Here is a 57204-nt window from a genome sequence, read left to right as displayed (position 1 = left end):
CACCACGCTGGCGGAGGCTGACCCCACCACCTTGCGGGAGCTGGCCGCCTGACCGTTGGCGGCCTCGGTGAAGCTGGCGGAGTCGTTGGCGTGGCGGGCAACGCTGTCGGCGGTGGAGCTGAGTTCGTTGAGGGCGGTGACGACCTGATCGGTTTCGCTGGCGTGTTCTCCCAGGATCCGCTTGGCCTGCCCGGTCTGCTGATCGAGCTGGGCCAGCTCGCGGGTGATGAGGTCGGTGGCGGCGGTCACCTGCACCATCATCTGTTGCAGGAAGGCGATGAAGCGGTTGACCGACAGGGCGATGTTGTCCAGCTCGTCATGCCCTTTGACCTGGATGCGGGCGGTCAGGTCGGCGTCGCCGGCGCTGAGGGCGTCGATGTTGAGCTTGAGGGTCTGCAGGCGGCTGCCAAGCTGGCTGATGGCCAGCACCATGAGCACGAACAGCAGCCCCGCCAGGGGGAGCTGGATGCTCGCCAGGGTGGCGAGCACATCCCGGCTGTCCTGGGTCAGGGTGCGGGTCGGCAGGGCGGCGGCCAGCAGCCAGGGGGTCCCTTCGATGGCCTCCATCAGCAGGGTCTGTTCCTCACCCTGATCCTGGAAGGTGGTGCGCAGCTGCCCCTTGCTCGCATCCTGGCCCAGCAGGCCGCTGATGGCGAGGGCGAAGGGATAGTCGGCGTGGGCGGAGAGGTTGCCGAGCACCACATCCCCGGTCAGACGGGCGTTGCGGCTCAGGATCTTGCCGTCAGCCTCGATGATCATCACCTGACCGCCGATCTCCTGCTCTTTCTTGGCCACCAGGTCGTTGAAGAAGCCCAGGGTGACGTCTATGGTCGACACCCCGTAGAGGGCGCCATCCTGGTAGATCCCCATGGCGCAGTTGGTTCTCGGCTGCTGGCTCGCGCCATCCTTGTAGGCGGCGGCCCAGGCACAGACGCCACGGGGCGCGTGCTGGCCAGCCTTGTGCCAGGGCTGATCGAAATAGTTGGGCGCCTCTGCCGAGTTCCAGTAGGTATTGGGAATGAGGGCGTTGGACGCATCCCTGTGGAAGAAGGTGCTGAACTTGGCGCGCCCCGCCTCCCGCTTGTCCGGCAGGGGCCAGATGCCGCCACCGAAGACCATGCCGTTGCCGTACTGGTCGATGAGGGCCGGGAGCTGGGCATCTATCTGCTCGCTCGGCAGTTGTGCCACCAGTTGGGTGATGCTGCGCGACTGGGTCTGCACCCCGTTGAGCTGGTCACGGATATCGGTCGCTATCTCGCCGACTCGCAGCGCCACGTTCTCCTCCCCCGCTTTTTGCAGGGCGGGGGTGATCCAGATCTGGATGCCGATCACCGTCAGGGCGCACACCAGCGCCATGAAGCCCAGAAAAACGGCGGTATAGCGCCCCTTGATTGTGCCCAGATTCCATCCCATAACGACTCCTGTCCACTGTGCCCGGGATCGTGCCCGCGTCTGTTGTGTGAGGGACCATTATGATTTATTTCGAAAGTGAAACGTTTGTTATCGCTCACATAACATGACGCGGGCAGGCAGGAAAAGGTGAAAAAACTGGGGGGTTAAGACAAAAAAGGGTGGCTTTCGCCACCCTGTCGTTTTCGCCGGTGTCGGGGCAGTGCCCCGTCGGATCACGGGTCTGCTTCGGCAAACCGCTTCATTACGTCGACTTACTGCTTTGCTTCTGCGAACTGATTGATCATCTCGACTTACTGGTCTGCTTCGGCAAACGGCTTCATTACTTCGATTTACTGGTTTGCTTCTGCGAACTGCTTCATCACCTCGGCGTGCTTGATCATGCCGTCGGCACGCAGACCAAGGTTCTTCACGAACTCCGCCTTCTTGGCCGGATCTTCAATCTTGTCGTAGCGCTGTTGCAGATGGGCCTGGATCTGTTCCGGGGTCATGTTCTTCATGCGGGCCATCTTGTCGTGGCGGCCGCCATGATGCTTGCCGCCCATCATGCCGGTACCGTCCATGGGGCAACCGGTCGCCGTGGCCTGGGTCGGTTGCGCGGTGGAGACCGCCTCGCTGGCGGCATAGGCGCCCAGCGGCAGGCCGAGGATCAGGGTGGCGGTCAGCAGGGTCTTGGTCAGCTTTTTCATGGGTAACTCCTGTCGGATGTGTACGGGTAGAGGCTCTTTCGCCTTGGTATCCAGTAAACACCGTGGAAGTGTCTGAAATTTGCCAGTAGAAGCCTATTTTGTAGCAGAGTGTGGCACAGGGGCGTGCTGGCACACTTTGACACAACCCGCCCGGTTGATTTTCGTATAATCGCCCCAGCCCGATAACGGAGAAATGATGATGAACCAAGGCAGCCCTCATATTCTGGTGGTCGATGACCACAGCGAGATCCGCGATCTGCTCAAGCGCTTTCTGGAGCAGCATGGCATGCGCGTCAGTTGCGCCCGCGATGGCAAGGAGATGAAGCGGCTGCTGGATGAGCGGGAGTTCGACCTGCTGGTGCTGGATCTGATGATGCCGGGGGAGGATGGCCTCACCCTGTGCCGCGAGCTCAGGGTCAAATCCCGTCTGCCGATCATCATGCTGACCGCCATGGGGGAGGAGACGGACCGCATCATCGGCCTGGAGATGGGGGCGGACGACTACCTCTCCAAGCCGTTCAACCCGCGGGAGCTGCTGGCCCGCATCAAGGCGGTGATGCGCCGCACCCAGGTGGAGAGCCTGCCCGTGCCGGAGACCTTGACCCGGGATCTGCGCTTCGATCGCTGGCTGCTCGACGTCAATCGCCGTGAGCTGGTGGACGAGGAGGGGGTGGGGATGAGCCTCTCCACCGCCGAGTTCGATCTGCTCAAGGTGTTTCTGGAGCGGCCCCAGCGGGTGCTGAGCCGGGATCAGTTGCTGGATCTGGCCCGTGGCCGGGAGGCGGTGGCCTTCGATCGCGCCATCGATACCCTGGTGAGCCGACTGCGGCGCAAGCTGGAGCGGGATCCCAAGAATCCCGAGCTCATCAAGACCATCTGGGGTGGCGGTTACCTGTTCGCCGCCGACGTGACCCAGGAGTGAGGCCGACATGATCAAGCGCGTCTTCGCCAGGCTGCTGCCCAAGGGGTTGACCGGCCAGATAGTGCTGGTGGCCCTGGCGGGGCTGGTGCTGATCCAGCTGCTCAGTATCCAGATCTACCGTTCGGACAGGGAGGAGGCCCTCGGTTACGTCAACAGCCGCAACGCCATGCAGCGGATCATCTCCGTGGTGCGCCTGCTCTCCCTCTCTCCTCCTTCCCTCTATCACGAGATCCTCAAGGCAAGCCGCAGCGAGACCCTGCTGCTGCGTCTGGCCGACGAGCCGTTGCAGCCGGACAACCGCAGCCCCCGCTTCGAGAAGCTGGTGCGGGCCAAGCTCGGCTATCCATCCTCCCTGGCGGTGGAGATCAGCGCCGAGCTGAAGCAGGACATCCAGCGCAGCCGGGCCTGGCAGCACCACAACCGCATGATGAAGGATCGCAACGGCATGCCGCCGCCCCAGGACATGCGGCTCTACGGCTCCATCGAACTGCCCAACGGCGGCTGGCTCCAGTTCAGCTCCCTGGTGGACAAGGAGACGGCGAGCTGGTCCTGGCAGACCACCCTCAACCTGCTGCTGGTGGCGAGCCTGGTGATCGGCCTGATGATCTGGCTGTTCCGCCGGGCAACCCGTCCCCTCAAGCAACTGGCCGCCAACGCCGACAGGCTGGGGCGTGGTGAGGACATCGAACCCCTGCGGGAGGAGGGGCCCACCGAGATCCGCGAGTCCATCCAGGCCTTCAACCGGATGCACACCCGGCTCGATCGCTTCGTGCAGGACAGAACCCGGATGCTGGCCGCCATCTCCCACGACCTGCGCACCCCCATCACCAGCCTGCGGCTGCGCAGCGAGTTTTTGGCGGACGGGGAAGACAAGGAGCGCTTCCAGCAGACCCTGCAGCAGATGGAGCAGATGCTGGCGGCGACCCTGAGCTTTGCCCGGGAGGAGGGGCAGCAGGAGGCGACCCGGGAGCTGGATCTGGTCAGCCTGCTGGAGAGCCTGTGTGACGACTATGCCGACATGGGCCAGCCCGTCACCTGCCTGGCCGAGGGCAAGCAGGTTTACGCCTGCCGCGCCAACACCCTGCGCCGGGTGCTGCAAAACCTCATCGGCAACGCCATCAAGTACGCAGGGGGGGCCGAGGTCTCGCTGGTGCGCGGTGACGGCGAGTTGCTGATCCTGGTTCGCGATCAGGGGCCGGGGATTGCGGAGAGCCAGCTGGAGGAGGTGTTCAAGCCCTTCGTGCGCCTGGATGAAGCCCGCAACACCGAGTCTGGCAGCGTGGGACTGGGGCTCGCCATCGCCCGCACCCTGGTGCACCAGCACGGCGGTGAGCTCAGCCTTCACAATCGCCAGGAGGGGGGGCTGGAGGCGCGGATCAGCCTGCCCCTGTAAGGAACCTGACCAGGAAATGGGGCACCACCAGGGTGCCCTTTTTGCTGGCCGTGGCGAGAGGGAAGCAGGGCAACACGCCGGTCACCCGGAAACGGGCAACAAAAAACCCGCCGAAGCGGGTTTTTTCAATTCTTGCTGAGGCCCTTGCCCAAAGAGGGGAAGGTGCTCCGGCTTGAATTACTGCGGAACGACGTTCGCAGCAGCCGGGCCTTTCTGGCCTTGCTCGATGGTGAACTCAACGCGCTGACCTTCTTCCAGGGTTTTGAAACCGTTGGACTGGATGGCGGAGAAGTGAACGAACACGTCTTTGCTGCCGTCAGCCGGGGAGATGAAACCGAAGCCTTTCTCGGCGTTGAAGAATTTTACGGTACCAGTCATTTTGGACATGATAATTTCCTTGAGTAGTGATTAGTGAAACGCCACCGGAGCGGCAATCCATGATTTTTCGTCAGAAATACGTATGGGGAGCACTAAAGAAGGAGAATTATCTGGCAAGAATTATCGGGGATAACTGCCTGCACAAATCACTGCTTTAAGATGACTGCCTAACATAATCAGGTCTGAACTACCGAACCATCGAAAACGATTAGAACACGCACACCCTGTCATGGCAATCTTTATCTTGGTATTCGTTTAAGTCAGTGATGGCTGGATAGGCGTTTTATCCGGGTGTGCATCAGCTGCCAGGCGCCTCCTGCTGCCCTTTTCAGGGAGATGACATGACGCTCTGCCAGCCCCCTTTTTTGCAGCAGCGTCATCTGCGAGCATTCATGCTGCCGTTACCGTCTGCCACGGTATTTGTTGCTGACGGAATCGGACCAGTTGAAGGTGTCGGGCAGTACTTGGGCACTGGCTCGCTCCTTGGCTTTCTCCCGCGCCAGTGCGGATGCCGCCTTGGCGGCCTGGGCGCGATCGGCGGCGATCTTCTGGCGTCCTGCCTCACGGATCTTGTTGCGCTCCCCGTTGGTCAGGGTGTGATCGGCATTGGCCTGGGCCTTTTGCACCAGCAGGGCAATCTCGGCTTTCTCGGCCTCGGTCAGATCCTTCATTTCCAGCTTCTTCATGACGCGCTCCTGCGATCGTTGAATGCCCACCCTAACACACATCCATCGGAGACAGGCTGACCATCCGTCCCCGGATGCCAAAAGTGTCGCTCGGTCGTCATTTCCGAGGGGAGCACGCGACGGGAACGCCTGGCTGACAGGCGTTCCCGGGAGGCTGGATCCCGGCGGAAGATTGGGAGTATGCTGAGGCCAGTGCGATCCCCGATCGTCACTGTTGGCGTACTGAAATCCACGATTCGGCTGACATGCTGGAACACCCGTTCCAACTGTCCAGGTAACCTTTTTGGAGTCTGATGATGAGCAACAAAGAACAGCATCACGGCAAAGATGCCAAGAAAAAACCGCAGATGTCACTGAAAGAGAAACGCGAAGCCAAACGTCAGAAAGCAGAGCTGAAAAACGGCAGCGCGATGAAGTAACGCTCCATCCACTGCGGCTCCCCGGAGCCGGTATCAAGCCAGTCCATCATGGGCTGGCTTTTTTGTCTCCGGCAGTAGAGGTGGTGCCATAGGCTGCAAAGATCCGCTCATAGCGCCCGTCCGCCTTCATCTTGGCGAGCTGTCTGTCGAACCATTGCCGGTGGCCCGCCTCGCGAAAGGCGAAGTGGTAGTGAGTCGGGGGGAAGAGGTCGTGCTGTCTGACCTTGTCCTTGGGATAGCGGTCGCCCTCCTGGTCATCCCCGAGCAACTGCGCCAGATAGTAGTAGAACACCCGCTGTTCCAGGATCACGGCATCGGTGCGCCCGAGCAGGAGCCGCTGTACCTGTCCCTCCTGCCTCGCCACCTCTTCATAACGGGGATTCTGGTCGACGATGTCGGAGAAGGTCGTTCCCAGGATCTGTCGTGCACGCTGGAAAGCACTGACTCGCAGGGTCTGCAAATCCTTCATGGTGTGGACTGCCGTCGGCGCCAGGGTGAAGACCCGGTTGTGGAAGGTGATCACCGGCTGTGAGAGGTAGGCACTTTCCAGCATGCCGGGTTTGACGTTGATGATGGCGTCCAGCTTGCCTTCCTCCAGCATCCTGAAGGTGCGCTCCAGGGGAAGATAGACGACCTGCAGCTCATGGGGGCTGCCTGCGAAGGCCTCTCGCATGAGATCGAGTTCGATGCCCCTGTCTTCGTGGCTGATGACATAGGGAGGAATGGCAAAGCTGACTCCCACCCGCAGCGGCTCCGCGGCAAGGTGGCCGCCGAACATCAACAGGGCGAGGCACAGCAGACGACTCAAGTGGTTCATGCAGGTTCCCGAAGGGAGAAATCGTCTCGATGATAGCCACAAGCCTGGACGAAGAGGACGTAAAGCGCGGGAAAGTGGCAGCAACATGGTCGTCGGGGGAGGTGAATGCGTCAGAAACAGGTAAAAAAAGGCCCTGATGAATCAGGGCCTGCCGCAGGGGATCAGAAGGGTTAGCGTCACCTGATAAGAGGCAATTCTAAATATAATCAATATATTTCAACATGATAATGACATTTTCATTATTATTGTCAATTATTTTGTTAGGTTTCCCACGGTGTGGAAAGGAAAACTTTACACTTTTGGGCCACGGCTCAACATGAGCACATTTATAGTTGTCTCGCCAGAACGGTTTCTTTTGACGCTGTCCCAATTACGTGTTGAAAGGCTAATCTTGAAGTAGGCCATCACCTTGAGGTCTACCATCATGGATACCCCTGCCTTTCAACACCTGTTATCCCTCTTTCCACAGCTTACCCAGCGCCAGCGTCGTGTTGCCCAGCAGCAGCTCACGGCGCCACAAGCCATTACCTCGCTCAATACCCAGTTACCGGCATGCAGCGGTTGCCCTCATTGTCAGGCCGATGTCTCCCAGCTGGCGCCTTGGGGATGGAGTCGGGGATTGCGCCGCTAGGGGAGCCCGCAGAATTCGGAAAAAATCGTACGCTAAGGTTTTCCGGGCATCCGTAAGGGCCGAAACTTCCCGTCTTCCAGTCTGCGGCTCTGCCGCCAGACGTAATCGCCGGTTAGGTTGATGTGCTCCCAGCCCAGCGGCGACAGGAATTGCAGCAGCTCGCCGTCCACCGGCTTGCCGGCCTCGACCAACCCCTGGGTGGCGCGTTCCAGGTACACCGTGTTCCACAGCACGATAGCCGCCGTCACCAGGTTGAGGCCGCTGGCCCGGTAGCGCTGCTGCTCGAAGCTCCGATCCCTGATTTCCCCAAGGCGGTTGAAGAACACCGCCCTGGCCAGCGAGTTGCGCGCCTCACCTTTGTTCAGGCCGGCATGCACGCGGCGGCGCAGTTCAACACTTTGCAGCCAGTCCAGGATGAACAGCGTGCGCTCGATCCGGCCCAGCTCGCGCAGGGCCACGGCCAGTCCGTTCTGGCGCGGGTAGCTGCCGAGCTTGCGCAGCATCAGCGAGGCGGTGACGGTGCCCTGCTTGATCGAGCTGGCCAGGCGCAGGATGTCGTCCCAGTGGGCACGCACGTGCTTGATGTTCAGGGTGCCGCCGATCAGCGGGCGCAACGTCGGGTAGGCTTGCACGCCCTGCGGCACGTACAGCTTGGTTTCGCCGAGGTCGCGGATGCGCGGCGCGAAGCGGAAGCCTAGCAGGTGCATCAGGGCAAAGACGTGATCGGTGAAGCCGGCCGTGTCGGTGTAGTGCTCCTCGATCCGCAGGTCGGACTCGTGGTACAGCAGGCCGTCGAGCACATAGGTGGAATCGCGGACGCCGACATTCACCACGCGGGTGCTGAACGGCGCGTACTGGTCGGAGATATGGGTATAGAACAGCCGTCCCGGCTCGCTACCGTACTTCGGGTTGACGTGCCCGGTGCTCTCGCCCCGGCCACCCGCGCGGAAGCGCTGGCCATCGGAGGATGAGGTCGTGCCGTCGCCCCAGTGGGCGGCAAAGGCGTGGCGATACTGGTGGTTGACCAGCTCGGCCAAGGCCGCCGAATAGGTTTCGTCGCGGATGTGCCAGGCTTGCAGCCAGGACAGCTTGGCGTAGGTCAGGCCGGGGCTCGACTCGGCCATCTTGGTCAGCCCGAGGTTGATCGCATCACCGAGGATTGCGGACAGCAGCAACGTCCTGTCTTTGGCCTCGGCCCCGTCCTTCAAGTGGGTGAAGTGGCGGCTGAAGCCCGTCCAGTCGTCCACGTCCATCAGCAGTTCGGTGATCTTGATGCGCGGCAGTAACTGGCTGGTTTGGTCGATCAGCGCCTGCGCCCGATCCGGCACCGCCGCATCCAGCGGGGTGATTTTCAGCCCTGACTCGGTGAGGATGGCATCGGGCAGCTCGTTGTCCTTGGCCAGGCGGGTGACGGTGGCCAACTGCTCGTCCAGCAGCTGCAAACGCTCTTCCAGGTACTGGTCGCTGTTCGGGTTGATCGCCAGGGGCAGGGCCTGCTCGCGCTTGAGTGCGGCGAACTTCTCGGCCGGCAGCAGGTAGTCGTCGAAGTCGCGGAACTGCCGCGAGCCCTTGACCCAGATGTCGCCGGAGCGCAGGGCGTTCTTCAGCTCGGACAGGGCGCAGATTTCGTAGAATTTCCGGTCGAGGCCTTCCGGGGTGATCACCAGCGGCTTCCAGCGCGGCTTGATGAAGGCCGTGGGTGCATCGGCCGGCACCTTGCGCAGGTTGTCGGCGTTCATCTCACGCAGGGTCTGCACGGCTGCCAGCACGCCTTGCGCGGCCGGCGCGGCGCGCAGTTCCAGCACCTCCAGCAAGGCCGGCGTGTAACGGCGCAGGGTGGCGAAGTTCTCGCCGACCAGGTGCAGGTGGTCGAAGCCTTCCGGCCGGGCCAGCAGCTCGGCCTCGCTGACGCTCTCGGTGAACTCGTCCCAGGGAATCACCGCCTCGATGGCGGCATAGGGGTCGCTGCCGCTTTCCTTCGCTTCCAGCAGCGCCTGGCCGATCCTGGAGTACAGGCGCACCTTGTCGTTGATCGCCTTGCCCTGCTTCTGGAACTGCTGCTGATGCTTGTGCTTCGCGCCGCTGAACAGCTTGACCAGGATGCGGTCATGCAGATCGACCAGCTCATCGATCACGGTCGCGGTGCTCTCCAGCACCACGGCGGCCAGGGTCGCGTAGCGGCGCTGCGGCTCGAACTTACCGAGGTCTTTGGGCGTCATCTGCCCACCCTCGCGGGCCAGCTTGAGCAGGCGGTTCTGGTGGATGTGCCGGCCCAGGCCTTCGGGCAAGTCCACCAACTGAAATGTCTTCAGCCGCTCGATGTGTTCCAGCATGTGCCGAGAGTTGGGTTTCAGCGGTGCCTGGCGCAGCCAGGTCAACCAGGTGATGCTGCTGCCGGCCTTGAGCTTCAACAGCTCGTCCAGCTTGGCCCGATGCGAGTCCGTGAGTGGTTCGACCAGGGCGCGGTAGACCCGCCGATTGGCTCGCGCAATGGCTTCCGAGCAGGCCCGGTCAATCACGCTCAGCGCCGGCAGGATGCGTCGTTTCTGCCGTAGGCTCTCCAGGGCCTGACCGGCCAGCAGCAAGCCTTTGTCGGTCTGCTGGGCCAGCTCGGTTAGCTCGCGCACCAGGGCGCGGAAGTCGGACAGGCCGAACGGGGCCAGTTGCAGGTAGGTGCGCAGTTCCTGGGCATGCTCGCGACGGGTCACGTCGCGCTCGCCGTACTTTGCCCAGCTCGCCGGCTCGGCCTGGACTTGCTTCGCCACCCACAGGATGACCGGCTCGGGCAGCTCGCTGTCGGTTCCCAGCGCGTAACCGGGGTAGCGCAGCAGGCAGAGCTGCACGGCGAAGCCGAGGCGGTTGGCGTCGCCGCGTCGCTGGCGGATCAGCGACAGGTCGGAGTCGTTGAAGGTGTAGTAGCGGATCAGGTCATCCTGGCTTTCCGGCAGCGCAAGCAGGGTGTCCCGCTCCGTGGCCGAGAGGATCAAGCGACGCGGCATGTGTCAGTCGTCCGTGCGGAGGTACTGGTAGAGGGTTTCCCGGCTGATGTTGAACTCGCGGGCAAGCTGCGCCTTGGGCTCGCCGGCCGTCGCTCGCTGCCGCAGGGTAGCAGCCTGCTCATCGGACAGGGCTTTCTTGCGGCCCCGGTACGCGCCACGCTGCTTGGCCAAGGCGATGCCCTCACGCTGCCGCTCGCGGATCAGGGCGCGCTCGAACTCAGCGAAGGCCCCCATCACCGACAGCATCAGGTTGGCCATCGGCGAGTCCTCGCCAGTGAACACCAGGCCCTCCTTCAGGAACTCGATGCGCACGCCGCGCTGAGTCAGCTTCTGTACCAAGCGACGCAGGTCATCGAGGTTGCGGGCCAGCCGATCCATGCTGTGCACCACCACTGTATCGCCTTCGCGGACGAAGCTCAGCAGCGCTTCGAGCTGGGGGCGCTGGGTGTCCTTGCCCGATGCCTTGTCGGTGAACACCTTGCTCACCTGGGTTTGTTCCAGCTGGCGTTCCGGGTTCTGGTCAAAGCTGCTGACCCGGACGTAGCCGATGCGGTGCCCCTGCACGATGTCTCCTTGGTTGAAGGCGGCTTAAGTGCACTTTCTGTTCCGTTGTGCCTCAAAGCCCATTTCTGTCAGGCTGAAATCTATAACCTTCGCGGGCATGTGTCAAAAAATGGGAAAGCAGACTCTATTCTGACTGTCGTTTTCAGAAGACGGCTGCACTGAACGTCAGAAGCCGACTGCACTATAGCAGCGGAGGGGTTGGATCCATCAGGCAACGACGGGCTGCTGCCGGCCATCAGCGGACGCAGGGAGGACTTTCCGCAACCGGCCGTTCGATGCGGCACCGATGGCCTTCGCGCAGGGGTAGTGAATCCGCCAGGATTGACTTGCGCTGCCCTACCTCTCACTAGTGAGGGGCGGCAGCGCATCAAGCGGTGAGCGCACTCCGGCACCGCCAACTTTCAGCACATGCGTGTAAATCATCGTCGTAGAGACGTCGGAATGGCCGAGCAGATCCTGCACGGTTCGAATGTCGTAACCGCTGCGGAGCAAGGCCGTCGCGAACGAGTGGCGGAGGGTGTGCGGTGTGGCGGGCTTCGTGATGCCTGCTTGTTCTACGGCACGTTTGAAGGCGCGCTGAAAGGTCTGGTCATACATGTGATGGCGACGCACGACACCGCTCCGTGGATCGGTCGAATGCGTGTGCTGCGCAAAAACCCAGAACCACGGCCAGGAATGCCCGGCGCGCGGATACTTCCGCTCAAGGGCGTCGGGAAGCGCAACGCCGCTGCGGCCCTCGGCCTGGTCCTTCAGCCACCATGCCCGTGCACGCGACAGCTGCTCGCGCAGGCTGGGTGCCAAGCTCTCGGGTAACATCAAGGCCCGATCCTTGGAGCCCTTGCCCTCCCGCACGATGATCGTGCCGTGATCGAAATCCAGATCCTTGACCCGCAGTTGCAAACCCTCACTGATCCGCATGCCCGTTCCATACAGAAGCTGGGCGAACAAACGATGCTCGCCTTCCAGAAAACCGAGGATGCGAACCACTTCATCCGGGGTCAGCACCACCGGCAAGCGCCGCGACGGCCGAGGTCTTCCGATCTCCTGAAGCCAGGGCAGATCCGTGCACAGCACCTTGCCGTAGAAGAACAGCAAGGCCGCCAATGCCTGACGATGCGTGGAGACCGAAACCTTGCGCTCGTTCGCCAGCCAGGACAGAAATGCCTCGACTTCGCTGCTGCCCAAGGTTGCCGGGTGACGCACACCGTGGAAACGGATGAAGGCACGAACCCAGTGGACATAAGCCTGTTCGGTTCGTAAACTGTAATGCAAGTAGCGTATGCGCTCACGCAACTGGTCCAGAACCTTGACCGAACGCAGCGGTGGTAACGGCGCAGTGGCGGTTTTCATGGCTTGTTATGACTGTTTTTTTGTACAGTCTATGCCTCGGGCATCCAAGCAGCAAGCGCGTTACGCCGTGGGTCGATGTTTGATGTTATGGAGCAGCAACGATGTTACGCAGCAGGGCAGTCGCCCTAAAACAAAGTTAGCCATTAAGGGAGTTAAATTGAAAATATCATTGATTTCTGCAGTGTCAGAAAATGGCGTAATCGGTAGTGGTCCTGATATCCCGTGGTCAGTAAAAGGTGAGCAACTACTCTTTAAAGCGCTCACATATAATCAATGGCTCCTTGTCGGAAGAAAAACATTTGACTCTATGGGTGTTCTTCCAAATCGCAAATATGCAGTAGTGTCAAAGAACGGAATTTCAAGCTCAAATGAAAACGTCCTAGTTTTTCCTTCAATAGAAAATGCTTTGAAAGAGCTATCAAAAGTTACAGATCATGTATATGTCTCTGGCGGGGGTCAAATCTATAATAGCCTTATTGAAAAAGCAGATATAATTCATTTGTCTACTGTTCACGTTGAAGTCGAAGGTGATATCAAATTCCCTATAATGCCTGAGAATTTCAATTTGGTTTTTGAACAGTTTTTTATGTCTAATATAAATTATACATACCAGATTTGGAAAAAAGGCTAACAATGCGTTGCAGCACCAGTCGCTTCGCTCCTTGGACAGCTTTTAAGTCGCGTCTTTGTGGTTTTGCTGCGCAAAAGTATTCCACAAAGCCGCAACTTAAAAGCTGCCGCTGAACTTAACGTTAGATGCACTAAGCACATAATTGCTCACAGCCAAACTATCAGGTCAAGTCTGCTTTTATTATTTTTAAGCGTGCATAATAAGCCCTACACAAATTGGGAGATATATCATGAAAGGCTGGCTTTTTCTTGTTATCGCAATAGTTGGCGAAGTAATCGCAACATCCGCATTAAAATCTAGCGAGGGCTTTACTAAGCTTGCCCCTTCCGCCGTTGTCATAATCGGTTATGGCATCGCATTTTATTTTCTTTCTCTGGTTCTGAAATCCATCCCTGTCGGTGTTGCTTATGCAGTCTGGTCGGGACTCGGCGTCGTCATAATTACAGCCATTGCCTGGTTGCTTCATGGGCAAAAGCTTGATGCGTGGGGCTTTGTAGGTATGGGGCTCATAATTGCTGCCTTTTTGCTCGCCCGATCCCCATCGTGGAAGTCGCTGCGGAGGCCGACGCCATGGTGACGGTGTTCGGCATTCTGAATCTCACCGAGGACTCCTTCTTCGATGAGAGCCGGCGGCTAGACCCCGCCGGCGCTGTCACCGCGGCGATCGAAATGCTGCGAGTCGGATCAGACGTCGTGGATGTCGGACCGGCCGCCAGCCATCCGGACGCGAGGCCTGTATCGCCGGCCGATGAGATCAGACGTATTGCGCCGCTCTTAGACGCCCTGTCCGATCAGATGCACCGTGTTTCAATCGACAGCTTCCAACCGGAAACCCAGCGCTATGCGCTCAAGCGCGGCGTGGGCTACCTGAACGATATCCAAGGATTTCCTGACCCTGCGCTCTATCCCGATATTGCTGAGGCGGACTGCAGGCTGGTGGTTATGCACTCAGCGCAGCGGGATGGCATCGCCACCCGCACCGGTCACCTTCGACCCGAAGACGCGCTCGACGAGATTGTGCGGTTCTTCGAGGCGCGGGTTTCCGCCTTGCGACGGAGCGGGGTCGCTGCCGACCGGCTCATCCTCGATCCGGGGATGGGATTTTTCTTGAGCCCCGCACCGGAAACATCGCTGCACGTGCTGTCGAACCTTCAAAAGCTGAAGTCGGCGTTGGGGCTTCCGCTATTGGTCTCGGTGTCGCGGAAATCCTTCTTGGGCGCCACCGTTGGCCTTCCTGTAAAGGATCTGGGTCCAGCGAGCCTTGCGGCGGAACTTCACGCGATCGGCAATGGCGCTGACTACGTCCGCACCCACGCGCCTGGAGATCTGCGAAGCGCAATCACCTTCTCGGAAACCCTCGCGAAATTTCGCAGTCGCGACGCCAGAGACCGAGGGTTAGATCATGCCTAGCATTCACCTTCCGGCCGCCCGCTAGCGGACCCTGGTCAGGTTCCGCGAAGGTGGGCGCAGACATGCTGGGCTCGTCAGGATCAAACTGCACTATGAGGCGGCGGTTCATACCGCGCCAGGGGAGCGAATGGACAGCGAGGAGCCTCCGAACGTTCGGGTCGCCTGCTCGGGTGATATCGACGAGGTTGTGCGGCTGATGCACGACGCTGCGGCGTGGATGTCCGCCAAGGGAACGCCCGCCTGGGACGTCGCGCGGATCGACCGGACATTCGCGGAGACCTTCGTCCTGAGATCCGAGCTCCTAGTCGCGAGTTGCAGCGACGGCATCGTCGGCTGTTGCACCTTGTCGGCCGAGGATCCCGAGTTCTGGCCCGACGCCCTCAAGGGGGAGGCCGCATATCTGCACAAGCTCGCGGTGCGACGGACACATGCGGGCCGGGGTGTCAGCTCCGCGCTGATCGAGGCTTGCCGCCATGCCGCGCGAACGCAGGGGTGCGCCAAGCTGCGGCTCGACTGCCACCCGAACCTGCGTGGCCTATACGAGCGGCTCGGATTCACCCACGTCGACACTTTCAATCCCGGCTGGGATCCAACCTTCATCGCAGAACGCCTAGAACTCGAAATCTAACGTCCGTTCGGGCATCGAGGTCCATGTCGGGGTGGGACGGGCCCGTGGCTTCAAGATCACTTGCAGTCCGACCGCGATGTCTTGGTTGCGCGAGAGGTTGTCGACAGGCCATGCTGAGTGTGCGATGGTTGATCGCTTCCTCGCCGCTCTCCACGGCGACGATGGCCGCCGCCATCAGCAAGTGCGCCAGTTCCCCTATGGTGCCCTCGCTGCGTGTGAGCAGGTAGCGAGCCATGTCCAGCGTGGCAATTGGGGAAGGCCGGCGCAGCGGGAGCGAAGCGGCGAAGCTGGCCAGCAGTGAGCAGCAATCGTCGTTGGCCTCCCATACCGGCAGCATCATCGGCTCGAAGCGATTTTCCAACTGGTCATCGGAGCGGATGGCTAGGTAGGCGTCGCGCGTGCCTACCCCAACCAACGGGATGCGCAGTTCGTTGCCGAGGAAGCGCAGCAGGTTGAGGAATTCCCGGCGGTTGACGCTGTTGCCGGCCAGCACGTTGTGCAGCTCGTCGATCACCAGCATGCGCACGCCGACCTTGCGCAGCAGTGCCAGAGCCAGTTGCTCCATTTCCGGCAACCGTGGGCGTGGGCGCAGCGGCGCGCCCATCGCGGCGAGCAGCGCGACGTAGAAGCGGATCACGGACGGCTCGGACGGCATCTGCACGACCAACACCGGGATGTGCTCCTGGTCGGCGTCGGAGCTGGCCGGGTGGGTGCGGCGGAACTTCTCGACGATCATCGACTTGCCATTGTTGGTCGGGCCAACCAGCAGCAGGTTGGGCATGCGTTGCTTGTTTGGCCACGCATAAAGGGCTTCCAGCCGGTTCAGCGCCTCGACTGCGCGCGGATAGCCGATCCAGCGGTCGGCGCGAAGGCGCTGGATGCGCTCGTCCGCCGGAAGACGGGCCAAGCCCTGGGCCGCCGGCAGCAGGTGGGACAGGTCGATGATGGGATATTCGTCCACGGCTACCACTCCTCAATCTGGTCGAACGGTTTGGCGGGTGGCAAGTTGTCTGCCTGCGGGTCGGCAATATCCGTATCCGGCGGAACGGGCTTGTCCGGCCGAGCTGATGTCTTGAGGTGCTGGCGGCGATCCGCGTCACGCCGCGCCTTGCGTGTGGCCTTCTGCGCGCTGGTCACAATCTCACGCATCTGGCCGATCATGCGGAACAGCGCCGACTCATCCACCTGTTCGCGCCCTTGCTGCCGCAGTTTCGCCAGCGCCTGCCGTTGTTCCCAGAGGGTGACAGCCGGATGCGACAAGGTACGGTAGGGAATTTCCAGGTAATGCTGTCCCTCCGGTTCCAGGACCCAGATACGGCTGATGTCGCGCGGATCGCGCCGGATCAGAAAGGACGGCCAGCGTTCACGCCGCGCAATCCACGGCTTGAGCGCATCGGCGTAGTAGTGGATGTGGTCGATGACAAAGCCGGTGCGGGTCAGCGTGCGCCGGAGGATCGGCAGAAAATCGACCAGGAACGAAGTAGCGCGTGTGACGACGGCCGGTACGCCGACACGCGCCACGGCCTCGGCCCAGCGCGCGGCCGGCGGTTGGAGCAGGCCGTTGTGCACCGAACCGTGGTAGGTGCCGACCGCCAATGTGAGCCAGCGCTCTAGCTCGCGCAGCGTCAGGGCGGCCTTGTTTTCGGAATCGTAGTCGCCGCGCTGGTCAGGGTTGGAGAAGGTCGTTCCCGGCAGTTCGTCGTGAATCATCTGCATCGCCGTGCCGATGATCCGTTCCACGATGCCGCCATAGTGCGGCTGTCCCAGCGGGCGATAGTCCAGCCGGATGCCATGCTGCTCGCAACCCCGGCGCAGGGCCTCGCTCTTGAACTCGGCCGCGTTGTCTAGGTAGAGCAGCAAGGGCTTGCCGCTCATCTGCCAATCCATTTCCACGTTCAGTCCTTCCAGCCAAGGGCGCTTGTCGCAGGCGACATGCACGAGGCACAGGCCAACCGAAACGGCAGACGGCGCTTCCAGCGTGACGACCATGCCGAGCACGCAGCGGGTGAACACGTCGATGGCGAGGGTCAGGTACGGGCGGCCAATAGGTTGCCGGTCGCGGTCATCGACCACGATCAGGTCGATGACCGTATGGTCTATCTGCACCTGCTCCAGCGGCGCGGTCACGGCAGGAGGCTCGCCGCCCACACCTTGTAGGTCACGAGCGGCATCCTGGCCTTCCCGCCGGCGGATGACCTTGCGCGGGTCAAGGCTAGCGATCCGTAAGGCCACGGTATTGCGCGCCGGCACTCGCAGTTTTTGAGCCTTGCACACCTGAGTGACTTCGCGGTGAAAGGCCGCTAGGCTGCGCTTCTGCTTGGTCAGGAACCGCTTTTGCAGTAGCTCGTGGATGACGCGCTCGACCGGTTCCGGCAAGCGCCCCTTACCTTTACCTCCACCGGACTGGCCGGGCACCAGATCCGTCACGAGGCCGCTGCCTTGCCGGGCACGCCGGATCAGAACGTATACCTGGCGCCGAGACAAGCCCAGCGCCTGAGCCGCCATATCGGCCGCTTCGTGCCCGACCGTCTCCGACTGCGCCAACGGACTGATGATCTCCGCACGACGGCGCGCACGCTCCCAAGCCTCATCAGGCAGAGTGGCCACGCCTTGTTCTGGAATCCGTGGGGTGTCCGTCGCCATGCTCACCTCGCTTTGGTGCACACGAGTATTGAGCATAGTCGAGATTGGTGCAGATCACTTCTGATATTGAACTGTCAGGAGCTGGCTGCACAACAGCCATTACGCCCAATCAACTGGTGCAGTCGTCTTCTGAAAATGACACTGACGAAGCGGCGCGGCCCTGCCTGACATCAAATTAGGGTATAGCCTAGATTGACATGCGCGATGCAACCCTTAACTTGCTTGCACCTATCGTTTCCATGCTAGCTTTATCGTAACGCTCAAGAAATTGGGCTTAATGCCGAAAACAATAAAATAAAACAGCCAACCCTTGAGGTTCTTATGCGCCAGAATTTACCAGTGACGGGTGCGTATTCCGGCGAAGTTGAACAGCCATTCCGGCCAACGTGAACACCCTGATCCTTAACGCGCTCACGTCACCCCGTTTCTAACTCGAGTGTTCAGATTGGGTCAACTCACTTCTCCTCTTTCTCATCGATTCTCCCTTCAGTGACAGCCGGTGAGCGTTGTGCATCAGCCGGTCCAGGATCGCATCTGCCAGAGTGTTGTCCCCCAAGCTCGCGTACCACTCTTCCGTTGGCAGCTGACTGACCACGACCGTCGAGTATTTCCCGTACCGATCATCCATGATCTCCAGCAGGGCGTTGCGCTGCTCGGCATTCACCGCTTCCAGTCCCCAGTCATCCAGGATCAGCAGCTCTATCCTTGCCAGTTGACCCAGCAGTCTGGCGTAACTGCCATCTACCTTGGCCTGGCTCAGCTCAAGTAGCAGACGCGGCAGCCGGTAGTAACGAGTGCTGTGCCCCTGCTGACAGGCTTGGTAGCCCAGCGCACAGGCTAGGTAGGTTTTTCCGCAGCCACAGGGGCCGGTAATGAGCAGGTTCTGGCCCCGGCGCAGCCACTCTCCTTGGGCCAGGTTTGCCACCTGTGACCGCTCCAGGTTGCGTGCAGACTGGTAGTCCACCTCTTGCACCGTGGCCTGGAGTTTGAGCCTCGCCTGCTTGACCAGCCGAGCTTGTTTACGCTGCTCCCGGCTCAGTTGTTCGTGTTCGACCAGCAGGCTTAGCCGCTCGATGAAGGGCAGCCCTTCGTAGGTACTTGCCTGTTCCAGTTGTTGTTGCACGGCATCCGCCATGCCAGTCAGTTTCAGGTGTCTCAAGCGGGTCAGCGTTTGTTGGGTCATGGGTTTTTTCCTCGTTAGTGGAAGCTCTGGGGGCCGCGGATGTTCTCGTGCTCTTGCGGCAGTTCTGGATAACTGAGCGGACTTGCGGGCAGTTGGTCGCGGCCACTGGTCAGCACCGACTTGAGCTGCTTGAGCCGCACCAGTCCTTCCCGGTTGGCCAGCTGGCAACAGCCTTCGACTCGTGATGGCGGATACTCCCGGCTAAGACTCAGCAGTCCCAGGCAGAGTCGGTATGCCTGCTCGGCATGGGCTTTCTCTGCCAGCCGTTCGCTAACCCAGCACAAGGTGCCCGGTCCGATGTCGGCAGCCCACTGCTTAAGACGCCCTGGCGTCCAGCGTTGCTGCTTGCTGTGACGTTCCGGCATGTGCTCAGGGAGTGTGCTCATCCCCGGGATGGTTTTACGCGGATGGCTCGCGACCAGCTGTTGCTGGTGATAGACCTGAAGCAGGGTATCGCCCGCATGGAGCTCCAGTTGCTGACCCACATACTGGTGCGGCACCGAGTAATGGTGCTGCTCATAACTGACGTGATAGTCGATGTTGACCTTGACCGTTTTGATGGCGACATAGCGATAGGGATGCACCGGTAGTGACCCCAGTGCCGGGCGGTCCAACTGCTCAAACGCCTCGCGTCGGTTACCGGGCAGCTGCTTGAACGGGCGCTCGTTGAGCTCATTCAACAAAGCCCGGATGCACTGGTTTAGCTCGGCAAGCGAGAAGAAGGTCTGATGGCGTAGACGAGCCAGGATCCAGCGCTCGACGATCTGCACACCCACCTCGGCCTTGGCTTTGTCCTTAGGCTTGTAAGGGCGAGCTGGCATCACCGCCACCTGATAGTGCTCGGCCAACTGCTGGTAGCTGGGGTTGAGCTCGGGATCGTATCGGCAAGCCTTGCTGACACCGCTCTTGAGGTTGTCGGGGATCAGCAGTACCGGTGTCCCGCCGAAAAACTCAAAGGCACGGACATGGCTTTGCAGCCAGTCCGGCAGTGACTGGGACCAGGTGGCCTCGGCAAAGGTGTAGTTGGACGCACCGAGCACGGCGACAAAGACTTGTGCCTGACGGACCTCACCCGTAGTCGGCGACACGATGGGCACCGTGGGCCCGCAGTAGTCGATAAAGAGCTTTTCCCCCGCCTTGTGGATCTGGCGCATGGAGCGCTTTTGCAACTGACACCAGGACTTGTAACGGTCACAGAACTGGGAGTAGCTGTAACAGCTATTGGGATAGCGCTGGGTGTACTCCTCCCAGAGCAGCTGTTTGGAGACCCCCTTGCGCTTGAGCTCCTGATGGACAGAGGGCCAATCCGGCACAACATGGCGGGCCGAGATGGTGGTATCGGCCTGCGGATAGAACAGGGCAGCCAGTCGGCCATCATCAAGCTCGGTAGGTAAGGGCCAGGTAAGGCCGAGCGCCTGGGCACTTTTGAGGAGTTTCTGGATGGAGCCGACACTGACCTTGGTACAGATACTGATTTGGCGAACAGAGAGGTCAGCTTCCAGCCGCAGTCGCAGCACTTCACGAATTTTACGCATTGCAATCCTCTTGGCAGACATAGGCTCTTCCCTGGCAAAAGGGAGAGCGTATCAAAGGTTTTTAAATCAATGCGTTAAGGATGATTCCGGTGAATGTGAACAGTGATTCCGGGATGTTGAACACTGTTTCCGGAAAGGAGGGGCGAAGTGTTCAGGTTGAACCGGAATGAGCGTTCACATTGGTCCGGAAATGGTGTTCACGTTGAATCGGAATTGGTGTTCATGATCGGCCGGAATATGCAACGGGTCGAAACTTAGGGAAGGTGCGAATAAGTCATATGGCACGAGAGCATTTACTGGTAACCCATTGATATTAAATGACTAAAATTTTCATTTTTTGTTCGTGGGATACTTGTTCGCACTTTCCTAAGGGGCGTTTGTTGTTCATTTGGTGCTTTGCTATCATCGAACGCCTCGATATAGTACAGGCTCATATGAAATCTAACTGGAGGGCGGAAAGGGGCCCAATTATTTGATCGGTTTTTTCATAGCGAGAAGCGGAAGGCAGTAGTGAGGGACAGCAGTGAATGCCACTAATACGATAAGCTGGATTGACAAAATTGTAACTGAATCGAGTCGGCGAGATCTTTTTTGCGCGGCTGCCTATGAGTCCTGAAATAATAACTCGACTGCTAGCCTCCATGAACGCTGGCCGCCTTCTAGTTGTCTGTGGTGCAGGGCTGTCGATGGCGCCGCCTAGTAGCCTGCCATCGGCCTTGACGGTCGCCGAGCGGTGCTTTGAAAAGTATCGTCTTGAATCTGATCCAAACTGTGATCCCGCGCTTCGGGACAATCTAGAGGCGCTCGCCGAACACTTCGCGGGACTCGATACCCTTCAATCTGTCTTCATCGAGCACCTCGTCCCTTGGAACGCATTTATGCGGCAGCCGAACACCGGGCATGCCGCGATAGCGGATTTTCTCATCACTCGCGCTGCAGTTGCTGGCATATCGAGCAATTACGACACCCTCATCGAACGTTGCGCCTGGGACTACGGCTCTGACTTCCGTGGCTCGCTCGACGGAGACGAAGCCAGCGCTGACTTCGTTCGCCAGGCTCCCTTGCTTAAATTCCATGGCTGTTCTTTCCGCGATCGGCCAGCTACGGTATGGGCGCCTTCGCAGCTCAATGATCCAACCATCTCGGCCCGTATTGCGCTAAGCAAAGTATGGATGGCCGCCAACCTTCGGCAGAAGGATCTACTCGTCGTGGGCTTCTGGTCAGACTGGGAATATCTCAATACCGTGATAGGTGAAGCATTGAGCCACGTTCAGCCGCTATCCGTGACAGTTATCGACCTGTCACCAACAAACGTGCTCGAGCAGAAGGCCCCTCAGCTCTGGGAGATCGCCAACGCACCAAACGTGGCTTTCGAACATGTCCAAGAGTCTGGAGCTGTAGCGCTCGACGAACTGCGTCGTGCATTCTCATCGAATTACCTTCGACAGGTACTGGATGCAGGTCGAACCGCCTTCGAGCAAACCACAGGAATTCAGTGCGACACAGCTTGGCTAAACGTTGAAAATTTCGATAGCGAGGCTTTGTATGGTCTGAGGAGAGATGCAGAAGGCGTCTCGGCGGCGGAACCAGCCAAGCTCTTGCGCCCGGCAAATACAGAAGCTCTCGGCTTCTTCCACTTACTGCTACGTCAGGCTGGGGCCTTGCAACGCCCTGATGGCTATGAGCTTAACGGCCGTAGCATCCGCGTTATCAATGGAGCGCAAACCGTCCTCGGGACTCTACGCGGGAGGTTTATCGAGCCACCTGCCGCGATGCAGCCTGACATCGTTGTGGCTGTGGGCGCGACCAACTTAGGCGTGCCGGGCAACATCGTACGCAACGGACGCCCCGGCGACGTGATTCGTCCTGACCCAGCGGGCGAATGGTATGACCTCCCTGGGGCAAGAGCAGAGTTGGGAATCTAATGGATATCTTCACGCAAACCGAAATCCTCCTTCGCGACGCCCAATACGAAACTTGGTCGTGGACTGGCTCGGCCGGCCCGGTGACCTGTTTCGAAAACGCGGCGCTGATGGGGTTCGTTCAAGTCTTTGATACCGCAGATACTCTTCTCTGCACTTGGCGTGCGAGTCAACAAGTGGCTCTCGCTCGCCATGCCGCGTCGTTGCGCGCCGCAGGAACAAAAGCGTGGAATGTCTATTCAATCTTTCTGACCCCGGATCAAGATGTGAGCCGAGCGCGTGAGATCGAACGAATCGAAGAGGATTTCTCTTTGACTCGGAAAATTGCCAGGGCTTCGATCATCACAACGGATGATGTTGAGAAAGCGCTGCTACCGCTGCTGTCCTTACGCGCCAAGCCGCTGCTTGGCGTGTCTAACTTCGAAACGAGACTGCGTACCAGGCTGAAAGACATTTCTCCTGAGGCCATTACCTCGTTCATTAATAACGAGACAACGCCAACAGAGGTTGCTCGTATCTTGGGAACGACATTATGAGGCTCGACTTCATCGAAGTATGCGGCTTTCGTGGATTCAGGGATCTCGTCCGTATTAACTTCGGACAGGGCTTCACCGTCATTACGGGCCGGAACGGTGTTGGTAAAAGCACGTTATGTGATGCAATCGAGTTTGCGATCACCGGTTCCATCGACAAATATGCTGTTGAGAAGGCGGCGAAGGAAAGCATCAGCGATTATATATGGTGGCGTGGCGAAGGCGTCCCGAAGGCCCACTATGTTACGGTCTCGTTCGTCGACGACGATGGCAAGCCGTTCACAATCACTCGTACACGCGAGTCAGGTGCTGATCGTTCAGCGGATGAAATCCAGGCCGCGCTTTGCTGCGGTCCTGTGCCAGATAATGCACTTAGGCAGCTCACCCGAACCTCAATCATCCGCGACGAATGGATCGCAGCACTCAGCCTAGACCTCACCGAAACGGAGAGATTCGATCTTGTCCGTTCGGCGCTCGGTGCTTTAGAAGGCTCTGAGGCAAGTAGTAGAGCCAAGGAGGTTGTGGCAGCTACCGAAGCAACGCACTCTAAAGACGAGGCTGCCTATGCAGCTGCCTGTTCGCGGTTGGCAGACAGACTGACGCAACTGTCTGAGACGCAAACAGCCCTTAGCCGTTCAGGCGATATGGCCTCTGCTCTCCAGGTAATCTCCATAGCCGCACCAGATGCGCCGCCTGAACTGACAGCACGGCTGACAGCAGGTCGAAATGCACTTGCGAGCAAGCGAACCCGATTAGGTCGAATGGGCGAAGCGCTTCAACTCGGTCATGAGGTTGCGTCGGCGCAGGCGGCCTACACAACTCCGGAGGCTATTGCGGATCGGGAGACCGCTTCAAGAGTGCACGAAGCAGCACAAAGAGAGCATCAGGCTGCGCAGCAGGCGGTCGCGGAAGCCGAACAACGCCTCGAGCGCGAAGAAGAGATAGACGCAATTGCAGCATCGCTGAGCCTTCTGGTCGAGCACGGTGAGCGCCTCGGGTTGCACGAAGAGCATTGCCCGTTATGCGAAGCCTATCGGACGCCGGACGAGTTTTCCTCCGGTGTGGCCGCGGCACGGCGCCGGATCAAATCACTGGCGTCGGGCGTTCAGGCTGCTCACGATGCTCTCACCATTGCGAAAGAGAATGCACGGCTATCCAGCCTTACGCTCCAAGCTGCCGAAGCTATGCTTGATACTCATGCAGAAAAGCTGCGCCGGCTGCGCAGTCAGGAAGAGTCACATGTCTCATTCTACTCGGATTGGTCTCTCGACTTCCGCCTCATCAACGATCCTGATGGGCTAGAGCAAGCTATTTCTTCAGAGCGCGACCGGCTGATCGACCTTGAGCGTGCGTTGATAGTGCTGGAAGCCTCGCAAGCTGTATCGCAAATGTCGTTAATCGAAAGCAACATCTCGGTACTGCGAGCTGAAGTAGAGAAGCTCGCGCATACTGTCAGTCAATCGCAAGCTGCCGTTACCGCAGCTCGCGAGATCGAGCGCTCAGTTAAGCGTGTGAGCGCCGAAATCATCGATGAGCGTCTTGCTCAGATTAGCCCGCTTCTCAACGAGCTGTACCAGCGCCTAAGACCGCACGCCGACTGGCACACAATCGATTACAGCATTCGCGGCGACGTACGTCGTTTCTTAAGTCTTAAAGTCGGAAACGGTCTAAACCCACAATTTGTCTTCAGCAGTGGCCAGCGTCGTGCAGCCGGTCTCGCTTTTCTTCTTTCTGTCCATCTCGCACGGGCGTGGACACCACTCAAGTCTTTGCTACTCGACGACCCCGTTCAACACATCGATGATTTTAGGGCCCTTCACCTGGTGGAAGTGCTCGCTGCTCTGCGCTTGGATGGGCGTCAGATCATCTGTGCCGTTGAGGACCCTGCGCTTGCCGATCTCCTCTGCCGACGCTTGATGAGCACTGCGAAGGAGGGAGGGAGACGGCTTGACATCGACCTTGGGTCGCTCGGCGCAACGAGCGTGGTCACAGACCTGGAAATCCGCCCAATGCCGCTTGGTGTCCTACGCGGCGTCACCACTGCATGAAGGCCGAGAGCGCGTTAATCGAGACTCTGATGCAGCAGAGGGGGAGAGCGCACGGTCCTTGGAGCGATTTGGCACTCCATACCATCGGCTGGCGTGCGTTTCAGGATCTATGCTCACAGGTATGTGAAGTCGTGCTCGGCAGACCAGTGGAGATCTTCCGCGAAGCCCAAGATGGCGGTCAGGACGCAGTTTTCCTCATTCCTGCAGGAAACAAATTTCCATCGATTGGAACGGTCCAGTGCAAACATACTTCTGATGCCTCAAAGGCGTTGAAGCTTGGAGATCTCAACGCAGAGACATCCCATGTCGAAGAACTAGTCAAAGCAGGCCAGGCGGACACCTATGTATTCATGACTAACATGAGCGTGGATGCTCCCGTCGCATCTGTAATGCGTACTAGGCTTCGGGCACTTGGCGTGCGAAAGCCGCATATTCTTGGTCGTCAGTACATAGTACGAGTTATCAGGAGCAGCGCTCGCTTGCGCGCATTAGTCCCGCAGGTCTACGGCCTAGGGGACCTTACCTCGATCGTGGATGAGCGACTGAGCGAACAGAGCCGGGCGCTGCTCGACAGCTGGATACCAAAACTTCGCACTTATGTACCTACTCAGGCCCATCGTGCAGCTGTGAATGCGATCGCCGAGCACGGCGTAGTGTTGCTGCTCGGCAACCCCTCAAGTGGAAAATCGGCGATTGGTGCCATCGTTTCGACCATAGCATCTGAAAACCCGGAGAACACTGTACTTGCTTTGACCAGCCCGCGCGACTTTGAGGCAGGTTGGAATCCTAATGACCCGGGACGCTTCTTCTGGATCGACGATGCATTCGGTTCAAATGTGCTACGTGATGACTATGTACAGGATTGGGCCTCGGCCTTCTCTAAACTGCGGGCCGCAATTAAGCATGGCAATCGCTTCCTCCTAACTTCCCGTAAGCATATCTACGAAGCTGCACGACGTCGGCTTGGGCAGCGTAACCTTACCCAGTTCGCAGATGGCTGTGCTGTGGTGGACGTCGGCGAGCTAACGTCCGAAGAGAAGGCGCAGATTCTCTATAACCATGTAAATTTCGGTGAGCAGAGCCAGAGCTGGAAATCGAGTGTCAAGCCGCATCTGGCAGCAGTCGCCACTGTTCGAGATTTCCTTCCTGGGATCGCCGAACGTCTCGGGGATCCAAACTTCACCAAGGGCCTAGCACCTCGCGAAAGCTCTCTTGTCCGCTTCATGGAGGAGCCGACAGAGCATCTGATCGATACCATCAACGCCTTGGATGGTCAGTTGCAAGCCACGCTTCTCCTCGTTTATGTCCACCAGGCCGGCTTCGATCCTATCGATCATGACGCTTCGGCTGCACAGGCTGTCGCAGAGCTGACGGGGTACACTCTAACTAAGCTTCAGGATTGCTTCACTGAACTGAAGGGCTCGTTCCTGAAGCTTTCCGGATTAAAATGGACCTTCGCCCATCCGACGATCTCCGACGCCCTAACGGAGATTCTGCGTCAGAAACCCCATATGATGGCTGCGCTCATACGAGGCGCGACTATCGACACAATTCTTAGCAGCTTCACGTGTGAGGGCTCGCCGCTCATTCGAGATGCGTTGGTCATCCCGACGACGCTCGACAATGCGCTGGTCGCACGACTTGGATGTACACCCGACGAACGGCATCGCAATTGGATGCTGTTCCACTTCCTGTCATATCGCTCAAGTGCGGCCGTGTTCATCAAAACCCTAGAGCAATTTCCAAATCTACTTCGCAGGTCTTGCTGGAGCTCCGATCTCCTCAGTAACGATCCCCAGATCGCCACCTACGCACGTGCTCATCACTTAAACGTCTTGCCTGGCGATTTGCGATTGGATGTGGCCGACAAGTTGGAGTCTGCCGTGCTCAACGGCCTTGACGTCTCCCTCTTCGAGGAACCACAAATGTTGGCTGTCATACCGCCGCTAAAGCTTATCGGTGTGGGTTTATCGCTGCGGACAACTGTGCTGCCGTCGCTCGAAGAGCGGATCGAAGAGATTACAGACGATGCTGATTTAGACGAAGAACCTGACAGTCACTTTGCGAAACTTCTCGACCTACTTGATCACATTGAGGCGATCGGTGTCGATATGGACGCCACAGCCTTGATCGACGATGCACGCGAGCATGTTAAGCGCTCAATCGCAGAGCTTGAAAAACGCAAGCGCGAGCATGATGAAGGTTCCGAAGATGAAGCGGATTGGGCGCACATCGTGACACAAAAAAAGGAGGAAGCACCTCCGCATACTCCCATGGTTACAACGCGTTCAGTGTTCGATGATGTCGACAAATGATCTTCGATATACCGGGTAATTGTTCTTCTTAATGTCGAAACCATCCTTTATCGATAGCACAGAGGTAGAGCATTTTCTGTAGGCAGCCGCCGTTCAAGCTGGTCTTGATGTCAGCTCGACAACATCCCATTGAGTGCCTACTTGACCGCTCTCTGCCCATTAGTTACTAAGCGCTGTTTATAGGCGCGCCCTGAAATGACTGAAAGCGCCATAATCATACAAACAATGCTTGGTTGTTAGCGGACCGAGCTCGACTGGCTTGATTTTCCATTCCACATAAATGCCGATATGTCCCAGCGGGTGATGACTACGTTGGAGAGCATGGTTCCTGCCATAGAGGTCTACTCGATTGATGAGGCGTTTATTGAGCTCGGCTCGTTATGGGCCGGTAACTTTGTTGATTTTGGGCACCAGATCCGGGCCAGCATCCAGCGGTACACGGGTCTTACCGTCGGCGTGGGCATTGGCCCAACCAAGACCCTGGCCAAACTGGCGAACTACGCTGCGTATTCTGGTGAAGTTGAACAGTGATTCCGGAATCTGTGAACACCATTTCCGGAAAGTATGCTGACAGGGATTCTTCGAGCAGAAGCTGAGCTTTGAGGGGAGGCATCTTTTCGACTCACCGAACAAGCCAGCAGCCAAGCGCAGCGCGGCAGTTGTGGATCCAGGACGTTGGAACAGGACGGTTCATCTGACATCAGAGTACGTGCTCTGAGGTGTCCGGAATCGGTGTACACGCAAGCCGGAATCAGCGTTCATTTTAAACCGGAATAGGTGTTCATTTTCGACCGGAATATGCAACTACGCCGCCAAAAAGTGGCCGGCCACAGGAGGTGTTGTCGATATTCGCGATGAGGGACGCCGAGCTCGGCTGATGGCCATCACCCCAATCGATGAAGTGTGGGGTATTGGACGCGCCCTGAATAAACGGCTGCAGGCCGAAGGCGTGGCAACCGTGGCAGATCTGATGGCTGTGCCTCCCAAACAGATCCGCCAGCGTTATGGTGTGGTAGTGGGGCGCGTGGTCCAGGAACTGCGCGGCATTCCCTGCTCTGAACTGACAATAGACACCCCGGCCAAGCAGCAAATCGTCAGCAGTCGCTCGTTCGGCGAACGGATCATGGAGCAAGCCAGCATGCATCAAGCGTTGTCGGCCTTTATGGAGCGAGCCGCCGAGAAGCTACGCCACGAGAAGATGCGCTGCCAGCATGTGAGCATCTTCTTTCGCACCAGCCCCTTTAGCGAAGGCGAGCCCTACTATGGCAATCAGCTTTCGGCCAAGCTGCCGCGACCAACCGACGATACTCGCGAACTTCTGCATCATGTAACCCAACTGCTGCCCCATATCTGGCGCGACGGATTCCGCTATCAAAAAGGCGGCGTCATTCTCGGTTCGTTCACGCCGCGGGACCACTACCAGGCAGATCTGTTCGACAATCCTGGCTCACCCGACCGCCGGCTAATGGCGGTGATCGATGCCATCAACCATAGTGGCCTGGGCCATATAGGATTTGCCTCGAAAGGTGTAGACGCCTCTGAGTGGATGATGAAACGCGAACACTTGGGCCCACGCTACACCACCTCGTGGGACGATCTACCGGTCGCTAGGTAGTTTAAGAGTTTTCCTGAGAGGAAGGTGTTTCCACTACTGATCTATCCTGCCCACCGGCCTCTGTTTCCAGTGACTTACTGATGGCCAATTTCCCAGATATGACTTTTGGGCCCAATTGTTTGGCCACTAGCAAAACTCATAACCAGAAGTAAATCGATGGTTAGGGCAATAACTCACGAATGTCGCAATTGAGAACCTCCGCAAGCTGATACGCCTTCTCCAGGGTGACGTTGACCTCACCCCGCTCAATCCTACCGACATAGCTTCTGTCAATCTCTGACAGCAGAGCCAGCTTATCTTGCGAAATCCCGATTTGTATTCTTTTCTGGCGAATGCGTTCACCGAATTTGATCGCTAAGTCTTTCATTTCTCGTCTCTCATAAAGACGAGAACTATCCAGAGTTGTCGCGAACATAACCACGGATTATAATCCGCAACCGTTAAAGCCTATGATGTTCTTTCACCCCGACAACGAGACTATACGATGCCCCCAAAGAAAAAGACTCTTTCGCCTCCGTTCTATCAAATTCTCGTAGTGCAGAGTCTTGATCACTTCACAGTCAAAGTGCTTAGGGATTCCTATATCAAATTTATGGGTGTTCCCGAGGGAGACGCGGAAAGAAGGGATGCATACCGGAAGGTCTACCGACAAGTAGTGCGACTGCAACGCAATGATCTTGTTGAGAAAGTGCCAAATACTGGTGGCGCGGTGAAGTACAGAAAAACGCCGAAGTTTCATGAAACACTGTTCGTCGAAAACCGGCAAGAAGAGCCATGTGACGAAAAGCCAATGGATGGTGTGTTGTCCCCTAATGCCATGACTAACAGCCATGTCTTATCGGAACTGCAACTCAAAGCCCATAATTACCAAGTTGATTTATTAACCGCTATCGGAGAGACCGAAGAATATCAACGGCTTGCTAAGGAGTTTCCTTCCATTCAGTCCTTGTTTGATGCGGACTACCGAGAGGCTAGAGAGAAGAGCTCCAAACTATTAGGGCAACTAAAGGCGATCCAAACCGTCATAATGCAGCATTCGCAAAGGGCCTGATGATGCATTTACGCAAATGGCAGGCAACTTGCGTTGAGCAAGCCCTCATACACTATGAGAACTATCGCCATTTTCTGTGCTTAGCCACGCCAGGTGCGGGAAAAACCACAATGGCTGCGGAACTAAGCCGTCGTTTGCTCGTGGATGACAAGATCGACTTCATTCTTTGTTTCTCTCCTTCCGTAGCAGTGGCTGAGGGGATGCGCTTATCCATGAGTAGGGTGCTGGAGCGACGCTTTGATGGGATTATTGGTGCTGCCGGCTGTAGCTACACCTACCAAAACTTGTTGTTCTTCAAAGAGGATTTCTGGCAGCTGTTTGCATCTCACAACGTGATGGTCATCTTTGATGAGATCCATCACTGTTCGGGCACTGAACCCGATAATGCAAACGCCTGGGGAGAGGAAATCCTACTCAATATTCAGGATCAAGCGACTTATACGTTGGCCTTAACAGGAACGCCATGGCGTTCAGACCAAGCCCCGATTGTACTGGCCCGTTATGCGGATCCAGACAACCGAATTCAATGCGACTATCGGTATGGCCTCAGAGAGGCAATCGAGGATAGGGTCTGCCGACGACCTAAAATCGTCCTGATTGATAACGATCTGATCTCTGTTTACTTCTCCTCAGAGACAAAATCCTACTCATCCCTTGCAGAGCTATTTAACCAACAAGATATCCGCTACGGGGAGTTAATTTCGCATCCTGTCGCGATTCGCCACATGCTGAGTACTGCCAATCAACGACTCAGGAAAATGCGAGAAGAGGTACCCAATGCAGCAGGCCTGGTGGTCGCAGCGTCGGTTGAACATGCTGCGTTGATCACCCAGATATTGGCAACAGAGATGAACCAGCAAGCGGTTCTAGTGACCTATAAAACACCGGATGCGGCTGCACAGATCGAAAAGTTCCGTTCAAGCGATGCGGCCTGGATTATTAGCGTCGGGATGATAAGTGAAGGCACAGATATTCCACGTCTTCAGATCTGCTGTCATCTTTCGCTGATTCGAACTGAACTGCACTATCGGCAGGTTCTCGGACGAGTGCTACGAATGACGAATACTGGCCCCCAGGAAGGATGGCTATATACATTTGCAGTGCCTGAATTGATCGCGTTCGCAGAGCGGATTTCTGAAGAGATACCAGAGCAGCAAGTCGTCATACAGGAATATCACAACATAGGTATTGGTTCATCAGACCGAACATGGCCCAGCCATGCCACAAACACGCCTAGCGACATTCCTCGGCTGGTCTGGGACCCGCTTACTCATAAACAAATTACATTGCACAAAACTCACGATAATACGGCTACCATCGAATCGCCGTTTATCCAGCTTTTCGGCAAGTTCCGCGAGCAGATCCTTGCGACTTACTAAATAACTGATCCCAATAGTGCTACACCTTCGCTGTGCCATAGCCATTCCCCGGGAAAGGAGACACGGTATCCATGAAGTGTTTCACTCGGGCCAGCAGGTTTGCCATCCCTCTGCATTGATGATTGCGCGTGATGGTTTCATGTAACTTGTGCCATAGCCGTTCTATGTGATTAACCCAAGGGCTGTAAACTGGCTGGAACACCAGGCAGAACTTGGGATTCTTCTTCAACCATCGCTCGGTCTGTTTGCTTTTGTGAATGATGTAGTTATCGAGGATCAACGTGATGGTTTTGGCTCGTCGGTAGTGGTGGCGCAGCTTTTCCAGCATGGCAATAAACAGCGATGAGTTTTTCTTGATCCCGCTGACGTAAAGTACCCTTCCGTTGCCTGCGTGGAGAACGCCTGCCAGATAATGCTTGGCATTCTGCCCCGGTGTGACAACCCGCTTTTGCTGCGCTCTGAACATCCAGTCGGCTCCTAATTTGGGATTGAGGTCTATATCGACTTCATCCTCATAAAACACCGGATTATCGGCATCACAGCGGGCCAGCGCGGCGTCGATATTGTAACGGTTCACCCAGACCAGTTGACAGGTAAAAAATGAGACGATCGTCCGGTGATCCACTATTGCCTCTTGCGTGATCCTGTCAGCTTGGCACCATCAGGGGCATGAGCACATCCATGACCCCACCGGCCGCTTCGCCGCTGACCCTTGAGCAGGCTAATGAACTTATTCAGAAGCTGATGGCGCGCATCGCCGAGCTAGAAGACCGACTCAACCAGCACAGCGGCAATTCCTCCAAGCCTCCTTCCAGTGATGGGCCAGGCTCACCACCACCTGCTCGGCCGCGCCTTGCCTCAGGTAAAAAACGCGGCGCCCAACCGGGCCACAAAGGCGCTCGGCGTGAGCGTCATCCAGCGGATGAACGGCTGACGGTAATACCCCATTACCCTGCCAGACAGTGCGCCTGCTGTGGGGGCAATGTGGTATTTCATGACAAACCCTACCGCGTCCATCAGGTCTTTGACCTGCCCGAGGTCAGCTACAGGGTGACCGAACATCAGCTCTTTAGCGGCACCTGTTGTCATTGCATCGAGACCAGCCCGGCTCCGTTGCCCGAGACGGTGAGCAGCAGCCAGATGGGGACCAACCTGCTGAGCTACATCGCCCTGCAAAGTGGTCTGTTTCACCAGAGCATTAGCCAGATACAACAACAGCTTAAACAGCACTTCGGCCTGAGCTTCAGTCGCGGCGCCATCAGCGAGGCGCAAGGGCGAGTCAGTGCCATGTTGACCCCGACGCACCAGGCCATCAAACAACAAGTGCAATCAGCCTCCTGTATCCATGCCGATGAAACACGGCATCAGCGTGGTGGTGAGCGGCGCTGGATGTGGCTGGCACTGAGCAAGGTGGCCGTCTGTTTCATGACGGCGTTTGGCCGGGGTCAGGATGCGGCCAAACGGCTGCTGGGCTCAGAATTGGATGGCGTGTTGGTGACAGACCAGTACGCAGGATACCGTTTCATCGACAGCAGCCAGCGTCAGCTGTGCTGGGCCCATGTACTGCGCAATGTGGCAGCGATTGCCGACAGCGGCGAAAAGGTCAATCAGCCCATTGGGGCCCGACTGGTGCTTCTCGCAAATAGCGTATTCAGGGTTCGACATGGCTATGAACAAGGCGTGTTGAGCCAGAAACAATATCAGCGAAGGCTTGAGCGATGTCGGCAAAGCTGGCGAAAAGAGCTGGGGCGAGGCAGTTTGCTGTGCAGCAAGCGCTACCGAGGTCGCTGTCGGCTACTGCTCAAGGATGATGAAATGCTGTGGCGTTTTCTGGAAAACGACGAGATAGCCTTGACCAATAATGAGGCGGAACGGGCGCTACGCGGGTATGTGCTGTGGCGCAAGGGGAGCTATGGCGTTTGGTCACATCGGGGAGAGCTGTTTCGGCAGCGCATCTTGTCTTTGATAGAGACAGCCAAGCGGTTAGGTCGCTGTCCGCAGGAATGGCTGAGGGCCGTGGTCAGTGCCTGCATAGAGAAAACAGACTACCCGCTCCCGGAAGAGTTGTTGTCAACATCCTCCCGGTGAACGGTTACTCGATATTCGCCATTTTTTCCTGATAGGCTGGGTCTTTTATCCGCAAGGTCGGCACGGGCCTGCGCCAGACAATGCCCATACGAGGTAACCATCGGCGGAGCGTGGAGGCTGCCACATTGAGCCCTGTTAACCGATTGATTTTTATAGCCAATAGTTCAGTACACCAACGGCTGCGCACTCCTAATTTGGGATTGAGGTCTATATCGACTTCATCCTCATAAAACACCGGATTATCGGCATCACAGCGGGCCAGCGCGGCGTCGATATTCGCCATTTTTTCCTGATAGGCTGGGTCTTTTATCCGCAAGGTCGGCACGGGCCTTCGCCAGACAATGCCCATACGCGGTAACCATCGGCGGAGCGTGGAGGCTGCCACATTGAGCCCTGTTAATCGATTGATTTTTATAGCCAATAGTTCAGTACACCAACGGCTGCGCTGATAACCAAAATCTTGCGGAGAAAACTGCATGAGCAGCACCAGTAAGGTGACAATCTTGGCGATAGGTAAGACTGGGGCACGGCCAGCCGGTAAGGCTTCTAGCGCATCTATGCCTTCATCTCGATACCACCGAAGCCAACGACCGATGGTCGAGCGCGCAGCGCCGGTAAGGTGATGAACATCGGTGATCGTGCGTCCTTCATGTAACAGCAAGATGGCCATCAAGCGACGAGCATGTCCTTTATCACGGGTGGCATGGATGATTTTGTGAATGCGGCGCCGTTGTGGTCGTGGCAGAGGTGGTAGGATAGGCATCAACTCAGTCCTTTGGGTGTGGCTTGTTTTGTTTAGCGACTAACCAGATCGCACAAACTGGACTGAGTTCCCTTCCTCCGGTGATCTACTATTCGGAACAGCTATTTAGCACCTTCATTCGAAAAGTATCACAATTCAATATGGGCAACCGCACGCATGCTCAGTTTTTGTTCACCCCATTGATATCAGTCAGTATGTCTTTTTCCAGCTAGTTGCTATTCATCGCCGCCCCGTCACCATACTATGTTATCGCCTCTCACCGTCAGAACGCTCACGGTCAATAGTTGTCAACGGTGCATTGAGTTGATGTTCTTTCATCCCATGCTTGTATGCATTGTATTGCCAGATCACAAACTGCTGTTTGTATCTCCGGTTCTCCTCTTTAAGCTCCTCGATTTCACTTTCAAGATTCACAATCCTTGCAGCTGCGATGTTCAAACTAGCTGGACGCGGATTTTTGGGGCCACGGCCTTTAAGCGCCTCTTTCTTTGTTTGATAGGCAGTCACTATTGCCTCATGCGCATTAAGGGACTGTCTTGACGGCAACTTTCCGACCAATGGCTCTGCCGCCTCACAGATTGCCGACCAGGAGAGTTTTGGTTCCTGCCATCCTCGAATTAGATTCACGATGGCATGAATGTCTCTATTGTCTAGATGCTTAGCCAAGGCCTCCCCCTAACAAGGTTTTCAAATCATCTAACATCACAGCTTCTTCGCTTTCTTTGCCTTTTTTCTCAATGGCCTCAATAGACTTTTTTTCAGCAACACGGCGAAGCTGGCTGAAATCATTGCCACGGAGCTTAATCTGGGCACCATTTTCAATGTCTGGATTCTCTAAAATAGCTACTAGCTCCCGAAGCCGGGTGACGGTTTTCTTGTGGTACTGATACCAGCGATCAGCACCCATCTCGCCGCTTTCAACTGCCGCATCAGCGAGAAAAAACAGTCGCTCCGACTTCTCCAGACGTTTCTTAATTCGATCCAACTTTTCTGTATCATCGCCTTTGATACAAACTTGCTCAGTACAATTGACGCAATCTCGGAACTTCTCGCAGGGACTCATGGTGTAATCATGCACACAGTAGCCATACTCCGTCACATGGACTGCGGCATGCTCTAATGTATTGAACTCCTGCATAGTCACGGGCAGATGCTTTGCCACCTCGCCAACAGGCCCAAATAGCGCTTTTGTGGGGTCTAGGCGTTCGGCCATGCCAACCAGTTCGTATTCGGTCATGTGGTTGTAGGTTCGATTTTGTTTCACATCAGCCCGCCCTGACCACTTGGCAATTTCCAGGTTTGACAGTCCACCACGCTGGGCAATGGTGTTGAGCAGGTGTCGAGCCTGATGCGAGGTCAATTTGACCCGTTCTCCGTTTTCAGTACGGTAACCATGGCGATCAAAGATACTGGCATGTTTTCCATCCAGAGCCTCACGAGGAGCCAGATCATGGTTGAAGAAGTTATTGGTTGGCTTATGTAATTCAACCGGAAGGCATCCCCGATATCCGTGGAACTGATTTGCATTCAGTGCAAACAAGGCGTCGCTGTACCTAATCCCCCTCTCTTTATCAAACCACGGGAAGCCTTCTGGCAAACGCGCCATAGTGTGTTGCCACAGGCTATTTAGCGTATGCACACCATTTTTTGGGGCTAACCCTCGACTATAAAGAGAGGTATGGCATTGCTTTCTGGATTCACAGACAAGGCCGAGTGCCATACAGGCCTGCTCCATAGTCAACAGCTCATCATCAGCGACATCAGGGCAGTTAGCATGGCGGTAAAATTTATCCGGGTGTTTCTCTATCCCCTTGGCCAGTTGTCGGGCATTTTCAGATAGCATTTTAGCTCTGGCGACGGCGGTTTTAGCGACGCCGACCATCACGGTTGGAATCCATTTGATGTCGCCTTCATAGCCTTTCCCCGCAAAAAAACGCCAGCCGTAGCGTTCTATCCCTTCACGATCCGTTTCAAATACCTCGCAATCCGCAGGCAGTGCTAACACCTCCGAAATGCGTGACGGTGCTGACATCAGCATGGCAAATACCGATGTTGTGAATATGTCTCGCTCATGAATTGGGTCGTTGGCAAAAATTTCTGCCAACGCATTGAGGGCAATATCACTTGGAAGTTTCTTTTCCCTATTTTTCTTCGCCTCTCTACCTGTTTTATTCTTGTGAGTTATGGTGATTTCTGGTGTACGGAGGGATAGAAGGAGTGGCGTATCCTGCTGATTGATTCCTGCAAGAATCTCAATCAACAGAGCGGATACGCCATGAAACATTCTACCCTCACTGTCCAGCCACAACCAGAAGGCAAGCCCGGCGACATGCTCACCGAGCTGCTACGCGCCGGAGCCAGGGACCTGATTGCACACGCTGTGGAGGCGGAGCTCGCCATCATGCTTGAGCAGCATCGAGAGTTGCGACTCCCTGATGGCCGCCAGGCGGTAGTGCGCAACGGGTATCTGCCCCAGCGGACTATCCAAACCGGCATCGGAGACGTTGAAATCAAAGTGCCCAAGGTACGCGACCGCAGCGGCTCCGGTATCAACTTCACCAGCACCCTGCTGCCGCCCTATCTCAAGCGCTCCCGCAGTATCGAGGAGCTGTTGCCGTGGCTCTACCTCAAGGGGATATCCAGTGGGGACTATCAGGAGGCCCTCTGTGCGCTGCTCGGCGACCAGGCCAAGGGGCTGTCAGCCAACACCGTCTGCCGGCTCAAGCAAGGTTGGATTGATGAGCACCAGCGGTGGCGACAACGAGACCTGACCAAGTCTCGCTATGTCTACTGGTGGGCCGACGGGATATACAGCAACGTGCGCATGGATGACCGGCTCTGTTTGCTGGTCATCATCGGGGTGACCGAGCACGGGCGCAAGGAGCTGGTTGCGGTGGAGGATGGTCACCGGGAGTCAGAGACAAGCTGGACGGAGGTGCTGATGGGACTGCGAGGCAGAGGGCTCACCCTCAGTCCCAAGCTGGCCATCGGGGATGGGGCACTGGGCTTTTGGAAGGCGCTGGCCAAGTGCTACCCGGACACAGCCCATCAGCGCTGCTGGGTTCACAAGACAGCGAATGTCTTGTCGGTGCTGCCCAAGTCGGTACAGCCCAAGGTCAAGGAGGCGCTGCATGATATCTGGATGGCCGAGACGAGAGAGGATGCTCACAAGGCGTTTGATCGCACCCTGACCCGTTTTGAAGCGAAGTATCCAGGGGCCATGGATAAACTGGTTAAAGACCGGGATGAACTGCTGGCGTTCTATGATTTTCCGGCGGAGCACTGGGTCAGTATCCGGACGACTAACCCGATAGAGTCAACGTTTTCGACGGTCCGGTTACGCACCAAGCGAGCGAGAAACTGTGGTTCACGGGAGACCACGCTGGCGATGGTTTATAAGCTGCTGGAGTCGGCCCAAAAGAACTGGAAGCGGCTCAAGGGATTTGCGCTGCTGACGTTGGTGGTAAACAACGTGAAGTTCAAGGACGGAATACAGATGCAGGAAGAGTCAGACAGGAACGCCGCCTGACTCCATACACCACATTTGACAATAACTCTATTCTTGTCGTCAGCACGCTTAATTGGATTGACCCAATTGTGCACTGCACTTGATACAAGCTGGTGTTCGACTACAAACTTAGCCAGCCGCTCAATCTCTCGACCGCATTGATATGCTGAGCCATCTGAGTAGTGCTGCCTTGCTAATTCAGCGGCTTCATCAAGCACGGAAATCGACAGGCCCTCAATATTTGCGCTCCCAGTTACTTGAAGCAATGCAGCCTCAACCGCTCGGAGCGCCTTACTTTCATTCTTTGTCCCCGTGAGACGATGCCCCTGCTGGTAACGGAAATAGGCTTTGGCGAAATCAATGAACGCTGGGTCTTGTACCTCTTGAGGTTTAGGTTTGCGAGTAGTGATGCCCAACTTGGAAAACACAGTTATGTTTGGCCAAACAGGATCTTCCCACTTGAGGTCAGAACCAAATACGGTCAGTTGATGTCGGCACTTGGCTATGAATGCTTCAAGATTATCTGTTGCTGTCAGCGTAGCCTTTGGCTTGAACTGGAAAGTCTCAGCCATTGGTAATTAATCCCTGTTGGCTAAGCTCTTCACGACGAGAAGCACAACGCATGATCACGTCTGCCACCGCGATGATGCTACGATCAAGCACAGCAGCAATCTGGATGTCGCCAGTTATCTCTTTCACCCGTTCACGCTCATTAAGCAAGCCCTGATAGACATCTTTATGTGGGCCATCCAGCCATGGCTGAAAATGCATGCAAGTGTAGCAAGGAATCGGGACATTCGCGCCACAAAAGCCATGTTCGCCACAAGTACCAACACCCTGACCCATCTCGGTCCGAATACGGCTGGTAGGATCGTTCCCTCGCTGAGCATCCCTCTCTGAATCGACAAGTACCCCGACAAATGCCTGAGCGTATGGCGCCAATTGAAGCCCAATCGCCTCATCCAGCTTTTTCACATGCTCGGGGATATTTTTGACGTAAACACCTGCGTTTTGAGTATCGGAATGGTCAAGCAGTTCCGCTATTACCAACTCGCCAAAACCCTCACGGGCAGCCCGTGTGCCCGTGGTATAACGAAAACGGCGAGCATTGATATTCAATAGATCACCAGTACGTTCTGACCGGATATCTGATTCTTCTACGATTAAGTGGAATGTTTTAGTTATCACTGAAGCGGCGATATGGAGTTTGTCAGTGGCAATCAGTTGGCGGAATTCATAAGGGGATTGGATGGTCGCTAGGGAAGGTGCGAACAAGTCCCTGATATGAGATCATGTTTGTCATCTGGAGCCATGGAGCAGGGTTCATCATGAGTCATCAACTTACCTTCGCCGACAGTGAATTCAGCAGTAAGCACCGTCAGACCAGAAAAGAGATTTTCTTGTCCCGCATGGAGCAGATCCTGCCATGGCAAAACATGGTGGAAGTCATCGAGCCGTTTTATCCCAAGGCTGGTAATGGCCGGCGACCTTATCCGCTGGAAACCATGCTACGCATTCACTGCATGCAGCATTGGTACAACCTGAGCGATGGCGCGATGGAAGATGCTCTGTACGAAATCGCCTCCATGCGTCTGTTTGCCCGGTTATCCCTGGATAGCGCCTTGCCGGACCGCACCACCATCATGAATTTCCGCCACCTGCTGGAGCAGCATCAACTGGCCCGCCAATTGTTCAAGACCATCAATCGCTGGCTGGCCGAAGCAGGCGTCATGATGACTCAAGGCACCTTGGTCGATGCCACCATCATTGAGGCACCCAGCTCGACCAAGAACAAAGAGCAGCAACGCGATCCGCAGATGCATCAGACCAAGAAAGGCAATCAGTGGCACTTTGGCATGAAGGCCCACATTGGTGTCGATGCCAAGAGTGGCCTGACCCACAGCCTAGTCACCACCGCGGCCAACGAGCATGACCTCAATCAGCTGGGTAATCTGCTGCATGGAGAGGAGCAATTTGTCTCAGCCGATGCCGGCTACCAAGGGGCGCCACAGCGCGAGGAGCTGGCCGAGGTGGATGTGGACTGGCTGATCGCCGAGCGCCCCGGCAAGGTAAGAACCTTGAAACAGCATCCACGCAAGAACAAAACGGCCATCAACATCGAATACATGAAAGCCAGCATCCGGGCCAAGGTGGAGCACCCATTTCGCATCATCAAGCGACAGTTCGGCTTCGTGAAAGCCAGATACAAGGGGTTGCTGAAAAACGATAACCAACTGGCGATGTTATTCACGCTGGCCAACCTGTTTCGGGCGGACCAAATGATACGTCAGTGGGAGAGATCTCACTAAAAACTGGGGATAACGCCTTAAATGGCGAAGAAACGGTCTAAATAGGCTGATTCAAGGCATTTACGGGAGAAATAATCGGCTCAAACATGAAGAAATGAAATGACTGAGTCAGCCGAGAAGAATTTCCCCGCTTATTCGCACCTTCCCTAGCACATCAAGATCAGGAAACAGAGGGATCTGCTGCCGGTCAGCTTCCTGCAATTCAATCCCGAGACGATTCTCAACCAGAGCAACAGCATTCTTTGCCTGAGCACTCAGGACTGCCCATAGTTCGAGAGTCATCGCATAGGGCTTGAAGCGTTCGCGAAAAAAGCTATTACGTTGCTTGGCTCGCGGCACATTCAATACATAGAAGGGTTCACCCTTTTCATTTTCTCCGCAGAGAATATCAACCACGCGCAGCTGCGAGATCTGGATTGAGCGACGCCCCGTATGACTGACGCTAAGAGCCATAGCCAACTGAGCAATGGTAATTAAGCTCTTTTCATAAGCTCGTACAACCGCCTCGTTGAACGCTTGAAGTTCATTATCCGTCAACGGCCCCTCTAGAGGATCCAATCGCTTAACCGCATCCCCCTTACGCACCCCTTTTAGCCTCCATCCATCAAGTAAACACACCACGTTCTTGCTAACACCGGAATAACCCAGCTTGTGCCACTGTCGCAGGAAGGTGCGAACAACACCTAACCGATATTCATGAGCCGCATCCAAAGAAGACCTGTATCCAATCAACATGACATCGTCAATACGAGTAGCTTTAGTTGCACGAATCATTGCTAAGAAACACCAGAAACTACTATGTACGTGAGCAGCAGACATGTTCCTTGCATAAAATGACAGTGTATAAAGAGCCCCCTTCAGAGACTCTGGTTCCAGAAGTCCATGTAGCACTCCAACCGGAATAGAGGTGTTTTTATCTAGCCGCCATTTTTGATCATGCAGCATAAAATAGTATCCGTTCGCCCTTGCCGAGATTCGCTCGGGATCTAATGCTGGTAAGATGCTATTCGTCATCATTCTTCAAGTCCTCAGGCAAGCGAGTACCGTTAGCTTTTTGTAATGCCAAAGCGGCCTCAAACCCTTTTTGCTGAATGAAACGCTTGTTGTAAGTCGCTGCGGTTCCTGAGCCCGCCCTCCAACCCATTAAGTACGAGCGGACTTGCTCTTGGCGTTCCTCGCTGACTTGCTCATCCATGGCATCCATTCGCTCTGAAAACTTGCGATTCCATGTGTGACGGAGCGAGTGCCCTGTTGCTGCATACAATTGCGGCGAAACGGCCCTGACCACGGTAAATATTTTGTGATACCCCCCCTTGGAGATAGGGTTTCCCACAGTTGGCCCACGCTTGTAAGTCACGAACAGGTAGTCATTTTTCTTCGCATTTCGGACATTACGACGATCTTGGGTGATATAACGATGCAGTTCTTGAACTAAGGATTCAGCCAACGGTAATAGCCGCTCTCTAGTTTTAGCATTAGGCTCATTGGTTCTCGAATCCGCTCGTTCATCTGCTCGCCTCACGACACGGATCCTGTTCGTGCTAAAATCGATATCCTGTATTCTGATGTTTAACAATTCACCACCTCGAATACCAAGATAAAACAGAAGCAAGATCATCAGTCGATTGCGACGCTGGACATCTATTGAGAAAGGGTTTGACTCTGATCCAGGCTGGATGAGTTCAAATAGTGCATCCAATTGAACATCACTCAATGACCTGTCTTGCAAATCACTGTTTCTGCCCTTTTTAGACGGTCGCCGCATCTTTGTCTGCTCCGCCATGGCATTGATCTGTTCAACAACTTCCAATTCTGGCGTCTTTAAGATATGCATCGCATACCAGCGTAAGTAGTTGGCAAAGGTTGTCAGCCGAGAATGCTGTGTCCCGTTATCAACGGTATTGATCGTTGCATCTTCCAACCAAGGTTTAGAGGGCACCATCAATGGCTTCTTTCCTTGCTTGCACTGAGCAAAATCGCGCAGATCGTCCAGCTCATGTGGCTTAAAGAAGTCTTTGTTCAAAAACCGCTGCTCAAGGTTAATGCCTCGACGATCTACAAAGCGTAACAACAAGACTAGGTTGTTAGCAGCAGCTAGCGTTGTTGAGAAAGCATTGCCTCTATTGCGGATTTGGGTTGTTAAAAACAAAGTTGGGTAATACATGGGAAGGCCAGTAGCACGATCCACCACCATGCAGTAGCGCTCGCCACTATCCATGACAAATGTTGTAACTCTGTAGTTCTTTTCCATGCGCCCACAACCCATAAACATTACATAATTACAAGGTACACTACATGTTAAACATCACCAATTGATACAAGACACTTTCTCCCGGCGTTAGAAACAAAAAACCCCTGCTTTAACAGGGGCCTATGCGTCAATTCTTTACATTTTGTTCTAAGGTCAATCTCAGAACGGAATATCGTCGTCGAAATCCATCGGCGGTTCGTTGTAGACCGGCGGGGCGGATTGCGGCTGCTGGGCCGGACGGCCGTAACCGCCTTGCGGTTGCATGTTCTGCTGCGGGGCAGCAGGACGTTGCATGTTCTGTTGCGGTGCAGACTGTTGCGGCTGGCCCCAGTTGCCCTGGGATGACTGGCCGCCCATGCCCTGGCCACCGCCCTGCGGACGGCCACCCAGCATCTGCATCACACCGGTGAAGCTGTCGACCAGCACCTCGGTGGTGTAGCGCTCCTGGCCGCTCTGATCCTGCCATTTGCGGGTCTGGAGCTTGCCTTCCACATAGACCTGGGAGCCCTTCTTCAGGTACTCGCCGGCCACTTCGGCCAGCTTGCCCATGAAGACGACACGGTGCCATTCGGTGCGCTCTTTCTGCTCACCGGTCTGCTTGTCGCGCCAGGTATCGGAGGTGGCCAGGGTGATGTTAGTCACGGCACCGCCGCTCGGCATGTAGCGCACTTCCGGGTCTTGCCCCAGGTTACCGATCAGAATGACTTTGTTGATGCCTCGACTGGCCATAATCTCTCTTCCACCCTTATGTATACCGGCCAGGCCAGATGCCTGGGCCCATTCAATAATGCGTTTGTTTGCAACGAGATGCGCGCCCTGGCTGGGTGTCATCTCTCTTCAGTGTCCTGGCTGCGCCGGAGCTTGCCGGCAGAGGCGTCATGGATCGGCCGCAGCGTTTGGCCGCCATAGTACCAGTTGGCGGGCATGAGCGCACATCTTCCCTGCCACTGTGGCGTCAATGGATCGCCACAGCCTGAGTAACTTACCCGAGGTAAGGTGTCACCAGCAAGGGGAGGCGGCTGGGGCAGGCTGCGTGAAGAGGGCGGAGCTGTTATGGTGCGCACCGGCACTACTTGACCCCCCAAATGGGGGGGGCGTGCTAGCCAATTGTATTGGCTGGAAAATTGCTGGGCTTCAAAGGAGCCACCGATGCGTCTAATACTTTTTTAATGCTGCAGCCAGGAGGGGGATTGGTACTCTTCCTTGCCAAAAAGCCCCGACTCGAATGTGCAAGGAAGTTCTCTTGATGACGCCCGACTCCCTCCTGGTGCTGATCACCGAAAATAACGCACAAGCCTCCCGTTTCCAGCGTCACCTCAGTGAAGAGCTTGGTCTGCCCATCTTGCTGGTGGGGGAGCTGAATGACCTGCCAGACGTTGCAGAGGGCGCCCCCAAAACCTTGCTGCTGATCGATCTGGACTACCTCAAGTCGACCCAGCAGGAGCTGTGGAGCAATGCCATCTGCCAGCGCTTTGGCGAGGCCAGTGCCGTGTTGCTCAATGCCCCGACCAGCACCAACAAAGAGCTGCTGCTGATGTGGCCCCATACCAGCGGGCTCTTCTTTCGTCAGGACACGCTGGACAGGTTGGTCTTCGGCATCCGCAAGGTGTTGCAGGGGGAGTACTGGATCCCGCGCCACCTGCTGTGCGACCTGGTGGACTACTACCGCAAGGGGAGCGGGCAACCTCAGCGTCAGCAGACGCTGCTGACCGCCCGCGAGCAGGAGATCGTGCGTCACCTGATGACGGGGGCCTCCAACACCGAGATCGCCGACAGCCTGTTCGTGAGCGAACACACCGTCAAATCCCATCTCTACAACGTCTTCAAGAAGCTGAACGTCAAGAACCGGTTGCAGGCGGTGAGCTGGGCCAAGGAGTATCTCTGAGGAAGGGGCACGGAAGGAAAGACTGTCTATTCATCCAGTAGTCTCTATGCCATACTGGCTCGCTCTGGTTCCCGTATCGAGCGCGCAACAAGATGGAAAAAATCGTGATCCGGGGTGCCCGCACCCACAACCTCAAGAACATCAACCTGATCCTGCCACGTGACAAGCTGATCGTGGTGACCGGCCTGTCCGGTTCGGGCAAATCCTCCCTGGCGTTCGATACCCTCTATGCCGAGGGGCAGCGCCGCTATGTGGAATCGCTTTCCGCCTATGCCCGCCAGTTCCTCTCCCTGATGGAGAAGCCGGGCGTGGACCACATCGAGGGGCTGTCGCCTGCCATCTCCATCGAGCAGAAGTCCACCTCCCACAACCCGCGCTCGACCGTCGGCACCATCACCGAGATTTACGACTACCTGCGGCTGCTGTTCGCCCGGGTCGGCGAGCCACGCTGCCCGACCCACGCCATTCCGCTCGCGGCCCAGACCATCAGCCAGATGGTGGATCAGGTGCTGGCCCAGCCCGAAGGCGCCAAGCTGATGCTGCTGGCCCCCGTGGTGCGCAACCGCAAGGGGGAGCACACCAAGCTGCTGGAGAACCTGGCGGCCCAGGGTTACATCCGCGCCCGCATCGACGGCGAGGTATGCGATCTGTCGGATCCTCCCGCGCTGGAGCTGCACAAGAAGCACACCATCGAGGTGGTGGTGGATCGCTTCAAGGTGCGCGATGACCTGGCCCTGCGCCTGGCCGAATCGTTCGAAACGGCGCTGACTCTCTCCGGCGGCATCGTGCTGGTGGTGCCGATGGACGGGGAGGATGGGGTTGCCCCCATGACCTTCTCCGCCAACTTCGCCTGCCCCGAGTGCGGTTACTCCATGTCGGAGCTGGAGCCCCGGATCTTCTCCTTCAACAACCCGGCGGGGGCCTGCCCCACCTGTGACGGTCTCGGGGTGCAGCAGTATTTCGATCCCGCCAAGCTCATCCATGATCCCGGCCAGAGCCTGGCCGGCGGCGCCATCCGTGGTTGGGACAAGCGCAGCTTCTACTACTTCCAGATGCTCAAATCCCTGGCCGATCACTACAAGTTCGACCTGGAGACCCCCTGGGAGGATCTGCCGCTCAAGACCCAGGAGGTGATCCTGCGCGGCTCCGGGCGCACCGAGATCGAGTTCCGCTACATGAATGACCGCGGCGACGTGGTGGTGCGCAAGCACCCGTTCGAGGGGATTCTGCACAACATGGAGCGCCGTTACCGGGAGACCGAATCCAACGCGGTGCGGGAAGAGCTGGCCAAATACATCGCCAACAAGTCCTGTACCAGTTGCGGTGGCAGCCGACTGCGGGAAGAAGCCCGCCACGTTTTCGTGGACAATCGCAACCTGCCCGCCATCGCCGAGCAGTCCATCGGCGATGCCCTGGCCTTCTTCGAAGGGTTGAACCTGTCCGGTCAGCGTGCCCAGATAGCGGACAAGATCCTCAAGGAGATCGTCGAGCGGCTCGGCTTCCTGGTGAACGTCGGCCTCAACTATCTGAGCCTGTCGCGCAGTGCAGAGACCCTCTCCGGTGGCGAGGCGCAGCGGATCCGGCTGGCCAGCCAGATCGGGGCTGGCCTGGTGGGGGTCATGTACGTACTGGACGAGCCCTCCATCGGTCTGCATCAGCGGGACAACGAGCGGCTGCTCAAGACCCTGACCCACCTGCGTGATCTCGGCAACACCGTGATCGTGGTGGAGCACGATGAGGATGCCATTCGCCTCGCCGACCATGTGCTCGACATCGGCCCGGGGGCTGGCGTGCACGGCGGGGCCATCGTCGCCCAGGGGACGCCGGAGGAGATCATTGCGAACCCCGAATCCCTGACCGGTGACTACCTCTCCGGGCGCAAGCAGATCGCCATCCCGGCCGAGCGCACCCCGCTCACCGGCAAGTGGCTGAAATTGAAAGGGGCTAGCGGCAACAACCTGCGCAACGTCAACTTGGATCTGCCCATCGGAGTGATGACCTGCGTCACCGGCGTCTCCGGTTCCGGCAAGTCGACCCTGATCAACGACACCCTGTTCCGCATCGCCCACCGCGAGCTGAACAAGGCCACCGAGTCCACCCCGGCTCCCTATCGCAGCGTCGAGGGGCTGGAGCATCTGGACAAGGTGGTGGATATCGACCAGAGCCCCATCGGCCGCACCCCGCGCTCCAACCCGGCCACCTACACCGGCCTGTTCACCCCGATCCGCGAGCTGCTCTCCGGCACCCAGGAGGCGCGTTCCCGTGGCTACCAGCCGGGCCGCTTCTCCTTCAACGTGAAGGGGGGACGCTGCGAGGCGTGCCAGGGGGACGGGGTCATCAAGGTGGAGATGCACTTCCTGCCGGACGTCTACGTGCCGTGCGACGTCTGCAAGGGCAAGCGCTACAACCGCGAGACCCTGGAGGTGAAGTACAAGGGCAAGAACATCCACGAAATCCTCGAGATGACGGTGGAAGATGCCCGTGCCTTCTTCGATCCGGTGCCGGCGGTGGCGCGCAAGCTGCAGACCCTGATGGACGTGGGCCTCTCCTACATCCGGCTCGGTCAGTCCGCCACCACGCTCTCTGGCGGCGAGGCGCAGCGGGTCAAGCTGGCGCGGGAGCTCTCCAAGCGGGACACCGGCCAGACCCTCTACATCCTGGACGAACCGACAACGGGGCTGCACTTCCACGATATCCAGCAGTTGCTCAAGGTACTGCACCAGCTGCGGGATCGGGGCAACACCATCGTCATCATCGAGCACAATCTGGACGTCATCAAAACCGCGGACTGGATCGTTGATCTGGGCCCGGAAGGGGGCGCTGGTGGTGGCCGTATTCTGGTGACGGGTACGCCTGAGGAGATGAGCCGTTGCAAGGAGTCCCACACGGCGCGCTTCCTCGCTCCTCTACTGGAGAAATAAGCGTCACTCGAGAAAAAGGGGCCAAGGCCCCTTTTTTGTTGGCCGATGGGCGAGGTGCGCCGGTCTGGCGCCCGGCCAGGGATGAGAGGGAGAAAAGAGGGACTCGTCCGGCAGACTCAGTGTGTCAGCATCAGGAAGGCGAGGGCGAACAGGAAACCCAGCAGAATGAAGAGGAAGGAACCTATCCCCCAGATGGCGGCAAGAATGCCGAGAATTTTGTCTTTGCGTGTCTGTGGTTTCATAGAATTCAAATTACAGCGTGGTTACATCGCATTAATAAAATACGCCCCGGGGCATAATTAAACAACAATTGAAAGGTGATATGAAGATGTTTAAGGTGTATTTAATTTGTATTTTACATTTCATGATGATGCGGTAATTTAAGGCATCATCATGTATTTGAATGACTTTTTATTTTCATCTGCGGTTTGATTGTCCAATCAAAGCTGCTGTGTACATCTATCTATTCCTTGATAACTATTGAGCTAAATCAATAACCGGCCATTCACATCCTTTTATAGTTTTCGGGCTTGCAACATAGAAAGAAAACAAAAAAGGAATAATGTGATGAAAAATATCCTTCCTCTGTTAATCGCAGCCGCTTTTGCTTCCCCCGTCGCCATGGCACATCAGGCCGGTGACATCCTGGTCCGTGGTGGCCTGGCGTTCGTCTCTCCCCAGACCAGCAGTGACAACGTGCTGGGGACGGGCGAGCTGGAGATCGACAGCAACATGCAGCTTGGCCTGACCCTCTCCTACATGTTGACGGACAACTGGGGTGTCGAGCTGCTGGCCGCGACCCCCTTCTCCCACTCGGTGTCGACTGCCGGCCTGGGTGAGGTCGCCAAGGTCAAACACCTGCCGCCGACCCTGATGGCGCAGTACTACTTCGGTGATGCCAACAGCAAGGTGCGCCCCTATGTGGGGGCCGGTATCAACTACACCACCTTCTTCGACGAGGAAGGGCGCGGTGCCCTGGCCGGGACGGATGTGAGCGTGGACTCCTCCTGGGGGATGGCGGGTCAGGTGGGCCTGGACATGGCGATCAATGACCGCTGGTTCGTCAACGCCTCCGCCTGGCTCATCGACATCGATACCGATGTGCATACCGCCGTGGGCACCATCAACACCTCCATCGATCCGGTGGCCTTCATGTTCGGCGTCGGCTACCGCTTCTGATGACAAACGTGGCCGGTGCTCGGCCATGACAACCAAGCATGTCTCTTTGGCCCGGCTCTGTTCGGGCCCTTTTCTGCCTGCCATGTCACGCCAACTGTGATCTGGCCCGCCATCGCGTCACGAACCGCTATTCCATTGCACCCCGCTGCCGATAACCTCGGCATTCACCCCTTTCCCCAACGAGTGAGGATGCCTCCATGGGTTTATCTATTGTGCAGCGGATCATCGCCGGCTTCGTGCTGATGCTGTTGTTGCTGGTTCTGCTCGGCTTCATCAGTATTCTGAAGATCCGGGGGATCAACGAGGGGCTCTCCCAGGTTTCTGATCGTGCCACCCCCCTGGTGATCGCAGTCGCCGGGCTCAAGGGGGCACTGCAGGACAGCAACCGCTGGGTGCTCACCTACAGAACCAGCGAGGAGGCGGCCCAGTTGCCGCAACTGGCCAGCCAGTTCAAGGCGCAGCAGGAGCGTTTCCTGGCCCAGAGCAAGGAGATGGCCCGGTTTGACGGGGTGGCCGAGGCGAGCGAGCGGTTCCGCCAGGTCGACGGGGCGACCCGCGAGTTCTACGGGTTGGCGGATCAGGTGCTGACCCAGCACGGCCAGTGGGTGGCCGCACTCGATCGGCGCCATGAACTGGAGCTGGCGTTCATCCGGCTGGAAGATACCTACCAGTGGGCCGCCGACCTGTTGTTGCAGCAGACCGCGAGCAAACGCTCCATGCGCAACAAGGCCGAACTCATCACCTCCGGCATTGCCCGGGATCTGAAAAACATCCGCCGGGCCGATGCCAAGACCGATCTCAATGAATTGGAGAAGGTGCTCGGCAAGGATATCGAGATGGCACGCAAACGGCTCGAACGGGTGCAGGTGCCCGATGACGTGAGGCAGCGTTTCATCGTCAACCTCGATCGGATGCAGGAGCTGGCCCTCGGCCCGAAAGGGCTGCTGGCGACCATGCGCAATGGCCAGCAATTGGCGGCCTCGCTGCAGTCCCTGAACCAGCAGCTCGACACCAGTCTGGTCAACAGCCTGGCGCTGCTGGACGAGATGGCCAAATCGGCGGGCAGCATTGCCAGCGCGAGCCGGGTCGGGGCGGATGACGCCGTCAGCAGCGCCAGCGCCTGGATCCTGATCGTGTCGGCCATCTCCGCAGCCGCCGCGCTCCTCATCGGTTACACCACAGCCCGCAGCATCCAGCGTCCGCTGCAACTCATCGATCGGGAGCTGGATCGCATGGCCACGGGTGACATGACCCGGCGCATCGACTACCAGAGCCGCTGCGAGTTTGGCAGCCTGACCCGCTCCATCAATACCCTGGCAGACAAGACTGGCGAGCTGCTCGCCCAGATCAATGCCGGCTCGCGCCATCTGGTGGACGAGGCGAGCCGCGCCGCCGAGATAAGCGAGCGGGCCATGTCACGGGTGCAGGATCAGAAGAGCCAGACCGATCAGGTGGCTGCCGCCATCACCGAGCTGGAGGTGAGTGCCACCGAGGTGGCGCGTTCCACCGATGGCACCAAGCGCGAGGTGGACCTGGCGGACGAAGAGGCCCGCGCCGGACGCAAACAGGTGGCGACTACGCGCCAGATCACCGAACAACTGGCGGGTGCCATGGAAGAGGCGGTCGGCATCACCCACAAGCTGGGGGAATTCAGCGACAACATCGGCAGCATCCTCGACGTGATCCGCAGCATCGCCGAGCAGACCAACCTGCTGGCGCTGAACGCGGCCATCGAGGCGGCCCGCGCGGGGGACGCCGGTCGCGGCTTCGCGGTGGTGGCGGACGAGGTGCGGGCACTGGCGAACCGGACCCAGACCTCGACCGAGGAGATCCAGGCCATGATCGAGAACCTGCAAAGTTCCAGCAAGCACGTGGTGGCCGTGATGGCACGCAGCCAGGAGCAGACCCAGGATTGCGTGGCCCAGACCCGAGTGATGGACGAGGCACTGCAATCCATTGCCGAGCGGATGAGTGCCATCAAGGCGATGGCGGATCAGGTGGCTCATGCCGCCCAGGAACAGATCTCCGTGAGTCAGGGGGTTGCCCGTCATGTCGCCGGCATTGCGGATGTGGCTTACGAGACCGAGCGGGAGGCGCGGGAATCGGCCAGCAGCAGTGAGGTGCTGGCGGATCTGGTCGCCAAGCAGCAGCAATTGATCGCCCATTTCAAGGTGTAGGAGGACTTATGGCTAACAAGTGGATCGGGGCCCTGAGTCTCCTGTTGTGTGGCCAGCTGATGGCCAGCGAGCTGGTGATAGAGAGCTGGCGCATTGATGACAAGGCCTTGTGGGAACAGAAGATCATTCCTGCTTTCGAGGCCGCCCACCCGGGTATTCAGGTGAAATTCAACGGGGTGCAGAACGTAGAGTACATGCCGACCCTCTGGGCCAGCCTCAAGGCGGGCAAGGCGGGGGATCTCATCACCTGCCGCCCGTTTGACGACTCCCTGGCCCTGTTCAAGGCGGGCCATCTGGTGGAGCTGAGCGAGATGGCGGGGATGGAGAACTTCCCGAGCTTTGCCCAATCCCCCTGGCAGACCGACAGTGGCGCCCAGACTTTCTGCGTACCCATGGCATCGGTGATTCACGGCTTCTTCTACAACAAGAAGATTTTCAGTGAGCTGGGGCTGACGGTTCCCCAGACCCGCGAGGCATTCTTCGCGGCCCTGGACAAGGTGAAGGCGGATGGTCGCTATGTTCCCCTCGCCGTGAGCGGCTCGGAGAGCTGGGTTGCCTCCGAGCTCGGTTTCCAGAACATAGGCCCCAACTACTGGAAGGGGGAGGATGGTCGATTGGCGCTGATCGGGGGCCAGGAGCGCTTCAACAACCCGCAATACGTCAAGGTGTTCGAGGAGCTGGCCCGCTGGCGTGACTACCTGGGGGAGGGGGGCGAGAGCCGCGACTACGCCACCACCAACGAGCTGTTCACCTCGGGCAAGGCTGCCTTCTATGCGGCGGGATCCTGGGAGATCGCCCCCTTCACCGGCAAGGTGGACTTCGGTGTCATGCGCCCGCCCGTGGCAAAGCAGGGGGATGGCTGTTTCTTCACCGATCACACCGACATCGGTATGGGGATGAATCCGGCCAGCAAGAACAAGGAGGCCGCCATGACCTTCCTGCAGTGGCTGACCACTCCCCAGTTTGCCGAGCTCTATACCAACTCGCTGCCCGGCTTCTTCTCGCTCTCCAACCACTTCTTTGAAGCCACCAATCCGGCGGCCAGAGAGATGATGGAGTGGCGGGATCAGTGCGATTCCACCATCCGGGTTGCCACCCAGATCCTCTCCCGCGGCACTCCCAAGCTCGGGGATGAACTGGCCGAGGTGAGCCAGCAGGTATTGCTGGGAACCGTGGCACCCAAGGCGGCGGCCGATCGCCTGGAACAGGGGTTGAAAGGGTGGTATGCCCCCCATCAGGGCAACCAGGGCAAGGGACAGGAGTGTCAGTGTGAGGTGAGCGTGCCTGCCGTCCCTGTGTCGGGTGCCATCGGGACCGAGCCTGCTGCACCTGTGGTGCCGGATGGACAAGCGCCTTCCGGAGCAAGCGCGACCCAGCCTCCGTCAGAACCGGTGTCCGGAGCCGTCGCTCCAGCGCCTCCTGCCGAAGTGGAGGAGGCGCTCGCCAGCGAACTGGAGGGGGCACAGCCCTGATGGTTCACCATGAAGAACGGGAGGCCTTGGCCTCCCGTTTTGCATCTGCGTGATGACCTGTCATTCCCGTGGCCAGCGGCACAGGCTGCCGATACGGGCCACCGGCACGAAACCCAGAGCGCGATAGACCCGCTGGGCGTGATAGTGCTCGTCTGCCACTATGATGAGCGAACTGGCCCGTGCCAGTCCCTGGCGTGCGACCTGGCTCAGCAACAGACGACAGAGCCCCCGGTTTCGCCACTCTGCGTGCGTGCGCACCAGTTGAAAGCGTCCCAGGGTGCCGGTGAAGAAGAGTCCGCAGCTGGCAACCAGTTGATCCTGGTGCCATAACCCCCACCACTGTCCGAGCCCGTCATCGATCATGGCCTGATAGAGCTGGCGGCGTGACAAGAGATAGGGAAGATAGCGCTCCTCCGAATGGGCGGGATCCCGCTCTGCCAGCTCGAAGGCGAGCCACTGATCCCAGTCCGCCGCGGTGAACGGGCGAGCCGGGGCCAGGTCGCTGCCGGTGGGGGCTTGCCACTCCATTGCACTCAGCGCCAGTACCACGCACTCCATGTATTGGTACCCCGCCGCCACGAACCCGGCGACCCGGCTGTTCTGGCCTGCGGCGAGGGGCCACTGGAAGGTGCGGTGGCGGATACGGGGATCCCAGCCAATCAGCCTGTCGAAACTGGCCTCGAGCCAGCCCTTGTCACGATCGCTTGGGGGGGTGGGCAGCAACAGGTAGTTGCCGAAGTAGTAGTCTGGAGAGCCCGGGGTGCGCACGGTCCAGAACGCATCATGATCCGTCACCTCGCCCTGATAGCGATCGAACAGCAGATCGGTGGCAAAACCGGGGTGATCTTCCATGATGGGGCTCCTGCAAACGCTTGAATTGCTTATCGGCAGGCGGGGAAAGAAGTTAAAAAAAGGCCGGGAAACCCGGCCAAACAATCACACGCAGATTCAGAACGTCCAGGACGATCCGCCCGCATCATAGCGTGCCTGACAGCATTTTGGGATGGGGTCGCTCATTACTTAGGTTGAATTGCAAAATAAAAAAATCGGCAATCCCCCTTGTCGCTGACAAATCGGTATTGACTTTGATCCGTTTTATCATAAAGATAGAAAGACGTTTAGACGTCCAAACATCCGTTTTGGCGTGAAGGAATGGGTTGCAGGACAGGGAGAGAGCAGATGGGATTTCACAGCGCGCGTCAGGTTGAGGCACTCAACCAGAGTTTGGCGGATCTGGGTGGCGACATATCGGTCAGTTTCGAGTTTTTCCCGCCCAACAGCGAAGGGATGGAGAACACCCTCTGGCAGTCCATCGAGCGCCTGCAGGTGCTGGAGCCCAAATTCGTCTCTGTGACCTATGGCGCCAACTCGGGCACCCGGGACCGCACTCACAAGGTGATCAAGGACATCAAGGAGCGCACCGGCCTCATCGCAGCCCCGCACCTGACCTGTATCGACGCCAGCCGTGACGAGCTGCGCACCATTGCCCGTGATTACTGGAACAGCGGCATTCGCCACATCGTGGCCCTGCGCGGAGACTTGCCCCCCGGCCTCGACAAGCCTGACATGTATGCCACCGACCTGGTTGCCCTGCTCAAATCCGAAGCCGATTTCGACATTTCGGTCGCCGCCTATCCGGAAGGCCACCCCGAGGCTCGCAGTGCGCAATCCGACCTGCTCAACCTCAAGCGCAAGATAGATGCCGGTGCCAACCGGGCCATTACCCAGTTCTTCTTCGATGTGGAGACCTATCTGCGTTTTCGGGATCGCTGCGCCGCCATCGGTATCGATGCGGAGATCGTGCCGGGGATACTGCCGGTCTCCAACTACCAGACCCTGGCCAAGTTTGCCGGTTTCACCAACGTGAAGATCCCGCGCTGGATGCACCAGCGTTTCGAAGGGCTGGAAAACGATCAGATGACGCGCAACATGGTGGGAGCCAGCATTGCCATCGACCAGGTGCGTGTGCTGAGTCAGGAAGGGGTGAAGGATTTCCACTTCTATACCCTGAACCGCTCAGAGCTGACCTACGCCATCTGTCACACACTGGGTGTGAGGCCGAAAGGTCAGGCCTGATCCGCGGCTCTGATACAGAAAAGCCAATGAGTCTTCTCATTGGCTTTTTGTTTTGGGCGACAGTCAGGGCCGGGTTGGCTGGATCTCCCTGGGCTCGAGATCGATGACTGCATTGCCGGCGGCACCGGGATACTGGTGATAGCTCTGGTCCTGCTCCAGGGTATAGAAGGTGTCGAGGTAGTCGTCGTTGTTGGTCATCCAGGAGTCCGGAAGTGCCTTGACGATACGACCGCCGAGGTCGAGGAAGGGCAGGGCCTCGGGTACGCCGCCCGCAGTGAAGCCGAGTTTGAGTGCGTCAATCAGGAGGGCACTCAGCTCCTTGTAATTGACGTTGTCATCCTGCTCCATCATGACCACGTCGACGGCTCCCCAGCGGTAGCGATCCCAATAGACCAGGATCTGGTTGGGGGTGTAGTCGGTGTTGTTGTAGTCGAGATAGGGCATGTCGACGATATCTACCACGGGCTCGTCCCTGGCAGGATTGACCCCGGCCACGACGGCATAGACCTCGGCGGCGCCCAGCAGCCAGGGCTCCTGATCATCGTTGAGCCTGATCTTCTTGAGAATGCTGGTCTTGAGGGGGGTGGTGTTGCTGGTGGCACGGGGCGTCACCTGCATGTCGGCGGCAGCCAGCGCCTTTCGCATCACCTTCAGGCCGGCATTCTTGGCTTTGACCGGATCGGCCTCCACCACCAGTACCGGCCGCGCCGGCGGCTGGTTCACATCGAGATAGATCGGGCTGCCGGCGCTGTCGAACGCCTCGATGGCGCTCCAGCTCTTTTCGTCACCACTTGGTATGTAGGCAACCAGTGGCTCAACCCCTTGTTGCAGTGCATCCGCCTGATCCGGATTGGCCAGCCGCAGTTGCATCAGTTCCCTGACCTCGCCATCCAGCCCTTGCCGACTGATGGCCGCCTGGTTGGCATCCCGAGCCTGGCGCTTCAGGCGCGGGCTGGCCTTTGGCAGCAGGTTGGGCAGTGGACTCTGGTATTCCTGATTGTTCAGGAGCGGCAGCAGGTTCTTCTGCTGCAGCGCGAGCTGGCGTGCCAGCTCCCGATCGGTGTCGGCAGCCTGGGTCGTGGTGGCGCCCAGCAGTGCCAGTAACAAAATGACAGCCTGATTCCTCATCTTCGTTCTCCAGTATTGAGTCTGACAACGGCGCTTGTCGGGAAGGATCTGCGCCGTTTTGTCACTAGAAAGGAATAAGGTTCATATGTGAACGCTCTTCTCAGGATTATGTGCTGCGTCTCACTGGAGTCTCCCCAGATGGTCAGGTCAGGCGCGGAGCCGGTTGACTTGATGCAATGTCACTCCGATCAGCAATCCCCAGCAGGCAGACCCTACCCCGAGCAGGGTGATCCCCGAGGCAGTCACGAGGAAAGTCAGTAGCGCGGCTTCCCGCTCCTCGTCCTGCTGCAAGGCGCTGTGCAAGCTGCTGCCTATGGTACCGAGCAGCGCCAGCCCGGCCACGCAGGTGACCAGCACCGCAGGGAATGCGCTGAACAGGGCAACCACGGTGGCACCGAAACAGCCTGTGAGCAGGTAGAAACATCCAGCCCACACGGCAGCAGGCCAGCGTCGAGTGGCATCGTGATCCACTTCCTTGCCCATGCAGATGGCGGCTGTGATGGCGGCCAGGTTGAAGGCGTAACCGCCGAACGGGGCCAGCAGCAAGCCGGTCAGGCCGGTCCAGGTGATCAGGGAAGAGGTGGCGGGTTGATAGCCATGGGCACGCAGGATGGCAATGCCCGGCATGTTTTGCGAGGTCATGGTAACGAGAAAGAGCGGGAGTGCGATGGCGAGCAGGGCGTCGATGGAAAAGGCTGGCGAGATCCAGACCGGGGTGGAAAGTTGCCAGTGAACCTCGTTGAGTTGCAGCTCGCCCCTCAGGGTGCAGAGCAGCATGCCGGCCGCCAGGACCAGCACCATGGTGTAGCGGGGCCAGAGGTGGCGACCCAGCAAGAAAGCCAGTAGCAAGGTGCCAAGCAGCAGAGGATCTTGCGGTGCCACCTTGAAGAGATCCAGCCCGAACCTGAGCAAGACTCCGGCCAGCATGGCGGCCGCCAGTGGGGCGGGAATGTGACGCATCAGCCTGTCGAACCAGCCGCTGATACCGCAGAGGGTGATCAGCAGTGAAGAGATGATGAAGGCGCCGATGGCCTCCGCCAGACTGAAGTTCCCCAGGCTGGTGATGAGCAGGGCTGCACCCGGGGTGGACCAGGCCGTCAAGACAGGCACCCGGTAATAGAGGGAGAGGCCGATGCAGCTGACCCCCATGCCGATACCCAGTGTCCATAACCAGGAAGAGACCTGGGCTGCATCGGCACCGGCGGCCGTGGCGGCCTGGATGATCAAGACGACAGAACTCGTGTAACCCACCAATACGGCGATGAGTCCCGCGACCATGTGGGGGAGGGCTAGGGGCATGGGAAACTTCCTTGTGGATGCTGATAGCTTGTGCGTTATTGCGTACAATGTGGTTTGGACTATAACGCTGTGCGTTATGGCGCACAATATGGCTCGAAGAAATCGGAGAACAGATGCAGGAGATGAGTCGCTATCTGGCCCAGCGATTGAAAGGGCTGCGCACTGAAAGAGGATGGAGCCTGGATATGGCCGCCCGTGAAACGGGGGTGAGCAAGGCCATGCTGGGACAGATCGAGCGAGGTGAATCCAGTCCGACGGTGGCAACATTGTGGAAGATTGCCACCGGTTTTCGGGTCTCTTTCTCCAGTTTCATTGAGCCGACACCAGCGGCACAGGGAGAGACGGTATACCGTATTGCCGATGATATTCGACAGCAGCCGGCGGGAGAGGGGATGCAGGTTGCCCCGCTTTTCCCCTATGAGGCCCGCTTTGGTTTCGAGTTGTTCGAACTGACCCTGCTACCTGGCTACCAGCGGGAGTCCGAACCCCATGAACCCGGAGTGACCGAACATGTCATCGTCATCAGCGGTGTGATGGAGGTGCTGGTGGACGGGGCATGGCGTTCCCTCGATCAGGGTGAGGCCGTCCGGTTTGCAGCGGACCGTCCCCATGGCTATCGCAATCTTGGGGTCGCTCCCGCCATCTTCCACAATCTGATCCACTATCCGGCCATGGCCACGCGATGACTAGCCGGGGCGGCCATCCGCCCTGGGACTGGTCAGTATGGGGGTATAAACCCAGATGAACAGACCGTAGGCGGCAACCCAGCTCCATCCGCTGAGGTTCCATCCCGTGAGGGTGAGATTTGGCCAAAAGAGGGGGAGCAAGACCCGCAACAGCGCGGACAGGATCACCAGTGCAAATGCCGCCGTTATCCTGCGTCCTATCTGCAGGGCTCTGCCACTGTGTCCGAGGGATACACGGGCTATCATCCCGAGGATCATGGCCCCCATGCTGCCCGCGCTGAACAGATGGCTTGCCAGTGACAAGGCAATCG

General features: G+C 57.7%; 49 protein-coding genes and 4 pseudogenes (2 of these 53 running past the window's edge). 26 read left to right on the top strand and 27 right to left on the bottom strand.

The window, feature by feature from the left end; translation table 11 throughout:
* Together ACPW74_RS18135 and ACPW74_RS18130 are read right to left on the bottom strand one after the other, a co-directional pair.
* Nucleotides 1-1413 carry the 5' portion of a methyl-accepting chemotaxis protein gene (locus tag ACPW74_RS18135; protein ID WP_425858422.1) on the bottom strand. 582 nt of this gene lie to the left of the window's left edge, so the window shows 1413 of its 1995 coding nt (coding positions 1-1413); the start codon lies at nucleotides 1411-1413; the stop codon falls past the left edge of the window.
* Nucleotides 1414-1742: 329 nt separating this feature from the next.
* Entirely contained in the window at nucleotides 1743-2099 is a 357-nt protein-coding gene (locus ACPW74_RS18130) for a hypothetical protein (protein ID WP_010675900.1), read from the bottom strand.
* Between the two features lie 199 nt (nucleotides 2100-2298).
* Between ACPW74_RS18130 and ACPW74_RS18125 the strand changes: the two genes are divergently transcribed.
* The gene (locus ACPW74_RS18125; protein WP_069651538.1) at nucleotides 2299-3021 is read left to right on the top strand and encodes a response regulator; all 723 of its coding nucleotides are present in this window, start codon (nucleotides 2299-2301) and stop codon (nucleotides 3019-3021) included.
* A 7-nt stretch (nucleotides 3022-3028) separates the two neighbouring features.
* Nucleotides 3029-4414, top strand: coding sequence for an ATP-binding protein (locus ACPW74_RS18120; protein WP_010675898.1), 1386 nt, complete (start codon nucleotides 3029-3031; stop codon nucleotides 4412-4414).
* Nucleotides 4415-4591: 177 nt separating this feature from the next.
* Here the strand turns inward: ACPW74_RS18120 and cspE are convergent, their stop codons facing one another.
* A complete protein-coding gene (gene cspE, locus ACPW74_RS18115; protein ID WP_010675897.1) occupies nucleotides 4592-4801 on the bottom strand; it encodes a transcription antiterminator/RNA stability regulator CspE in 210 nt (69 codons plus the stop codon).
* A 392-nt stretch (nucleotides 4802-5193) separates the two neighbouring features.
* The gene (gene yjbD, locus ACPW74_RS18110) at nucleotides 5194-5478 is read right to left on the bottom strand and encodes a DUF3811 domain-containing protein (protein WP_042879473.1); all 285 of its coding nucleotides are present in this window, start codon (nucleotides 5476-5478) and stop codon (nucleotides 5194-5196) included.
* A 296-nt stretch (nucleotides 5479-5774) separates the two neighbouring features.
* On the opposite strand from yjbD, the gene ACPW74_RS18105 reads away from it, so the two are divergent.
* A complete protein-coding gene (locus tag ACPW74_RS18105; protein ID WP_010675895.1) occupies nucleotides 5775-5897 on the top strand; it encodes a hypothetical protein in 123 nt (40 codons plus the stop codon).
* Nucleotides 5898-5943: 46 nt separating this feature from the next.
* Here the strand turns inward: ACPW74_RS18105 and ACPW74_RS18100 are convergent, their stop codons facing one another.
* Nucleotides 5944-6714 carry a substrate-binding periplasmic protein gene (locus ACPW74_RS18100; RefSeq protein WP_041214049.1) on the bottom strand — a complete coding sequence of 257 codons (771 nt, stop codon included), beginning with the start codon at nucleotides 6712-6714 and terminating at the stop codon, nucleotides 5944-5946.
* Between the two features lie 424 nt (nucleotides 6715-7138).
* On the opposite strand from ACPW74_RS18100, the pseudogene ACPW74_RS18095 reads away from it, so the two are divergent.
* A pseudogene (locus ACPW74_RS18095) lies at nucleotides 7139-7342 on the top strand (IS1595 family transposase); the annotation flags it as partial.
* Nucleotides 7343-7377: 35 nt separating this feature from the next.
* Here ACPW74_RS18095 and ACPW74_RS18090 read toward each other — a convergent pair.
* From ACPW74_RS18090 to intI1, 3 genes are all read right to left on the bottom strand, one after another.
* Nucleotides 7378-10344 carry a Tn3-like element TnAs1 family transposase gene (locus ACPW74_RS18090; protein WP_001138014.1) on the bottom strand — a complete coding sequence of 989 codons (2967 nt, stop codon included), beginning with the start codon at nucleotides 10342-10344 and terminating at the stop codon, nucleotides 7378-7380.
* Nucleotides 10345-10347: 3 nt separating this feature from the next.
* A complete protein-coding gene (locus ACPW74_RS18085; protein WP_001161490.1) occupies nucleotides 10348-10908 on the bottom strand; it encodes a recombinase family protein in 561 nt (186 codons plus the stop codon).
* Between the two features lie 336 nt (nucleotides 10909-11244).
* Complete coding sequence (gene intI1 / locus ACPW74_RS18080) at nucleotides 11245-12258, bottom strand: class 1 integron integrase IntI1 (RefSeq protein WP_000845048.1); 1014 nt, start codon at nucleotides 12256-12258, stop codon at nucleotides 11245-11247.
* Nucleotides 12259-12415: 157 nt separating this feature from the next.
* Here intI1 and dfrA17 point away from each other — a divergent pair, with 157 nt between their 5' ends.
* The 4 genes from dfrA17 to ACPW74_RS18060 all read left to right on the top strand — a co-directional run bounded on the left by dfrA17 (nucleotide 12416) and on the right by ACPW74_RS18060 (nucleotide 14927).
* Nucleotides 12416-12889, top strand: coding sequence for a trimethoprim-resistant dihydrofolate reductase DfrA17 (gene dfrA17, locus ACPW74_RS18075; protein WP_001389366.1), 474 nt, complete (start codon nucleotides 12416-12418; stop codon nucleotides 12887-12889).
* 229 nt (nucleotides 12890-13118) lie between these two features.
* Entirely contained in the window at nucleotides 13119-13466 is a 348-nt protein-coding gene (locus ACPW74_RS18070) for a quaternary ammonium compound efflux SMR transporter QacE delta 1 (protein WP_000679427.1), read from the top strand.
* Nucleotides 13460-14299, top strand: a complete 840-nt coding sequence (gene sul1 / locus ACPW74_RS18065; RefSeq protein ID WP_000259031.1) for a sulfonamide-resistant dihydropteroate synthase Sul1 — start codon at nucleotides 13460-13462, stop codon at nucleotides 14297-14299. Before ACPW74_RS18070 ends, sul1 begins: the two co-directional genes overlap by 7 nt.
* Nucleotides 14300-14426: 127 nt before the next feature.
* Complete coding sequence (locus ACPW74_RS18060; RefSeq protein ID WP_000376623.1) at nucleotides 14427-14927, top strand: GNAT family N-acetyltransferase; 501 nt, start codon at nucleotides 14427-14429, stop codon at nucleotides 14925-14927.
* Here ACPW74_RS18060 and ACPW74_RS18055 read toward each other — a convergent pair.
* From ACPW74_RS18055 to istA, 4 genes are all read right to left on the bottom strand, one after another.
* Complete coding sequence (locus tag ACPW74_RS18055) at nucleotides 14896-15888, bottom strand: TniB family NTP-binding protein (protein ID WP_001381192.1); 993 nt, start codon at nucleotides 15886-15888, stop codon at nucleotides 14896-14898. The two genes, ACPW74_RS18060 and ACPW74_RS18055, sit on opposite strands and share 32 nt — an antisense overlap.
* A gap of 2 nt (nucleotides 15889-15890) precedes the next feature.
* Complete coding sequence (locus tag ACPW74_RS18050) at nucleotides 15891-17570, bottom strand: Mu transposase C-terminal domain-containing protein (protein WP_000179844.1); 1680 nt, start codon at nucleotides 17568-17570, stop codon at nucleotides 15891-15893.
* 427 nt (nucleotides 17571-17997) lie between these two features.
* Nucleotides 17998-18753 carry an IS21-like element ISAs29 family helper ATPase IstB gene (gene istB, locus ACPW74_RS18045; protein ID WP_000194037.1) on the bottom strand — a complete coding sequence of 252 codons (756 nt, stop codon included), beginning with the start codon at nucleotides 18751-18753 and terminating at the stop codon, nucleotides 17998-18000.
* 14 nt (nucleotides 18754-18767) lie between these two features.
* Nucleotides 18768-20309 carry an IS21-like element ISAs29 family transposase gene (gene istA / locus ACPW74_RS18040; protein WP_111809685.1) on the bottom strand — a complete coding sequence of 514 codons (1542 nt, stop codon included), beginning with the start codon at nucleotides 20307-20309 and terminating at the stop codon, nucleotides 18768-18770.
* 620 nt (nucleotides 20310-20929) lie between these two features.
* Here istA and ACPW74_RS18035 point away from each other — a divergent pair.
* From ACPW74_RS18035 to ACPW74_RS18010, 6 genes are all read left to right on the top strand, one after another.
* Nucleotides 20930-22213, top strand: coding sequence for a hypothetical protein (locus tag ACPW74_RS18035; RefSeq protein WP_202803855.1), 1284 nt, complete (start codon nucleotides 20930-20932; stop codon nucleotides 22211-22213).
* Complete coding sequence (locus tag ACPW74_RS18030) at nucleotides 22213-22746, top strand: hypothetical protein (RefSeq protein ID WP_010635899.1); 534 nt, start codon at nucleotides 22213-22215, stop codon at nucleotides 22744-22746. The genes ACPW74_RS18035 and ACPW74_RS18030 overlap by 1 nt, the downstream gene beginning before the upstream one ends.
* A complete protein-coding gene (locus tag ACPW74_RS18025) occupies nucleotides 22743-24791 on the top strand; it encodes an AAA family ATPase (RefSeq protein ID WP_010635900.1) in 2049 nt (682 codons plus the stop codon). The genes ACPW74_RS18030 and ACPW74_RS18025 overlap by 4 nt, the downstream gene beginning before the upstream one ends.
* A 68-nt stretch (nucleotides 24792-24859) precedes the next feature.
* Nucleotides 24860-27106, top strand: coding sequence for a hypothetical protein (locus ACPW74_RS18020; protein WP_202803856.1), 2247 nt, complete (start codon nucleotides 24860-24862; stop codon nucleotides 27104-27106).
* Nucleotides 27107-27394: 288 nt separating this feature from the next.
* Nucleotides 27395-27637 carry a protein UmuC gene (locus ACPW74_RS18015; protein WP_010635901.1) on the top strand — a complete coding sequence of 81 codons (243 nt, stop codon included), beginning with the start codon at nucleotides 27395-27397 and terminating at the stop codon, nucleotides 27635-27637.
* 346 nt (nucleotides 27638-27983) lie between these two features.
* On the top strand, nucleotides 27984-28721 hold the full coding sequence (locus tag ACPW74_RS18010; protein ID WP_425858421.1) for a DUF4113 domain-containing protein: 738 nt from the start codon (nucleotides 27984-27986) through the stop codon (nucleotides 28719-28721).
* Between the two features lie 160 nt (nucleotides 28722-28881).
* Here ACPW74_RS18010 and ACPW74_RS18005 read toward each other — a convergent pair whose 3' ends face one another.
* Entirely contained in the window at nucleotides 28882-29088 is a 207-nt protein-coding gene (locus ACPW74_RS18005; protein WP_010635903.1) for a helix-turn-helix domain-containing protein, read from the bottom strand.
* 117 nt (nucleotides 29089-29205) lie between these two features.
* Here ACPW74_RS18005 and ACPW74_RS18000 point away from each other — a divergent pair, with 117 nt between their 5' ends.
* Together ACPW74_RS18000 and ACPW74_RS17995 are read left to right on the top strand one after the other, a co-directional pair.
* A complete protein-coding gene (locus ACPW74_RS18000) occupies nucleotides 29206-29772 on the top strand; it encodes a hypothetical protein (protein ID WP_010635904.1) in 567 nt (188 codons plus the stop codon).
* Nucleotides 29772-31151, top strand: a complete 1380-nt coding sequence (locus tag ACPW74_RS17995; protein WP_050560570.1) for a DEAD/DEAH box helicase — start codon at nucleotides 29772-29774, stop codon at nucleotides 31149-31151. The genes ACPW74_RS18000 and ACPW74_RS17995 overlap by 1 nt, the downstream gene beginning before the upstream one ends.
* Before the next feature lie 19 nt (nucleotides 31152-31170).
* Here ACPW74_RS17995 and ACPW74_RS17990 read toward each other — a convergent pair.
* Nucleotides 31171-31713, bottom strand: a pseudogene (locus ACPW74_RS17990) (IS630-like element ISAhy2 family transposase); the annotation flags it as partial.
* Between the two features lie 107 nt (nucleotides 31714-31820).
* Here ACPW74_RS17990 and ACPW74_RS17985 point away from each other — a divergent pair.
* Nucleotides 31821-33239, top strand: a complete 1419-nt coding sequence (locus ACPW74_RS17985) for an IS66-like element ISUnCu16 family transposase (protein WP_005327996.1) — start codon at nucleotides 31821-31823, stop codon at nucleotides 33237-33239.
* Between the two features lie 4 nt (nucleotides 33240-33243).
* On the opposite strand, the pseudogene ACPW74_RS17980 reads toward ACPW74_RS17985, so the two are convergent.
* From ACPW74_RS17980 to ACPW74_RS17965, 4 genes and pseudogenes are all read right to left on the bottom strand, one after another.
* A pseudogene (locus ACPW74_RS17980) lies at nucleotides 33244-33405 on the bottom strand (winged helix-turn-helix domain-containing protein); the annotation flags it as partial.
* A 21-nt stretch (nucleotides 33406-33426) separates the two neighbouring features.
* Nucleotides 33427-34002: pseudogene (locus ACPW74_RS17975) on the bottom strand (IS630-like element ISAhy2 family transposase); the annotation flags it as partial.
* A 246-nt stretch (nucleotides 34003-34248) separates the two neighbouring features.
* The gene (locus ACPW74_RS17970; protein ID WP_081250417.1) at nucleotides 34249-34509 is read right to left on the bottom strand and encodes a hypothetical protein; all 261 of its coding nucleotides are present in this window, start codon (nucleotides 34507-34509) and stop codon (nucleotides 34249-34251) included.
* Between the two features lie 151 nt (nucleotides 34510-34660).
* A complete protein-coding gene (locus ACPW74_RS17965; RefSeq protein WP_425858420.1) occupies nucleotides 34661-36286 on the bottom strand; it encodes a hypothetical protein in 1626 nt (541 codons plus the stop codon).
* Here ACPW74_RS17965 and ACPW74_RS17960 point away from each other — a divergent pair.
* A complete protein-coding gene (locus ACPW74_RS17960) occupies nucleotides 36278-37531 on the top strand; it encodes an IS256 family transposase (RefSeq protein WP_425858419.1) in 1254 nt (417 codons plus the stop codon). The genes ACPW74_RS17965 and ACPW74_RS17960 overlap by 9 nt on opposite strands.
* Nucleotides 37532-38074: 543 nt before the next feature.
* On the opposite strand, the gene ACPW74_RS17955 is transcribed toward ACPW74_RS17960, so the two are convergent.
* Entirely contained in the window at nucleotides 38075-38785 is a 711-nt protein-coding gene (locus ACPW74_RS17955) for a hypothetical protein (RefSeq protein ID WP_425859234.1), read from the bottom strand.
* A 53-nt stretch (nucleotides 38786-38838) separates the two neighbouring features.
* Here ACPW74_RS17955 and ACPW74_RS17950 point away from each other — a divergent pair, with 53 nt between their 5' ends.
* Entirely contained in the window at nucleotides 38839-39819 is a 981-nt protein-coding gene (locus tag ACPW74_RS17950) for an IS5-like element IS5 family transposase (protein ID WP_041211574.1), read from the top strand.
* A gap of 108 nt (nucleotides 39820-39927) precedes the next feature.
* Here the strand turns inward: ACPW74_RS17950 and ACPW74_RS17945 are convergent, their stop codons facing one another.
* The 3 genes from ACPW74_RS17945 to ACPW74_RS17935 all read right to left on the bottom strand — a co-directional run bounded on the left by ACPW74_RS17945 (nucleotide 39928) and on the right by ACPW74_RS17935 (nucleotide 42799).
* Nucleotides 39928-40764 carry a hypothetical protein gene (locus tag ACPW74_RS17945; protein WP_425858418.1) on the bottom strand — a complete coding sequence of 279 codons (837 nt, stop codon included), beginning with the start codon at nucleotides 40762-40764 and terminating at the stop codon, nucleotides 39928-39930.
* Between the two features lie 58 nt (nucleotides 40765-40822).
* Entirely contained in the window at nucleotides 40823-42070 is a 1248-nt protein-coding gene (locus ACPW74_RS17940) for a tyrosine-type recombinase/integrase (RefSeq protein ID WP_010635909.1), read from the bottom strand.
* Nucleotides 42071-42229: 159 nt separating this feature from the next.
* On the bottom strand, nucleotides 42230-42799 hold the full coding sequence (locus ACPW74_RS17935) for a single-stranded DNA-binding protein (protein WP_104452170.1): 570 nt from the start codon (nucleotides 42797-42799) through the stop codon (nucleotides 42230-42232).
* A gap of 517 nt (nucleotides 42800-43316) precedes the next feature.
* On the opposite strand from ACPW74_RS17935, the gene ACPW74_RS17930 reads away from it, so the two are divergent.
* Nucleotides 43317-43955: a LuxR C-terminal-related transcriptional regulator gene (locus ACPW74_RS17930; protein WP_010674213.1), complete on the top strand. Its 639-nt coding sequence runs from the start codon at nucleotides 43317-43319 to the stop codon at nucleotides 43953-43955.
* A gap of 92 nt (nucleotides 43956-44047) precedes the next feature.
* Nucleotides 44048-46876, top strand: coding sequence for an excinuclease ABC subunit UvrA (gene uvrA, locus ACPW74_RS17925; protein ID WP_425858417.1), 2829 nt, complete (start codon nucleotides 44048-44050; stop codon nucleotides 46874-46876).
* 116 nt (nucleotides 46877-46992) lie between these two features.
* On the opposite strand, the gene ACPW74_RS17920 is transcribed toward uvrA, so the two are convergent.
* Nucleotides 46993-47118 (bottom strand): hypothetical protein, encoded by a 126-nt coding sequence (locus ACPW74_RS17920; protein WP_010674215.1) that lies wholly within the window; start codon nucleotides 47116-47118, stop codon nucleotides 46993-46995.
* Between the two features lie 325 nt (nucleotides 47119-47443).
* Here ACPW74_RS17920 and ACPW74_RS17915 point away from each other — a divergent pair, with 325 nt between their 5' ends.
* The 3 genes from ACPW74_RS17915 to ACPW74_RS17905 all read left to right on the top strand — a co-directional run bounded on the left by ACPW74_RS17915 (nucleotide 47444) and on the right by ACPW74_RS17905 (nucleotide 51704).
* Nucleotides 47444-48055: an OmpW family outer membrane protein gene (locus ACPW74_RS17915; protein WP_104454894.1), complete on the top strand. Its 612-nt coding sequence runs from the start codon at nucleotides 47444-47446 to the stop codon at nucleotides 48053-48055.
* A gap of 197 nt (nucleotides 48056-48252) precedes the next feature.
* Nucleotides 48253-50232, top strand: a complete 1980-nt coding sequence (locus tag ACPW74_RS17910) for a methyl-accepting chemotaxis protein (protein ID WP_039040116.1) — start codon at nucleotides 48253-48255, stop codon at nucleotides 50230-50232.
* 8 nt (nucleotides 50233-50240) lie between these two features.
* The gene (locus ACPW74_RS17905) at nucleotides 50241-51704 is read left to right on the top strand and encodes an extracellular solute-binding protein (RefSeq protein ID WP_279982040.1); all 1464 of its coding nucleotides are present in this window, start codon (nucleotides 50241-50243) and stop codon (nucleotides 51702-51704) included.
* A 60-nt stretch (nucleotides 51705-51764) separates the two neighbouring features.
* Here the strand turns inward: ACPW74_RS17905 and ACPW74_RS17900 are convergent, their stop codons facing one another.
* Nucleotides 51765-52556, bottom strand: coding sequence for a GNAT family N-acetyltransferase (locus ACPW74_RS17900; protein WP_279982039.1), 792 nt, complete (start codon nucleotides 52554-52556; stop codon nucleotides 51765-51767).
* 327 nt (nucleotides 52557-52883) lie between these two features.
* On the opposite strand from ACPW74_RS17900, the gene metF reads away from it, so the two are divergent.
* Nucleotides 52884-53780, top strand: a complete 897-nt coding sequence (gene metF, locus ACPW74_RS17895) for a methylenetetrahydrofolate reductase (RefSeq protein ID WP_010674220.1) — start codon at nucleotides 52884-52886, stop codon at nucleotides 53778-53780.
* 63 nt (nucleotides 53781-53843) lie between these two features.
* On the opposite strand, the gene ACPW74_RS17890 is transcribed toward metF, so the two are convergent.
* Together ACPW74_RS17890 and ACPW74_RS17885 are read right to left on the bottom strand one after the other, a co-directional pair.
* Nucleotides 53844-54908, bottom strand: a complete 1065-nt coding sequence (locus ACPW74_RS17890; protein WP_201891118.1) for a DUF3103 family protein — start codon at nucleotides 54906-54908, stop codon at nucleotides 53844-53846.
* Nucleotides 54909-55055: 147 nt separating this feature from the next.
* Nucleotides 55056-56207: a benzoate/H(+) symporter BenE family transporter gene (locus tag ACPW74_RS17885; protein WP_234929225.1), complete on the bottom strand. Its 1152-nt coding sequence runs from the start codon at nucleotides 56205-56207 to the stop codon at nucleotides 55056-55058.
* 113 nt (nucleotides 56208-56320) lie between these two features.
* Here ACPW74_RS17885 and ACPW74_RS17880 point away from each other — a divergent pair, with 113 nt between their 5' ends.
* Nucleotides 56321-56893, top strand: coding sequence for a helix-turn-helix domain-containing protein (locus ACPW74_RS17880; RefSeq protein ID WP_042015843.1), 573 nt, complete (start codon nucleotides 56321-56323; stop codon nucleotides 56891-56893).
* Here ACPW74_RS17880 and ACPW74_RS17875 read toward each other — a convergent pair whose 3' ends face one another.
* On the bottom strand, nucleotides 56894-57204 hold the end of the coding sequence (locus tag ACPW74_RS17875) for an NnrS family protein (RefSeq protein ID WP_113069092.1). It continues 886 nt past the right edge of the window; the window shows 311 of its 1197 coding nt (coding positions 887-1197); the start codon falls outside the window, past its right edge — the gene reads right to left on this strand; its stop codon occupies nucleotides 56894-56896.

It is taken from the genome of Aeromonas sp. INTO2 (assembly GCF_049860605.1).
GTDB lineage: Bacteria > Pseudomonadota > Gammaproteobacteria > Enterobacterales > Aeromonadaceae > Aeromonas > Aeromonas caviae.
The sequence above is the reverse complement of the archived record's forward strand: the minus strand, read 5'-3'. Positions and strand labels throughout refer to the sequence as shown.

Bases quoted from the DNA above. Each gene is read 5' to 3' on its own strand.
- ACPW74_RS17985 (WP_005327996.1), top strand. From the start codon at position 31,821: ATGAGCACATCCATGACCCCACCGGCCGCTTCGCCGCTGACCCTTGAG.
- ACPW74_RS17940 (WP_010635909.1), bottom strand. From the start codon at position 42,070: ATGGAAAAGAACTACAGAGTTACAACATTTGTCATGGATAGTGGCGAG.
- ACPW74_RS18050 (WP_000179844.1), bottom strand. From the start codon at position 17,570: ATGGCGACGGACACCCCACGGATTCCAGAACAAGGCGTGGCCACTCTG.
- ACPW74_RS18070 (WP_000679427.1), top strand. From the start codon at position 13,119: ATGAAAGGCTGGCTTTTTCTTGTTATCGCAATAGTTGGCGAAGTAATC.
- ACPW74_RS18090 (WP_001138014.1), bottom strand. From the start codon at position 10,344: ATGCCGCGTCGCTTGATCCTCTCGGCCACGGAGCGGGACACCCTGCTT.
- ACPW74_RS17915 (WP_104454894.1), top strand. From the start codon at position 47,444: ATGAAAAATATCCTTCCTCTGTTAATCGCAGCCGCTTTTGCTTCCCCC.
- ACPW74_RS18130 (WP_010675900.1), bottom strand. From the start codon at position 2,099: ATGAAAAAGCTGACCAAGACCCTGCTGACCGCCACCCTGATCCTCGGC.
- ACPW74_RS17880 (WP_042015843.1), top strand. From the start codon at position 56,321: ATGCAGGAGATGAGTCGCTATCTGGCCCAGCGATTGAAAGGGCTGCGC.
- ACPW74_RS17890 (WP_201891118.1), bottom strand. From the start codon at position 54,908: ATGAGGAATCAGGCTGTCATTTTGTTACTGGCACTGCTGGGCGCCACC.
- intI1 (WP_000845048.1), bottom strand. From the start codon at position 12,258: ATGAAAACCGCCACTGCGCCGTTACCACCGCTGCGTTCGGTCAAGGTT.
- ACPW74_RS17965 (WP_425858420.1), bottom strand. From the start codon at position 36,286: ATGTTTCATGGCGTATCCGCTCTGTTGATTGAGATTCTTGCAGGAATC.
- sul1 (WP_000259031.1), top strand. From the start codon at position 13,460: ATGGTGACGGTGTTCGGCATTCTGAATCTCACCGAGGACTCCTTCTTC.
- ACPW74_RS17910 (WP_039040116.1), top strand. From the start codon at position 48,253: ATGGGTTTATCTATTGTGCAGCGGATCATCGCCGGCTTCGTGCTGATG.
- ACPW74_RS18010 (WP_425858421.1), top strand. From the start codon at position 27,984: ATGGCCATCACCCCAATCGATGAAGTGTGGGGTATTGGACGCGCCCTG.
- ACPW74_RS18035 (WP_202803855.1), top strand. From the start codon at position 20,930: ATGAACGCTGGCCGCCTTCTAGTTGTCTGTGGTGCAGGGCTGTCGATG.
- ACPW74_RS17885 (WP_234929225.1), bottom strand. From the start codon at position 56,207: ATGCCCCTAGCCCTCCCCCACATGGTCGCGGGACTCATCGCCGTATTG.
- istA (WP_111809685.1), bottom strand. From the start codon at position 20,309: ATGTCTGCCAAGAGGATTGCAATGCGTAAAATTCGTGAAGTGCTGCGA.
- ACPW74_RS18000 (WP_010635904.1), top strand. From the start codon at position 29,206: ATGCCCCCAAAGAAAAAGACTCTTTCGCCTCCGTTCTATCAAATTCTC.
- ACPW74_RS18030 (WP_010635899.1), top strand. From the start codon at position 22,213: ATGGATATCTTCACGCAAACCGAAATCCTCCTTCGCGACGCCCAATAC.
- ACPW74_RS17945 (WP_425858418.1), bottom strand. From the start codon at position 40,764: ATGCTGCATGATCAAAAATGGCGGCTAGATAAAAACACCTCTATTCCG.
- ACPW74_RS18025 (WP_010635900.1), top strand. From the start codon at position 22,743: ATGAGGCTCGACTTCATCGAAGTATGCGGCTTTCGTGGATTCAGGGAT.
- ACPW74_RS17950 (WP_041211574.1), top strand. From the start codon at position 38,839: ATGAGTCATCAACTTACCTTCGCCGACAGTGAATTCAGCAGTAAGCAC.
- ACPW74_RS18060 (WP_000376623.1), top strand. From the start codon at position 14,427: ATGGACAGCGAGGAGCCTCCGAACGTTCGGGTCGCCTGCTCGGGTGAT.
- istB (WP_000194037.1), bottom strand. From the start codon at position 18,753: ATGACCCAACAAACGCTGACCCGCTTGAGACACCTGAAACTGACTGGC.
- ACPW74_RS17900 (WP_279982039.1), bottom strand. From the start codon at position 52,556: ATGGAAGATCACCCCGGTTTTGCCACCGATCTGCTGTTCGATCGCTAT.
- metF (WP_010674220.1), top strand. From the start codon at position 52,884: ATGGGATTTCACAGCGCGCGTCAGGTTGAGGCACTCAACCAGAGTTTG.
- ACPW74_RS18100 (WP_041214049.1), bottom strand. From the start codon at position 6,714: ATGAACCACTTGAGTCGTCTGCTGTGCCTCGCCCTGTTGATGTTCGGC.
- ACPW74_RS18015 (WP_010635901.1), top strand. From the start codon at position 27,395: ATGTCCCAGCGGGTGATGACTACGTTGGAGAGCATGGTTCCTGCCATA.
- uvrA (WP_425858417.1), top strand. From the start codon at position 44,048: ATGGAAAAAATCGTGATCCGGGGTGCCCGCACCCACAACCTCAAGAAC.
- ACPW74_RS17995 (WP_050560570.1), top strand. From the start codon at position 29,772: ATGATGCATTTACGCAAATGGCAGGCAACTTGCGTTGAGCAAGCCCTC.
- ACPW74_RS18005 (WP_010635903.1), bottom strand. From the start codon at position 29,088: ATGAAAGACTTAGCGATCAAATTCGGTGAACGCATTCGCCAGAAAAGA.
- ACPW74_RS17935 (WP_104452170.1), bottom strand. From the start codon at position 42,799: ATGGCCAGTCGAGGCATCAACAAAGTCATTCTGATCGGTAACCTGGGG.
- cspE (WP_010675897.1), bottom strand. From the start codon at position 4,801: ATGTCCAAAATGACTGGTACCGTAAAATTCTTCAACGCCGAGAAAGGC.
- ACPW74_RS17905 (WP_279982040.1), top strand. From the start codon at position 50,241: ATGGCTAACAAGTGGATCGGGGCCCTGAGTCTCCTGTTGTGTGGCCAG.
- ACPW74_RS17920 (WP_010674215.1), bottom strand. From the start codon at position 47,118: ATGAAACCACAGACACGCAAAGACAAAATTCTCGGCATTCTTGCCGCC.
- ACPW74_RS17930 (WP_010674213.1), top strand. From the start codon at position 43,317: ATGACGCCCGACTCCCTCCTGGTGCTGATCACCGAAAATAACGCACAA.
- ACPW74_RS18105 (WP_010675895.1), top strand. From the start codon at position 5,775: ATGAGCAACAAAGAACAGCATCACGGCAAAGATGCCAAGAAAAAACCG.
- yjbD (WP_042879473.1), bottom strand. From the start codon at position 5,478: ATGAAGAAGCTGGAAATGAAGGATCTGACCGAGGCCGAGAAAGCCGAG.
- ACPW74_RS18120 (WP_010675898.1), top strand. From the start codon at position 3,029: ATGATCAAGCGCGTCTTCGCCAGGCTGCTGCCCAAGGGGTTGACCGGC.
- ACPW74_RS18125 (WP_069651538.1), top strand. From the start codon at position 2,299: ATGAACCAAGGCAGCCCTCATATTCTGGTGGTCGATGACCACAGCGAG.
- ACPW74_RS17960 (WP_425858419.1), top strand. From the start codon at position 36,278: ATGAAACATTCTACCCTCACTGTCCAGCCACAACCAGAAGGCAAGCCC.